This window comes from Sphingopyxis terrae subsp. terrae NBRC 15098 (assembly GCF_001598815.1).
In the GTDB taxonomy this organism is placed as follows: Bacteria; Pseudomonadota; Alphaproteobacteria; order Sphingomonadales; family Sphingomonadaceae; genus Sphingopyxis; species Sphingopyxis terrae.
This window is the reverse complement of record NZ_BCZQ01000032.1, coordinates 1-54,292: the sequence shown is the minus strand read 5'-3', so window position 1 is coordinate 54,292 and position 54,292 is coordinate 1. Positions and strand designations below refer to the sequence as shown.

Here is a 54,292-nt window from a genome sequence, read left to right as displayed (position 1 = left end):
TGTGCTGCTCAAGCCCACATATCACGCGCAGGGGCAGAACCGGCACGCCGGACTGCCGCTGGGTAGCCTGCAAGTCCAGTGCGGTGCGAATGTCTTCGTAGGAAATCCCTTCGGCGCGCAGCTCGTCCACCACGGAGTCAGCCGGCACCGTCGATTGTCGCAGGGTAAAGTCCATCGTTCGTCCCCTCGTGCAAGGGGCCGTCAGCGAACAAAGCAGATGCGTGGCGCGAATCGCGCATCCCTTGAGCCTGCGCTCGAAATGCTCTAGGAGAGGGGCTGTCTGATGGCCCTTGGCATCGTTTGGCGACGATGCTCCTAGTTCATCGGGTGCCCGGCCTTCGTGCCGGGCATTCGTTTATGTGCTCACGGCCCACATACCCCTTGGATTGGCGGGGGCCGCCCTTCGGCCCCGCAATTTCATGACAATGAATGACAGCCCGCGCGGGAGCGCGGAAGCATCGGAAACTCGTGCTTTCGAGAACCGAAGGCACAAAAACTCGTGCTTTCGGAAACCGAAAGGCGCCCCCTTCGTGCTTTCGAGAACCGTTTGTTCGTGCTTTCGAGAACCATTCTGTGCGCGGCTATCGGGTTTGACCGAATCACTAGCCAGGCGCACCGCGATCAGCATGGGGGTGCGGTGGTCCTCGGGATGATCGTCACCTTGGCGGAGCCGGCGCGAGGGCCGCGCTTTCTCTTAACGTCCTCGTTGGTATTATCACCTAATACGATGCGATAATCGGGTATAGAGTCCTCTTCCGCTATGCCCTTCAAAGCATGGCGAAAATTCTTTACGGGATTTTGATACCCAATTTGCAGACGTAGGTCTTCGATATCGACGTCAATAGCGCCATTTGCGCACGAAGCGCGCGCGACTTCATAAAGACGGCGTTCAACAGGCCCGATCTGAAAGTAATTCGGCGAGTAATCGAGAACTTCCCGGTCACGCAAGATCGCGCGATAGAGCCAGTCGCAGAGCCGGACGCGGACCGCCTTGAGACGCCGATCGCCGGTGCGCGTCTTGGTATAGGTCAACCGCGCTTCGGAGAGCCAGGAGAAGAAACCCGCCTCGCCCTCGCCACCAGCCTCGATGTTGGTCTTGATCTGCGTGCCTTGCAGACGCTCAAGCGCGTCCGATAGGCGGGCGTAGGATCGGGCTGAGCTGTTGACCCCGGTTACGCGAAACAGGTCGTGCGCGGTAAAGTAGAAGTCCTGCGAGACTTTCTCGCCCGAGTCGAGCTTTGCTACAAGCAGACTCGCAATATAAAGCAGGACTTCCTTGTCGTAGATAGTCGCGACACCGCGCGGACCCGGCCCAATCTCGATGGAAACGGCGTCCGTCCTATAGGCCAGCGGCTTCATCCACGCCGTTTTAGTCAGCGCAAAGAATGGATAGGCCATCAATGATCGCTCGCCGCGGACCTCGGTGAGCAACGGGCTATCAAGGCTGAAAAGCTCGCCCTGAGTCGTAGGGAGCGTCGTCATGCCGGCGCCGCCTTTCTAATGGTCCCCGAAAGCACGAACGGGGAGGCGATCTTCGTGCTTTCGAGAACCATTCCGGCCGACTCTAACTGCACGCGCTCGGCCGCGATCGAGGCCGAGCGGCTCACCATCACTGCTCACCGCCTTGGATGAGTTCAAGCTGGACAGCAGGGTTGGAAAGGTCGCTGCCAATCTCGGCGAAAATCATTTCGAAGACAGGGCCATAAGGCATATTCCGAAAGCGGCGTTGAACCTGCTGCACATAGTCAGCCAGTTCGTTCGCGACGATCGGCGAAATGCGGCGCAGCGTCGCATCGCCATCGGCCGCACGCTGCACGAAGTCGTCGGGACTGACGGTCGCCATGCACTTGCGGATGATCCGGGCGACGACGGCATCGCGAGAGCGCAGCCGATACCGCTTCTTCAAGGTGTCGATCTCGTCGATCAGCCCCGAAGGCAGCGCCATGTTGAGATTCTGGTGCCCTGTCGCATAAAGCTCGCCCCGCTGTTGCCGGACAAGCTCCTTTACGGTCATTCTCCGAGTCTTGGTGCGCGGGCGTGCCATGAGTCCAATTAATGAGCGAATGACGATTCTGTCAAACGCTCCCGCACGCGATGCTGTAAATTAATTTTTCTCGCGCGACGAACCGTTCCCGATATAAGCTGTAGCATTGAGAACACGGCCAATCGGCCGTGATGTCGCACCGATAGAGACCTTTTGGATGCCGAAGTATCTCCAACTGGAGGAGGTTGGAACACCTGCTGCGCAGCTTTTCGGGAAGCGGCTGAAGGAACGCCGACTCTCGCTCGGCTATACGCAAGCGCAACTGTTCGAGCAGACCGGCATCACGGCTGCATATATTTCCTTCATCGAGCGCGGAAGAGCCAATCCTACCCTCGACATGATGGTCAAGCTGGCGGAAGCCGTAGGCGCTGAGGCATGGGATATGATCCGCCCATGTGACGAGGAAAGCGCCAAAAACCCTCCAAAATGAACATACTTATTGCGACGGAATATCATTGCACTGCGGTCGCGACATGAATTAGACACACATAGATCAATCGGCGCCACCTCACGAGACGCCACGGAAGAAGAGGTCGCGACCGAACCACAGGGGCCTATCGGGGGGGAACCGAGGGAGTTTGTGTGGCTAAAGGCGTCGTTTTGCGGTCCCGATTCGGGGATCGTGTGAAAGTGTTGCTTAATGAGACCGGGATTTCGACTGAAGAACTGGCCGAGCGTAGCGCAATCCCGGCCAAGCGTATCCAGAATATGCTAAACGGGTCTTTTATCCGCATCACGCTTCGGGACATGAGCATCATCGCCGCGGCCCTCAACACCCCCCTTTACAACCTTCTTGCCCCGACTGATGCGCCGCTCCCTGTCGTATCGTTCGAGGTAGTTGAAAAGCGTGGATCTCGCGACTCCTAGCTCCTGCGCCACGTCGGTCGCGGTCGCTCCCGGCTTGTCGAGCTTTGCCCTTATCTCGGGAAGTTTGTCGGGATCGAGAAGGCGTTTGCGACCCTGGGGCGCGGTGTCTGCCGGGTGGGTCTTGATACCATGGATATGCCTGTAATGGCCGTCCAGGGTATCAAGCAAAACGTGCATCTCGCTTGTCGCACCGGGTTCGATGACAAGCTTTTGTGACACGATCTCAACGCTGATGCCGGCACGCAACGTCTTAGCCAGCACGCGAATGAGCATGTTCGTTGAAAGCGCCAGGCATGATAGGTCGAAGACCTTGATCCGATCTCCAGAGGCGAGCTTGATGCCGTTGCGTGCGAGCAGTTCGCCGAGCTGGTTGAAACTCTTTTTCCCCGCCTCCACAACGATGTCATCAGGGCTTAGGACCGCCTTTTGATCTTCCAGGGTCGCCGAACCGGGTGTTTCCGCAAGGAAAGCGACGGTTGTTCTCAATCTTCTGCCCTTTGCGCGATACGCCTCACCGAAAGGGGCCGTCAGCCCAAAGGCTCCGGCTCCCCTAAAAGCCATGTTTTCTATGCTAGGCTTGCTGTCTCGGCAACATGGTGAACGAGGGGAGGGGAGATGAACACACCTTCGTAACGGCTCAAAATCCAATTCCCCGGATGCGATTGAGTGTTGCCATGATCGTCAGTATCGTCCACTATTTTTTATGGACTGTATCTGACGGAGCAGGCGTTCATGCTTCCAGCGGTGCTTACGGCAAAGGCGATTCAGCTCTGCGCAGCAGGGTTGGGCGCTGCCGTGACCACCCCGGCACCGCCCTACGCGATCATCGTTCACACGGGCGCCTCGCTGACCCGTCAGCCCGACAATGAGGCCGACGCAGAAGCGACAGTGCGTGATCTGCTTGCGCTCGGCGCGGACTTCGATGCCGGACCGCTTGCGATCAAGGGCCGGGACTTCGCGACATACGGCATCACTCCGGCATCCGTGTTCGACCCGTGCGCGCTGGCGCAGGTCGATGATGGTTCGCAACGGGCCTCCATCCCCACCACGGCTACGGTATCGGGGGTAACAGCGCTGCTACGGCGGGCGTTTGCCGCCCGCATCACCGACACAATCAGGCCCATGAACGCGACATACGGGGCGCGTTATAGCTGGCACAAATTCGGGCAAGCCGTGGATTTCGTCCCTGCTGCCGGCGTCAACTCGATCACGCGCGACCAAATCCGCGCCCTTATGGGGCAAAGCGGCATCCGGCTCATAGAGCTGCTTGGGCCGGGGGATCGGGGTCACTCCAATCATTGGCATATCGCGTTCGCGCGCCCTGGACAGGTCATCGACCGCATCCGGCCCGTCGAAGAGGACGAGGACTGGATCGTCAATGTCGCCAGTGCCGACGTTCGCCGTCCATCTGCAATCTCTGGAACCGATGCGCCCTCCGCGCCCGTGTCGGCCCTGCAACCCACCGAGAAAGCGCCGCCCCGATGGGACGTATTCGCGGCGGAAGAGTGGCGCGTATCTCATGGAGGTGGTTCATGATCGGGCGATTGTTGAACAAGCTGGGGGGCGCCTCGGGGGCGCTTTCCTTGTGCGGCGCTGGGATTGTGGCGGTCGCCGCGCCGCAACCGGCCTATGCGTCGGATTGGGGTTGCCAGGTGGTTCTCTGCCTCGCCACCCCCGGCTCCCCCACGAAATATGCGCAGTGCGTCCCGCCTATCACGAAGCTCTGGAATGTCCTCGCCATGGGCGGCTCGTTCCCGACATGCACGGGCGTCGGCATTCGCACCAAGAAGGTGAAGCACGGCTATAATCTGACGGTCACGCAGTCAGACGGTGCCGTGTCGAGCTACGCGCTCGACACGCGATACCAGACGGTGACACAGCAATGATCTACGCGGTCGCCGCCATTGCCACGCTGGCGCAGCAATGCGCGCCGGAAATCGCGACCGAAGCGGTTGTGCCGCTCGTCATGACGGAGAGTAGCGGCGACTCCCTCAAGATCAACGTCAACAAGGGGCCGCGCGTTCGTGCCGGCTCCGTCGCTGAAGGCGCAGCGATCGTCCGTCGCTATGTCGCTGCTGGCTACACCGTCGATGTCGGCTTGGCCCAGGTCAATTCGGCCAATTTCGCGCGCCTCGGGGTCTCGGTCGAAGAGGTGTTCGATCCTTGCACCAATCTGCGGCTCGCTTCCGCTGTGCTGCAAGAAGGCTATGGTCTGGCAACCCGGCATTACACGGGCCTCGATGCGATCTCCGCGACCTATTCGCTCTACAATACCGGAACGCTGACGCGGGGATTTCGCAACGGCTATGTCGGCCGCGTGTGGTCGGCCGCGGCCGCGCTGGGTTCCGTCCAGGCGCCGCCAGCTCTCCCCGTTCCTTCCACGCCCGCGAGCGACACGCCGGCCTCGAATAACGGGCCAGCGAACGATCGCGATAGCTGGGTGGTCGGCCAAATTGCTTCCAACGATATCGAGGTCTTCAAATGAGCGAGACCAATTCCATCGCGCCCAGCACGCGCGCCGATACGCGGCTCGTGGTCAGCAGCTTTTCTCCCAGCGCCGACTATCGCGACCAAGAGCAAGTCGCGATCTATGCTGGGAAGGATGCGACTTTGATTGCCACCACGGGCAACAGCCGCGATCCGCTCGCCGAAGATCGCGCCCGGAAGCTGGTGGCGGACCCGGATTTCAAGCGTCTGGTGGAATCGAGGGCGCCGGAAGCCAAAGAGGCTCTGGGCGTCGGCACGCATATAGACGGACAGGGCGGCGTTCGCCTGCCCGAGCAAATGTCAGCGCTGAGCCGGCCCGGTTCGGAAGGCGCTCCCGATGTGGTGATTGCCGAACATGGGGCCGATCACGGCAAAGACCTTGCCGAAAGCCTCGCCCAAAGCGCGTCCATCCAATCGGCGCTTGCGCAGGCCGCTCCCGAACGGTCCACGTTCGAGATCCCGCCCGATATGGCGAAGCGGTACTCCATGCGGGTTGTCGAATCCCCCGATGGTGGCAATCGACGCCTCGGCGTGTTCTTTGCCGGGGATCGGTTGAACCCGTCGCTCGAAATCATCGATGACCGGATCATCGCCCGCGACGAAGATCCCGAAACGATAGCTGCGCTGGTCAGACTCGCGCAGCATAATGGCTGGGAAACGATTGACGTTCATGGGACGCCCGAGTTTACCAAGGCGGTATGGGAGGCCGGCTCCCGCGCCGGTTTGACGGTCAAAGGTTACGAGCCGTCGTTCGCCGAAGCCGAGCGGATGGCGGGCCTGCGGAGCCGGGAAGAGGAGCGCAGGCAGGAAGCGGCGACGCGTGGAGCGCCGGCCAACGCCGCCCAAACCGCCGAGCGGGCCGTGCAGGCCATGGAAACGGTCGCGAGCGCCGCATCGGAAAGCGATGGCGCCGTCGGCTCCCCGGAAGTCGATGCGAGCGCCCAGCGCAGACCTTCTCCGGCCGCAGCTCGCGAAGCCGGCGAGAGGGCCGCGCTCGACGAGCGGGCGATCGTCGAGCGCGTGTTCGAGCGGGGAATCCGGGAGCTGGAGACGAGCGGCGATCCGCGTGCGCGCGCGGTCCGCGAGACGGCATCGGCGCTGGTCGATCAGATCTATGGGGCTCAGGAGGAGCGGGCGGTCGCGCGTTCGACACGCGATCAGGATCGCCAGCCCCAGCCCGAGCGGGACGCCCAGGTCGTTCGCGAGGAGCGCCAGCGATCAGAAGAGGCCAAGCGGCATCGCGATAGCGAGGAACTGGCTGACTTATTTCTCCACGGTGCTGCCGACACGATCGCGGCCGAACCGCGCCTTGCCAACGCGCTCCAGGCGCAGGCGGCCATGGAACAGCATATCGCCGAGGTCTTCAAAGGGGATGCGATGCAGGTTGCGTCGGAGACCCGTGACAGTCGGCAGATGATCTCGGACGTGCTTCGGCGCGGCCTTGATGTGTCGGTCCGCGAACCGGCTCCCGTTCGGCGAATAGAGCCGGTCCAGTCCTCCCCAACATTGGAGAGGTAATTCCAGCCATGGAGTACCGTATGAAATTCACATCGAAGTTGGGCCGGATGATGTCCGATCGCCGCGCCCGCCAACTCGTCGGCTTCGCCGGCGCCCTGGCCCTCATCTCGATCGCGCAGCCGGCCCTTGCGGACGGCACCGCCATCGAGAGCGGCCTTACGACCATCAAGACATGGATGACCACGATCGCGTCCGTGGTCGGCATCATCGCCGTGATGGCCGTCGGCTATGCAAAGCTGACCGGCCGCATGGATTGGGGGCGGGCCGTCACCGTGCTGATCGGGATCGGCATCATCTTCTCGGCCGCGACCATCGTGGGCTGGATGGGCGGATCGGGCAGCTAACATGGACAAGCTGGCCGAGGATAAGGTCTTTCTCGCCCTGACCAGGCCATCGGTGTTCATGGGATTGCCGCTGGAGGCGATCCTGCCGATCATCATGGTCTGCATGGTTTTTTGGGGGATCATGCACAATCCCTTCTTCCCCCTGGCCATGTTCGGAGCGCTCTACTTCCCGGCCCGCATGATAGTCCACTACGACTACAATGCGTTTCGGCTGTGGGGCCTTTGGTTTCAGACCGTATTTCTCTCCAAAAACCGCAAATTCTGGGGGGGCGGGAGCTACTCTCCCGTCCGCCTGTCCCAAGGCGTGAAGCGGAAGCAATTCGGCAATGGCTAAATTCACCCTGAAGCACAAACAGGTCGCCCTTCGCGAAGCGGATGACATCAAATTCATCCCCTACACGCGGCATGTCGATGACACGATCGTCGCGCTGGAAGACGGCTCACTCATGCGGATGTATCGCGTCGACGGGCGGCCGTTCGAGACGAGCGACATCGCCGATCTCAACACATGGCATAACAAGCTCAACATCGCGTGGCGCTCGATCGGTGACGATCGGGTTGCCCTCTGGACGCACCTCGTCCGCACGGCGACGGACCCTATCCTTGAAGGCGAGTTCCATTCCGATTTCGCCCGCACGCTACAGGAGCGTTACGCGGAGCGGCTGAAGGAAAAGGTTCTCTACCACAACGAGTTTTACGTCACGATCATCGTGCGGCCCTCGAACATGGCCGGCGACCAGGTGACACGCCTTTTCGCCAAGCGCCAACCCGGTGCGGAGATTGACGATCGCGCTCTCGCGATCATGGCAGACAAATGCCGCGATTTTGAATCGCTGCTGGCGGACACAAGCCCGACGCCGCTCTCGCTCTACGAGCATAACGGCAACCTTTTCTCGCAACCCATGGAGGTGCTGCACTTCATCCTGACCGGCGACCGCATCCGCGTGCCGCTGTTGAACGGGCGGCTCGGGCAGGCCCTCTATACGTCGCGGGTGATCTTCGGGCGCGAGGCCGCTGAAATTCGGCTCCCCGACAAGTCGCACTGGCTCGGTATGTTCGGCGTCCGCGAATATGTCGCCACGACGCGGACGGGGCAGTTCAATAGCCTGCTGACGCTCGATTTCCCGTTCGTGCTGACGCAGAGCTTCGCGCCGCTGGTAAAGTCCGTGGCGAGCGAGCGCTTCACGAAAAAATACAAGCAAATGGTGTCGTCCGACGATGCCGGCGTCAGTCAGGCCATGGAGCTGCTGGATGGCGTCGATGATCTGATGGCGAACCGCTTCGTCCTGGGCGAGCATCATTTGTCGATCGCGGTGATGGACGATGACAAGCGGCGCCTGCTCGATCGACTCTCCATTGCGCGTTCCGCCGCGGCCGATACCGGCATGGTGATGGCCCGCGAGGACGTGGCGCTGGAAGCGGCGTTTTGGGCGCAGCTTCCCGGCAATTTCAAAATGCGGGCGCGGCCTGCGGTCATCAACAGCCGCAATTTCGCAGCCCTCAGCCCGTTCTACACCTTCCCTGCGGGTCGCAAGTCGGGGAACCATTGGGGCGAGGCGGTGACGCTTCTCAAGACGCGCGCCGGCTCGTCCTTCTGGTTTAATTTCCACCGGCAGGACATCGGCCACACGCTTATCATCGGCCCCACCGGCGCAGGCAAGACGGTGCTGCAAAACTTCCTGCAAGCACAGCTTGAAAAGACAGGGGCCAAGCAGGTCTTTTTCGACAAGGACCGGGGCGCGGAGATCTTCGTGCGTGCCTGTGGCGGCACCTATCTGGCCTTGAGGAACGGCGAACCGACGGGTTTTGCCCCGTTGAAGGGTCTCTCGCCGACACACGAAAACATGGCGTTTCTCCGCCAGTTCATCCGCGTGCTGGTGCGGCGCGAAGGGCGGCCGCTCACGGTCGGCGAAGAGAAGCTGATCGACGATGGCCTTGATGCGGTGATGAAGCTCCCTGCCGAGAAGCGATCATTCCACGATCTGCGTGAGTTGCTAAGCTACTCGGACGCGGAGGGCATCGGTGCGCGGCTCGAACGCTGGTGTTCGGGCGGCCCATTGGGCTGGGCGTTCGATGGCCCGGTCGATGAAGTGTCGCTGGCGGCCCGCTTCGTCGGTTTTGACATGACGGACTTCCTCGAAAACCCGGAAATCCGCACGCCGATGATGCTCTACCTTTTCCATCGGGTCGACGAGCTGCTGGACGGCCAGCGTGTCGTGGTGGACATCGACGAGTTCTGGAAGGCATTACAGGACGACGCTTTCCGGGCCTTCGCACAGGACGGTCTCAAGACCTTCCGCAAGCGCAATGCGTTCATGGTCTTCGGCACCCAATCCCCGGCTGACGCCCTGCGCTCGCCGATTGCGCATTCGATCATCGAACAGACCGCGACGAAGATCCTCCTGCCCAATTCCGATGCCAAGAAATCCGACTATTGCGACGGTTTGGGCCTAACGGAAGCGGAATACCGCCTGATCCGCGAGGATCTGACACCGGAGAGCCGCTGCTTCCTCGTCAAGCAGGGCCACACGTCCATCGTTGCGAAGCTCGATCTCGGCGGAATGGGCGATGAATTATCCGTGCTTTCTGGCCGCGCCGAAACTCTGGCGGTCATGGAAGATGCCATTGCCCGAGCGGGCAACGATCCTGCGGCGTGGCTGCCGCTCTTCTACGCACATGAAAGGAGAAGCTGATATGTCGCTCAAGCACATCATCATGTTCGCAGCGGCGCCCTTGGCGCTCGCTGCGACCGCCGCCCCGGCCTCGGCGCAGGGTATCCCGGTTTTCGATTCCACGGGCTACATACAAGCCCTCGCGACCGTTCAGAACACGATCAAGATGATCGAACAGGGCGAGCAGCAAATCTCGACCGCCACCAACACGCTCAACTCGCTGCAAAAGCTGACGAACGTGAACAGCATCGCATCGAGTCTCTTCAATTCTCAGACGCGCAACCTCCTGCCAAACACGACCATCGACGCACAAACGCTGTTAGGCGGCGATCTGACCAAGATCGGCTCGCTGGGCTCGCTCGCCAGCAGCATCCAGTCCCGCTACACGATTTCGTCCTCCGGGTCGGACGCGGACACCGCCTACAACCAGGCGCTCAAGGATGCGACCGGCTCTGCCGCTGCTACGGCCGCCTTCGGCGAGAACACGTTGAACGTGACGCAGCAGCGGATGCAGCTCCTCGATCAGCTCCGCGAGCAACTGTCGAGCGCCAAAGACCCCAAGGACGTGATGGACCTGAACGCCCGTATCTCGGTCGAGCAGGCGCAGCTCCAGAACGACATGCTGAAGTTGCAGGCGATCCAGACGGCTCAGTTTGGACACGCGAACCTTGCGATCGCGACGGCGCAAACCTCGGCTGCCCGCAATGCGGCCTCATTCTACGACGCCAACACTCTCAGGAAGTAACCCATGCGAAAGCTGCTCGTCTTGTGCTTCGCCCTGGCCGCTGCCGGCTGTCAACAACAACCCCCTGCGGTCCCGACAACGGACGAGCTGATAAAGAATCCGCAGCTTCTCGCGGAATGGAAAACGAAATGTGACAGCGGGGAATACAGCAATCTCCCTGCCGATCAGAAGGATAATCTTTGTTTCACGACGCGAGAAGCGCGGCGCTCGATCGCCATGCAAAAGATCAACTCGAAATGATCCAGCCACTTTGAACAAGGTATAAACCGATGGCAGGAAGTTCGCCCAATCTCATGGTCCTTTTCACGACCATGTATGGCTATGTAGAAAGCGCAATTACATCGGCCGTGGCGAGCTTCGGGTCCGGTCTTGTCAGCTTCGTGGCTGCGCCACTCGGCGTCGCCGCGACAATCTACTTCCTGCTTCTGGGTTTCGCGGTTCTTCGCGGCGCAATCCAGGCCCCCTTGCGCGAGCTGGTATTCCAAGCCGGCAAGGTCGGCTTCGCGATAGCAGCAGCCAGCGCCGTCGGCTACTCGGCGCTCGTCGTGAACGTCGCCACGCAGCTCCCGTCCGACATCATTTCGGCGGGATCGGGAACGCCTGTCACTAACCCCGGCACCACTTTCGATACCTACGTCTCCGATACCGGCAAATTGGCGTCGCGGATGGAACAGGCGAACGCGACCATCCAGCAGATGCCTTCACAGGGAATCACCGATTTCCGCACGCCGCTGATCCAGTTGCAGTCCGCGCTTGTGACCTATGGTTGCATCGGCGTCCTCTATGTGTTCGCCTTCCTGTCGGCCGCCGTCGGGTTCTGCATCGTCATCTTCGCGAAGCTGGCTGTGTCGATCTGCGTTGCGCTCGCGCCGCTCGCGCTCGCCTGCCTCTTATTCAACTCCTCGCGCTGGCTCTTTGATGGCTGGCTCAAACAGACCGCGAATTACATCCTCCTGATGGTCGTCATGGCGATCATGACGAAGTTCATCACCGGCCTTCAGGAAGCCTCCATGGACGGCATCATGGGGTCGATCGGCGATGCGTCCAACTTTGTCCAGATGGAGGATACCTACGCGGTCCTCAACACCGACCTGATGATTGTGGCGACCGTCGCGTGCTGCGCGATTTACATCGTCGGCACGATCTTCTTCTTCCAAGCGCCTTCGATCGCTTCGGGCATCGCGGGCGGAGCGTCCTCGGGTGGCCATGGCTTCCTGCAAACCGGCATGAACATGGCGGCCAATCGCCTGATGTTCCGACGCTTGGCCGCGAACACGCCCCGCGCTGGTGGAGCCCCCGCGACTGGCGGCTCCGTCGCTCGATCTGCTTCCGGGGGCGGCTGACCGCTCTCCACTCATGAACCTTGGGAACATCGCGGAAAAGACGGACGGAGATTCTATGAAAAGGCTGACTATCGTGGCGTTAGGTGCCCTCGCACTTAGCGGATGCACCGGGACTCACATCAAGCCCGCTCCGGTATGCGACGGCAAGCATCGCCGCCCCGCCAATCTCTACGGCACGATTCTGCCGACACTCCCTGTCCCGCTGCCCGCATCGCAAGGTGGAGGCGGACAGTCCATGGTGGCTCCACCGGCAGCCTCGCCCGCACCTGATGTCCCCGGCCCGGCGCCGCTGCCGGCGCCGCCAGCATCAGCCCCCGACGCCGGCCAGGAACCCGCCACGCCTCCGAAGCGAGGCGCCATGAACACTCTACCGTCAGCGCCGGGGACGTCCCAGCGGGCCGTTGCGCTGTCCTACCTCCCCTGCTGACGAAGGGATCGACGCCATGGCTACGGTGAAGGCAGAAGATAAGGAAAAATACCTCGAAAGCGCGAGGACGTGGGAATACGACCGAATGCGCGCGGCGATCCAGTCCCGGCGCGTGGCGTGGACCGTCGCGGGAGGGGCATGTGCGCTCGCGGTCGCGTCTGTGGCGGCTGTCGTCATGCTCACACCTCTCAAGACCGTACAGCCCTATGTGATCCGGGTTGATAAGACCTCGGGCGAGGCAGAGATCGTGACGGCCCTCAAGGGGCCTCAGCCCCGCACCTACGACGATGCGGTCAATCGCTATTTCATTTCGCAATATGTGCGGCTGCGCGAGGGCTGGTTGAACGATGCAGCTCGTGAGAACGCCTATACGGTGATGCTAATGAGCGACCAGGCTGAAGGCGGCCGTTATCTCAACGGCGTTCAATCTGGCAACAGCAATGCCCCGTCGAACATCTACGGCGACAAAGGCTTCGTCTCGATCGCAATCCGCACGATCAGCTTCCTGAGCCCGACCGTGGCGCAAGTCCGCTACACGAAGATCATCACGATGGGGCAGAACACGCCGGTCGCGCAGAACTGGAACGCGATCATGACCTTCAAGTTCACCACGGCCCCCGAGCATGAGAAGGATCGCAACCTGAATCCTCTCGGCTTCCAGGTCGTGAATTATCGCTCTGACCCGGAGGCGTGACATGACCGAACAGCCGAAGACCATGGACGGCGCCGATCGCGTCGTGATCCCCTTCCTCCCCGCGCTCCGCAAGAAGCTGGGCGAGCGCCTCTCGCCTCCGGCAAGCAAGCTGGTGGTGACGGATAGCGGCGCCAAAAGCCGTTTCTGGCGTGGTGTCGGGGCGGTGTGGCACCGGCTCGTCGTCTTCTCGGTCGTTGGGGCCGTGGCCGTCACGCTCGCTCCGCATCCGGCTATCGCATCCGAGACGCCCGTTCCTGGCCCAAAGGATGCGCGGGTCCGCAACGTCAACTACGATCCCGATCAGGTCGTGACGATCGTGGGCAGTTTTCGCCATGCGATCGAAATCCAGTTCGGCCCCAATGAAACCGTGACGCAGGCGGCGTTGGGCGACACGATCTCATGGCAAATCGCGCCCGTCGGCAACATCGTGTTCCTCAAGCCGCGCGAGAAGGCTGGCGGAACCAACCTGATCGTCGTCACCAACGTCAACGGCGCGCCGCGCACCTATCATTTCAATCTCACTCTCGGCGCCGGCGAGGCAATGTATGGCATCCGGTTCCATTACCCGCGCGAGGAGCGAGCTATGGCGACGCTTCAGACCCAGCTCGCCGAGGTACAGGCCGCGCGCGCGGTCGAAAACAACATCACCACAGCCGCGCTCGATCATGCCGTGATCGAAGGAACGCGAAACATGAATTACACGGTGCAGGGCGACTCCTCGCTCCAGCCCACCGAGATCTCCGACAATGGCGAGTTCACGGTGCTGCGCTACCCAGGCCACGCCGACATACCTTCAATTTTTGCCGTTGACGTGGACGGGACCGAGACGATCGTTCCCTACGACGTGCGCGAGGATTTTGTCGTGATCCATGCGGTCTATCGGCAGCTTCGGCTCCGTCGCGGCAACGTGGTGCTGTGCATCTACAATGAAGCGCCCCCTCGCAACGATCGCGGCGATCGGACGGGGACCGTCTCCAACATCGTCGAACGTAAAGTGAAGGGGCAGTAAGATGGCCGATAACCTCATTGACCGCGGCGGCGAAGTCGGCGCCGATACCGTCCCCCCCAGCGAGCAGAGCAGCCCCATTGCGCGCAGCGGCGGTTGGGGAAATATCGCTTTCCTCGGCGCCGGCCTCGCACTGATCGGCACCATGGGCGGCATTGCGATCGGCTATGGTGCATTCCACCATTCCGGCTCCGCAAAGCCCGCCGAGCAGCCGGCAAAAGCCAGCGATCGGGCCGTGGCCGATGTGATGGGATCACCGAACGCGCAGCGCGCGCAGCTCGCCGGCCAGCTCGGCCAACCCAATGCCCCGCAAACCGATATGTTCGGCCGCCCGATCGCGGCGACGCCTAACCAGGCTACCGATGCGAACGGGAATCCGGCGCCGGTGTCGGCGAATGGTCAGGAGACGCCAGAGCAGAAGCGAGCCGAACAGGCACGCTCGATGGCGGATGCTGCGCGCCGATCGCCGATCATGGCGTTCGGCAGCACGGGTATCGCATCCGCCGGATCACCGGGGACAAGCCTCGTCTCGGCCGAGCAACCGCAAGGGAATGGCCAGCCTCAAGGCGATGGGCAGGGCCAAGGGCAAGGCCAGCCAGGCGGCCCGCGCAACTTCGGGGCCAGCGGCTTCGGGCAGAATGATGATGCCGGCCCGTCGGGTAAGGGATCGACCGATTTCAGCGATCAGCTCAACCATGCGGCGATCCAGACAGTACGGGCGAGCGTGATCCCCGATCGGAGCCTTCTGTTGAGCGCTGGCACGGTCATACCCTGCACTCTGCAGACGGCCATCAACTCGACGCAGGCGGGCTTCGTGAACTGCGTCATCAATCATGACGTCTATTCGGAAAATGGTCGCATCGTCCTGCTCGACAAAGGGACGAAGGTGCTGGGGCAATATTCGGGCGGCATCACACAGGGGCAGGCTCGCTTGTTCGTCCTATGGACGCGCGCACTCACGCCGCGCGGTGTGGCGATCGACTTGGGATCGCCTGCGGCTGATAGCCTTGGCCGCGCCGGCCTGCCGGGAGGCGTCGATACGCAGTTTTGGGCGCGCTTCGGCATGGGGCTTGTGATCTCGGTGCTGGAAGATGCGTCGAACATCGCCAGTCGCGCCGTCGCCGGCGAAGGCACCTACTCGACACAGGTTCCGGGCAATACTGCACAGACGGTCCTCAACCAAACCATGCAGATCAAGCCGATCCTGAAGAAGAATCAGGGCGATACGGCTGCAATCTTCGTCGCCAAGGATTTCGATTTCCGGTCCGTCTATGACGTGCGACTGAGGCGCTGATTTGTGGCGTCGTCGATATACCAGCACAATGCGGCGCCGATAGAGCGTCACCTAGCCCGCGAGGACGTGACGGAGCTGGTCATCAATGAGCCGGGCCTGATCGGCTTGGAGACGCGCAACGGTTGGGAATGGCATAAGGAGCCGGCATTGGACAATGCGGCCCTCATGACGCTCGCGAAGCTCATCGCAGGTCTGACCAAACAGGATGTCACCGCCGAATATCCGATCGTCTCCTCGGTTCTTCCGGGAGGCGAGCGCGCGCAGGTCGTCGTCCCCCCTGCCGTGGAGCGGGGCTTCGTCTCGATCACGATCCGGAAAGCGTCGGGCGTCTCTATGGACATCGACGATTTCGACCGCGCCGGGCTTTTCAGTGAGGTCCGCGCTCATGGCCTGCATGAAGAGGTCGACTCCGCGCTGATGCGATTTCGCGAGGCCGGCGACTGGAAGGGCTTCTTCCGGCTCGCGGTCGAATCCCGCAAAAATATCCTGATCTCCGGCGCCACGGGTTCCGGCAAGACGAGCTTCTCCAAGGGCCTGATTAGGCTCATTCCCGATTACGAGCGCATCCTGACGATCGAAGACACCCGCGAGCTGGTGGTGCCACAGCGCAACCACGTCCACATGATGTATTCTAAGGACGGAAAGGGCCTTCAAAAAGCTGGCGCAAAGGAATTGCTGGAATCGGCGTTGCGTATGCGACCCGATCGCATCCTGCTCCAAGAGCTACGCGACGGCACCGCCTTCTTCTATCTGCGCAACGTCAATAGCGGCCATCCAGGCTCGATAACCACGGTCCATGCCAATACGGCCGAAGGTGCGCTGGAACAGCTTACGCTGCTGGTCAAGGAATCGGAAGGCGGCAACGATCTCGATCGGCACGACATCCGCGCCCTGTTGCGCTCGCTGGTTGATATCGTCGTGCAGATGCACCGCCTTCCCCCAGGTGACGGGAAGCCGGCGCGCTATCGTATGACGGAAGTGTGGTTCGATCCTGCGGGCAAGCCTCGCGATTAGATTCGAGCGGAGGATCGCATTATGAGCGGCAAAATGGTTCGCAACCAAGGGGCGTCCGAGCCGGCCGCCATCGCGTTCCTCGTCATCATAGGCTTGATGATAAGCGCCGCGATCGGCGCCGTGGTGGTCCTTTGGAAGGCGCATCTCCTCTCGGCGCACACGCCCTGGGCGCGCGTTCCGGGTGCATTATGGTCGATGCGCCACTTGCCGATCGTGTGGAAGCCGTTTCTCGCCGGTTTCTTCATCGCCTTCGCGGTCTGCCTGATCGGTATCGTGTCGTCGCTTTTCACGGGCCAGAAGCTCCACGGCGAAGCCCGCTGGGCGCGGATCGGCGAGGTCCGCAAGGCCAAGCTCTTGGAGGATGCCGGCATTCTCCTCGGCCGCATCAATGGCAAGTTCATGCGCTTTGGGGGAACCGAGCATGTCTTGCTCGAAGCACCCACCCGCGCCGGCAAGGGCGTCGGCGTCGTGATCCCGAACCTTCTCCAATGGCCGGATTCGGTTGTCGTCCTCGATGTGAAGCAAGAGAATTGGGCGGCGACAGCAGGCTTTCGGATGACGAACCTTCGCCAGCAAACACTCTTGTTCAACCCGCTCGATGCCCACGGTCGCACATGCCGCTACAACCCGCTCGCGTACATCAACCGACGCGATCAGGTCGAAGTCGTCAACGAGCTGCAAAAAATCAGCGTCATGCTTTTTCCCCTGCCCCTGCAGGGCGAGACGTTTTGGGCGGAAAGCGCAAGGACGGCGTTTCTCGGTGTCGCGGCCTATGTCGCCGCCACGGTGGATGATGGCGACGATGCGCTCCCCTTCACCATCGGCGAAATCTACCGCCAATTCGCCGCCGGCGATGCACAAAAGCGATTTCCCAAAATCATCTCGCAGCGCGAGCGGGAGGGCAAACCGCTATCAGGGGCGTGCGTGTCGGCGCTGCGGGATTGGATCATGGCCTCGGCCAATACCTTCACGTCAACCCGCCAGTCCGTCACCGCCAAGATCAATCTGTGGCTGAACCCCTATGTCGATGCGGCAACGGCTGTCAGCGATTTCGATCTGCGCGAGTTCCGCGACAAGCGGATCTCGCTCTATCTCGGCGTCTCGCCGGATGATCTGGATCGCGTGGCACCGATCTATGGCCTGCTTTTCCAGCAGCTCATTGACCTCAATGTCCGCGAGCTGCCCTCGGGCAACAAGCACCAGGTTCGCTTGCTGCTCTTGCTCGACGAGTTCTCGCGCCTCGGCCGCGCGTCGGTGATCGCCAATGGCTTCAGCTATGTCGCCGGCTATGGCATTCGCCTCCTCCCCGTCATCCAGAGCGGAGCGCAGCTCGAGAACGTCTATGGGCCGAAAGTCGCCACGGAGATTGAATCCAACTGCGGCGTCCAAATGGTCATGCGCCCCGCGACCAACGATGATGCGAAGGATATTTCCGAACGGCTTGGCACTTATACGTTTCGCGCCAAGTCGCGCTCCTTCGGCATGTGGGGCCGTGGGGGCGGCTCGGTATCGGAATCCGATCAGCGCCGGCCCCTGATGCTTCCTCAAGAGCTGATGCAGCTCCCCGAAAAGGACATGATCGTCCTGCGCCTCGGCATCCCGCCCGTCTATGGCAAGAAAATCCGCTATTATACGGAGAAGGCCATGGTCGCGCTGACCAAGATCCCCGCACCGCAAATGCCGAACATTCGACCCGATCCCACCGCACCGATAAACAGCCTGCGGGTGATCGCCGCGGCCGAGGCGGATGATAATGGCGCCCTTGGCTCGGCCCCGCCTGCTCATGGTCCTGGGCCGCAATCCGGAGGCGGAGGCACGGCCCCGACCCACCATCGCTTGAACCAAGCCGCGATCGCCGCCGCCATGGCCGCGCCTGCCGGGGAACGCACCAGCAAGCTTTTCCAACATATTGTCATGGTAGGCGAGCCAAAGGTCGCTTAGCGTTATGTGATCTTACCCTCGTCGGTGCGGTGACGCGAAGGCGGATCGGCTGCACAAGAGAGGCAGGCGCCTTGAAACCGATGGCAGTTTTTGCCATAATGGTAGTGAGGTGATTTATGGCTTCGATGAACGTCTCCCTTCCGGACCCTATGCGGGATTACGTCCAGCGCCGCATCGACAGCGGGCATTATGCCAGCGTGAGTGATTATGTTCGCGATCTCATTCGGCGCGATCAGGGCGAGACGCAGGATGTCGAACGGTGGCTGCATGATCTTGACGCCTCGATCGAACGCGGCCTTGCCGATGCCGAGGCGGGGCGCACCCACGACCTCGACGACGCCTGCGATGCTATCATCGACAGGATTCGGACACGGGCAAGCGCTCAGCCGCAATGAAAGTCATCCTGACGCCGGATGCGCTGGCCGACCTCGATCACATCGCCGAGCATATCGAAAAGGACAATCCCGCGAGAGCCATCAGCTTTGTTGAGGAATTGCGTGAGGCGGCCCGTCGCCTTGCCGATCTGCCCCAAGGCTATCCTCTGGTGCCTCGCTATGAGCGCTACGGTATCCGTCGCCGTTCCTATCGCCGCTATGGCATCCTCTACCGGCCAGAAGCCCACCGTATCCTGATCCTGCGCTTTCTTGGCCCCGGTCAAGATCATGATCGCGCGCTCCAATTGGTGTGAGCGATCGCTTGCTAGGGATTGATCGGAGCGAAGGCGGGCCAGTCACGACTTTTGAGGCCGGGCTGTGACAGGAAGCTCGGGCCGTCCAGCAACAGCGTCATGCGCGTGTAGCCGATCCTGAGGGATTCGAGCGGCACCGCTCGCAATGTCTCTTCAAGACCGGCATATCGCTCGTCCGAGATCACCACATAGTTTATCCTGCCGGTCGAACATTCGATAAGGGCCTCGACAACCCGGCCCAGATTCATCCCGCTCTTGTCATCAACCGCCATGCCGATCAGGCCGGTCGCGGTGAACAGGTTCGGCGTATCGGATCTTTGGCTGGCTGTTTCGGCCGATCGGCCGCCATCCTCATATTTGGTCTGCTGCCCCAACCATCGCCAGATACCAACTAGGTTCGTCAGCATCAGGAATCCATTGGTGGCAACCAAGGCTGTCTGTCCTGTGGCGTAGCCCAATGTGGTCCAGCAAACCGAGCTGATGCTGAACACCACGAAGCCCCAGCCCGTCACGCGCGCGCCCAGGTTGGAAGCCGTCATCATCGCCGCGATCATCGTCGCGATCGTGGCGATCCAACCGACGAGACTTATCATTGTCCCACCCCTCGCTGCGGCCCGCGTGCGGGCGGCGCAACCGGCAACGCCTTCACGCCGGCTGCGCCGACGCTTCCGTTGTCGGGAGCGAAACAGCCGCCTCGCTCGTCAACAGCCGGAAGGTGAAGCTCTCTTGCAGGTACAGCTCGACCGCCTCGGCGGTGTGGCTGAGATAGCCGATCGACAAATCCTGTCCGAGATCGAGTTCGAAATCGCCGCCCCGCGTTGTCAGGACGACGCCGCCCATGATGCCCGGCGCCCAGATGATATCGCCGTCCACCAGACGATTGATGTGCTGGAGCACCGGATAGCCCTCCTCGCTGCCGCCGCTGATCGCGGTGAACGGATCATCGCCCAGCACCAGTCGATAAGGCCCCTCGACCCCGGCAAGGCGCAACCGATCGACGGCTTGGGCGACGATGGCGGGATATCCGGCGACGGCCGTGGGCAGCGGCACCGGCTCGTTGCTCGCGCCGGGACGGATGCCGCCGATATCGGCAGCGGCATAGCCATCAAAGATCGCGCGATTTTCGGCAAAGGCGATCGTGCGGGCGGCTTCCTTGAGCGGTTGCCAGTCCGAATCCTCGGAGCCGCGCTCCACATCGTCGATCGCCGCGCGGGTCAGCGTGAAGGGCACGCGCAGTTCGACCACGGCGTTGACCGCACGCCGCACGGCTTGGACGCCATCGCTGGGCGCATCGATCGGCTTGGTGTGGCCCGTTCCCACGGCCGCGAGCGTGGCCCCCTTCGGTTCCGGCACGTCCACGACGCGGCGCGCGGCCAGATAGCGCTTGAGAGTTCGGGTCGCTTCTTGGTCGATTTGCGCCCAAGCGGCGTCGGAGATGGGGGCGAGTTCGCGATGGAGGTTATTCATGTCCTGCCTCATCTTTGAGTGATCCAATGCGCAGCGATCCATCCGATGCTGACGAGGGCTCCGGTGCCGGCGCCGTGGATGCGGGCGCCTCGGCTACCGCCTCATCGCCATCGGCCGTGGCTGGCTCCGGCGTTACCTCGTCCAGAAAATCAGCCGACGGCACGAAATAAAGCGAGCCGGTCACGGCCCGGCTAACATCGAGCAAGCGATCGTAATTGCCGGGTGGCAAACCGATGAACATATTGTCGAGCATCCGCTCGATGCGGGTCGGCGAGCGGGCGTAACCGATGAAATAGGTGCCGAACTCGCCCTTACCAACATCGCCGAACGGCATGTTATCGCGCAGGATCTGGAGTTGCTCGCCGTCCTCCTCGATGTTGGTGAGCACGTTATGCGCGAAGCTCGGCTTGGCCGCCTCGTCCAGCTCGATGTCCGACAGCTTCTCGCGCCCTACGATCTTCTCCTGCTGCTCCACGGGAATCGCGTTCCACTTGTCGAGGTCGTGGAGGTATTTCTGGACGATCACATAGCTGCCGCCAGCGAAGACCGGATCGTCCGCCGCCCCGATCACCGTGGCATCTCTGGCTCCCTGCTCGACGGGGTTTTCCGTCCCGTCGACAAATCCCAGCAGGTCGCGATCGTCGAAGTAGCGGAAGCCATGCACCTCGTCCGTCACCGAGGCGAAGCCGGCGAGACGCTTCACGATCTGCGCCGCCATCTCGAAACACAAATCCTGACGCGCGGCGCGAATGTGAAACAGCAGGTCGCCGGGCGTCGAAGGCGCATGATGGACGCCGCGGATTTCCCGGAACGGATGCAGTTCCTTCGGCCGCGGCGCTCCGAATAGCCGGTCCCAAGCATCGGAGCCGATCCCCATGATGCAGGAAAGTCCGCCGTCTGCCGCCCGGAAGCCCACGCCACGAACCAGCGACGACAGGATGGCGCAAAGACCCCGCACCCCCGCTTCCGGCTTCTCCCCGGCGCCCATCGAGACGACCAGAAAGATCGCAGCGCGGGTAAGCCGGGCATCGACGGCCTGGGAACGAGCGGTAACATCTTGAGAGACGGTAGAAGGCACGTTCAACTCCCTGAATGGTCGGGCAGGACCATCGCTATCACATCCCAGCAAGACATGGCCGGTGCTCGATCATCGGGATCGCCACACCCCAATCGACAAGACTCACCATAGTCCCACTCCCCCCTGTCGCCGGCGTCCAAGCGGCTAAAGCGCCGCCTTTAGATAAGGCGCGGTCAGGCTGCCTTGCGCTTCGGCAACATCGTGAGGGACGCCGCTCGCGATGATCCGGCCACCATCTTCGCCAGCGCCAGGCCCCAGATCGATCACCCAATCCACCTGTGAAATAGCTCGCATGTCATGCTCGACGACGACGACCGTATTGCCGACATCGACAAGGCCCTGCAGGTGCCGCATCAGCCGATCAGCGTCGGAAGGGTGAAGCCCCGAAGTCGGCTCGTCGAGGATGTAGATGGTGTTGCCACGCTGGGCGCGTTGCAGCTCGGTCGCGAGCTTGATGCGCTGGGCCTCGCCGCCCGACAGTTCCGTCGCCGGCTGTCCAAGCCTCAGATAGCCGAGGCCAATCTCCCGCAGCACATCGAGCGAGCGCATGACGGACGGTTCGCTCGCGAAGAAGTCGCACGCCTCGTCCACCGTCAGCTCAAGCACCTGGGCGATGTTGCGGCCGTTCCATTCGACTTCGAGCGTCTGCGGATTGTAGCGGCTGCCATGGCAGGTCGAGCAGGGCGCATAGACGCTGGGCAGGAACAACAGCTCCACCATGACGAAGCCCTCACCCTCGCACACCGGGCAGCGGCCCTGTGCGACGTTGAAGGAGAACCTGCCCGGGCTGTAGTGGCGCCGGCGCGCCAGTGGGGTGTTCGCGAAGATCTTGCGCACATGATCGAACAGGCCGCTGTAGGTGGAGAGGTTCGAGCGTGGAGTGCGGCCGATCGGCTTCTGATCGACCCGCACCAGCCTGCGCACATGCTCCATGCCCGCAACGATGCGGCCTTCGGTCTCTTCCCGCGCAACATCGAGCAGCGGATCGGTATCCTCCTCCTCGGCAGCCGGCGTGCCGCCGAGTTGTTCCGTCACAAGCTCCGGAAGTGCCTGGCTGACAAGACTGGACTTGCCCGATCCTGAAACCCCGGTGACGGCGGTGAAGCAGCCAATCGGTAGCGCGACGTCGAGCCCGTGAAGATTGTTGCGGGTCACACCTTCAAGACGGAGCCATGCTTTTGCTTCGCGCGGGGTCCGGTCATGGGCGTCAGGTTCTGCGAACAGATAGCGACGGGTGATCGACGCCTCGACGCCGGCAAGCCCTGCGATCGGGCCGCTGTAGAGCACTTCGCCGCCCTTTTCGCCGGCACCTGGCCCCACATCGACCAGCCATTCGGCATGGCGGATCACGTCAAGATCATGCTCGACAACGAACAGCGAGTTGCCCGCCGCCTTCAGCCGCTCAAGGATGGTCAGCAACGCTTCGCCGTCTGCCGGGTGCAGCCCCGCCGATGGCTCGTCCAGCACATAGACCACGCCGAAAAGCTGTGACGACAATTGAGTGGCAAGGCGCAGGCGTTGCAGCTCGCCGGAGGAAAGCGTCGGCGTGCTGCGGTCGAGCGAGATGTAGCCAAGGCCAAGGTCGATCAGCGGGCCTAGCCGTTCGAGCAGCTCGGATGCGAGACGCTGCGCGGCGACCCGCTTCTCATCGGAAAGATTGGGCGTGCGGCGCACGTCAGGCGCTGCCTTGTGTGCCGAGCCTCCCGCCGCGACCCTACGTTCAACCGCCGCATCGCGGGCCGCCTTGCCGAGAACATGGCCCTTCAGGGTCGTCGAGGCGCTACCATACTCGCCATGGGCGACGGGCGTGAGCAAGTCCCGGAGCTTCAGCACCGTCAGGTCGCCAAACTCGGCGATGTCCAGGCCGGCAAACTTCACCGACAGGGCCTCGCGCTTCAGGCGCTTGCCGTCGCAGGTCGGGCAATCGCGGCCGATGATATATTGCGAGACACGCTTCTTCATCAGCGCGCTTTTGGTGTTGGCGAAGGTCTCCAGCACGTAGCGACGGGCGCCGGTGAAGGTGCCCTGATAGCTCGGCTCCATACGACGCTTGAGGGCAACGCGCGTCTGTTCGGGCGTCAGACCCGCATAGACCGGCACCGTCGGCGTCTCGTCGGTGAAGAGTATCCAGTCACGATCCTTCTTCGGAAGATCGCGCCATGGCGTGTCGACATCATAGCCGAGCGACACAAGGATATCGCGCAGGTTCTGGCCGTGCCACGCCGGCGGCCATGCCGCGATCGCCCGATCGCGAATGGTGAGACTGTCGTCGGGCACCATCGTCTCTTCGGTCGCGTCATAGACGCGCCCGATGCCGTGGCAGGTCGGGCAGGCCCCGGCCACGGTGTTGGGGGAGAAGTCCTCCGCATAGAGCATCGGCTGATTGCGCGGATATTCTCCGACGCGCGAATAGAGCATCCGCACCAGGCTGGAGAGCGTCGTCACGCTGCCAACCGAAGACCGCGCATTGGCCGAGCCGCGCTGCTGCTGCAACGCGACCGCGGGCGGCAACCCGTCGATGGCGTCAACCTCCGGCACGCCGGCCTGATCGATCAGGCGGCGGGCGTAGGGCGCGACCGATTCCAGATAGCGGCGCTGTGCCTCGGCATAGAGGGTGCCGAAGGCGAGGCTCGACTTGCCCGATCCCGATATGCCGGTGAACACCACGAAGGCATCGCGCGGAACGTCCACATCAACATTCTTGAGGTTGTTCTGCCGCGCGCCGCGCACTTGTACGAAGCCGGATCGCGGCGCGCGTTCCTTGCCGGGGGTGGTTTGAGGCTCCTGATCCTTGCTCATTCGGTCACTTTCACCCGGCGCGTCACAGATAAATGAACTGACGGTAGAGGCCGTCCAGCTCGCCCCGGATCGTCTCGGCCCGATCCTCTTGGCCGTGATCCACCGCCGCGAGCAGCGCCTGTTCCTTCTCCGTGATCCGGTCGCAAAGCTCGTACAGGTTCTCGCAGAAGGCTTCCGAATGGACCGACGGCTCTTGCCCGTAGGGCTGCGCCGACGCCAGGCCGCGAACCGACGAGAGCGGTGTGACGTCGTTCTCCTCGTTGAAGGCGATCTGGCGCTGTCGCCGGCTCTCGGTCTCATCGATCGCGGCCCGCATCGCCGGCGTCACCATATCGGCGTAGAGGACAGCGGTGCCGTTCACATTGCGCGCGACGCGGCCGATCATCTGGATCAGCGCCTGGGCCGAGCGCAGGAAGCCCGCGCGGTCTGCATCGAAGATCGCAATCAGCGACGCTTCTGGGATGTCGAGCCCTTCGCGCAGCAAACTGATCCCGATCAGCACGTCGAACTCGCCCACGCGCAGGCCCTCGATGATCGCGACCCTATCCTCGACCTTGATGTCAGAGTGCATGTAACGCGCGCGAATGCCTTCGCTTTCGAGGAAAGCGTGCAGCTCCTCGGTCGCAACCTTGGTCAGCGTCGTAACCAGCACGCGCTCATCGCGCTGCGTGCGCTGCGCGATCTCGCGTAGCAAATCGTCACGCGCGCCTTGGGACGGGCGGACTTCCACCTTCGGATCGAGCAGGCCGGTCGGCCGCACGATCTGTTCAACCACCCTGCCTTGCGAGGCCTTTACCTCATAAGCGCCGGGGGTGGCGGACACGAAGATCGTCTGCGGCTTGACCTGTTCGAACTCGTGGAAGCTCAGGGGGTGGCTGTCCTTCGAAGACGGCAGGCGGAAGCCATAATCGATCAGCGTATCCTTGCGGGCCTGGTCGCCCCGGAACATCGCCGAGATCTGTGGGATCATCACATGCGATTCGTCGACGAACAGCAGCCCGTCCTTGGGCAGATAGTCGAGCAGGGTTATGGGCGGGAGCGCAGGGTCACGACCGCTCAGATAGCAGGCGTAATTTTCCATGCCCGAGCAATATCCGACCTCGCGCAACATCTCGGCATCGTTGGTGATGCGATCATAGAGGCGCGCCGCTTCCGTCAGGCGGTTTTCGCTGGTCAGCCGTTCGACCTGCGTTTCCAACTCTTCGAGGATCGCCGTGGCGGCCTTGCGGGCCTGATCTGCGGTCGCCGCCAGAACAGTCTTGGGCGAGACAAGATAGTGATCGGCGCTTTCCATCGGCTTGCCGGTCGCCGCATCGAACCATTGGAGCGACGCGATCACGCCGTTTGCCAAACCGACGCGCAGCGCCTTATATTCCGAATCCGCCGGGTAAATCTCAACAGCGTCGCCATCAGCGCGATAAGTGCCGCGCTTCAGCTTATGCTCGGCCCGATCATATTGCAGGCGCGCCAGGCTGCGGAAAAGCTCTTCCTGTCCCAACCGCGCGCCCTCGGTCAGCGGAACCTGGAGCGCGCGATAATTGTCGGGATCGCCCATGCCGTAGATCGACGATACCGAGGCGACGACGATCGTATCGCGGCGCTCGATCAGCGATTTTGTCGTCGACAGGCGCAACCGTTCCAGATGCTCGTTGATCGAGGAATCCTTCGGAATGAACTCATCGCGGCCCGGCAGATACACTTCCGGTTGGAAATAGTCGTAATAGGAGACGAAATACTCCACGGCGTTTTCAGGGAAAAATCGCCGCATCTCGTCATAGAGCTGCGATGTCAGCGTCTTGTTGGGGGCAAGGATCAAGGTGGGGCGCTTCAGACGATGGATGATGTTCGCCATCGTGAAGGTCTTGCCCGAGCCCGTGATGCCCTTGAGGGTCTGGTGATGTGCCCCCTCTTCGACGCCGGCGATCAGGCGCGCGATCGCTTCGGGCTGATCGCCTGCCGGCGTGTATTGCGAGTGCAGTATGAAAACATCGGTCGACACTGGAAATCCTCCTGCCGGTTTCGCCCCCGGCGCGCGCTAGACGCACGGAGGCGATAAAGGGATCATATCTGCTTTTTTGCGGGCGGCGGTCCATGGTCGCTGTGCGCGTTCCTGATCTGTCGAACGGTCCACCAGACACCAAGGACGGCAAGGGGAACCAGAGCGGCGATCACCAGCTCGGGCGCCACCATGTCGTGAATCCCCGGTATGCCCTTGATGAGATAGGAGAGCAGGCCGATCACATAATAGGAGATCGCCGCGACAGACAGGCCTTCCACGGTCTGTTGAAGCTGCAATTGCAGCTTCGCCCGATTGTCCATCGAGGCCAGCAGATCGCTGTTCTGGCGTTCGAGTTGCACATCGATCCACGACCGCAGCAGCGTGGTCGCGCGCGCCAGCTTGTCGGAGAGATTGGCTTGCCGTTCCTCGATCACGCGACAGGTCCGCATGGCGGGCGCGATCCTGCGATGGAGGAAGTTGCGCCAGCGATAGCAGCCCGGGACGAAGGTTTCGCCGAGCGCTGCAAGCCGCTCCTCGACGATTTCATAATAGGCACGGCTCGCACCGAAGCGGTAGAGGCTGGACGCCGTGTCCGCCTCCAGCTCGGCCGAAAGGTCGGTCAGCCGGGAAAGTAGCCCCTCGCTGTCGCGGCGTGCAGATTTGCGCATCTCGTTGGTGATGGCGGCAAGGCGCTTCTCTATGCTGCGCAGATGCGGCCCCAGCGATTGGGTCAGTGGGATGCCGAGCAGGGCCAGCGTCCGATAGGTCTCGATTTCGAGGAGCCGCTGTGCCAGCGCGCCAAGCCGGATCGGCGTCAAACCGCGATCGAGGATGAGGATGCGGGTTAGCCCATCGGCGTCCTGACGGAAATCGGTGACGATATCGGCCATGCCATCCTCGACGAGCGAATGACACCGGCTGATCGGGTCGAAGCGATCGATATAGGTCGCGGTCTCTTCGGTCCACGTAACAACGTCCAGGCGGACGCCGCAAATGACCGGCCCGGGCGGCGTAAAGCCGTGCTTGAACGGATCTTCACCCGCCAGCTCCCCGGTGCCCGGATCGAGGGGCGCACTCCACAAGTAGGTCGAGAACTCGGTGTGCTTCTCACAGTGCAATTTACCCTGATCCCAGGTCAGGCCATGAAGAGGTGTGTCCTGATCCGGCAGCGGGGCGCCCATCCGGCTCGATATTTCCGCGAGGGTCGCCTTGTCCTTCGTCAGATTGCCCTCGTTCATGAAGGCGAGCTGCACCAGGGCACGCGGCGCATCTATCAGCAAATAAGGGCGCGCATGAACCTCGTCGATGGCAACCCGCCTATTCTCATAGGTGGGCATTCCATAGACAGTTGAACCGCTGTTCTCGGCGCTGCCCTCTTCACTCAATCGCCTTCCCTCCCCTTGTCATGGTCCTGCCCGGCATCGTGCTGAGCGAGATCGCTGTAAGTAATCAGACGCGAGCCACGATATCCTATGCCGTGGGTCCACATCCAGCTTAGTGCAACACTCATCCGATTTTGCGTCCCGATCAGGAAGTAGATGTGGATCAGTTTCCACATCCACCACGCCAGAACACCGCGCAATTTGAACCCGCCCATATCGACGACCGCAAGGCTGCGGCCGATCGTCGCCAGATTGCCTTGATGCCGGTAACGGAACGGTTCCGAAGCATTCTGCCCCTTAAAGCGCTGGCGGATCAGCCGGGCCACATATTGTCCGGCCTGCTTTGCAGCCGGCGCGAGACCGGGCACCGGCTTGCCGTCATACCCGTTCGAGGCTGCGGTATCGCCGATCACGAAAATGTCGGGGTGTCCTGGCACTGTCAGGTCCGGCCCGACGACCACGCGGCCCGCGCGATCGGCTTCAGCGTTCAGCCAGCGCGCGGCGGGCGAGGCCTGAACGCCTGCTGCCCACAAAATCGTTTCAGCGGGAATAGGCACACCGTCGACCACGACCCCATGCTCGGAACATTCCGTGACCGGCTTGCCGAGCTTGATTTCGACACCGAGCTTTTCAAGCGCCTGAGCGGTATAGGCCGACAGATCTTCCGGGAAGACCTGCAGGAGCCGCTGCCCGGCTTCGACCAGCACCACCCGCGTCGCGCGCGGATCGATCGACCGGAAATCGCGCACCAGTGTCAGACGGGCAAGCTCCGCGATCGTGCCGGCCAGTTCGACGCCGGTAGGCCCGCCGCCGATGATAACGAAGGTCTGCAAGGCCGCACGGCGCGCGGGATCGCTCTCGCGCTCGGCTTCTTCGAACGCGACGAGAAGGCGCCGGCGAATGGTGGTCGCATCTTCGAGCGATTTGAGGCCCGGAGCATAAGGCTCCCATTGGTCATGCCCGAAATAGGAATGCCGCGCGCCCGTCGCGATGACGAGTGTGTCATAGCCAAGCGTCGAGCCGTCTTCGAGAACGACGCGCCGGTTGCCCGTGTCCACGCCTTCGACCTCACCGAGCAGAGTCCGAACGTCCTTGCGCTTGGCGAAGAGCGAGCGGATCGGCCAGGCGATCTCCGATGGCGACAGCGACGCGCCCGCGACCTGATAGAGCAGCGGCTGAAAAAGATGGTGGTTGCGGCGATCGACAAGGGTGATGTCAACGCCGCTCCCCGCGAGCCGCTGGACGGTTTCGAGGCCGCCGAAGCCCGCGCCCACGACCACCACGCGATGGCGACCGGAGGCGGGGTCATTGCTGGACGCGATTTCGCGCATGGCCGAGGATGCCGCCGCGCTCATTGGAACAGCGCCTTGGCATGATGGCCGATATGCTCGCCGATGAAGCTAGCGATGAAATAATAGCTGTGATCGTAGCCGGGTCGCAGGTTGAGGATCAGCGGGTGCCCCGCAGCCTCGCAGGCCGCCTTCAGCAGATCCGGGCGCAGCTCGCGATCCAGAAACTCATCATCCATGCCCTGATCGACGAGCAACGGCAGGCGCTCGCTGGCGGACTTGATGAGTTCGATGGTGTCGTAATGCTTCCACCCGGCGCGATCGTCTCCGAGATAGGCCGTCAGAGCGCGCTCGCCCCAAGGCACCTGGCTCGGCGCGACGATCGGCGAAAAGGCCGATACGCTGCGATAGCGCCCCGGATTGCGCAGAGCGGCAACGAGTGCGCCGTGCCCGCCCATCGAATGACCGGCAATCGCCCGGCGATCATCGGCCGGAAATGTGGCTTCGATCAGCGCCGGCAATTCCTCGACGACATAATCGTACATGCGGTAGTGGGCAGCCCAAGGTTCCTCAGTCGCGTTGACGTAGAAGCCGGCGCCCTGTCCCAGATCATAGCTGGGATCGTCGGCCACGCCTTCGCCTCGCGGGCTCGTGTCCGGCGCGACGAGGATGATCCCGTGCTCGGCAGCGAAACGCTGCGCGACAGCCTTCGTAATGAAATTCTGTTCGGTGCAAGTCAGGCCGGACAGCCAATACAGCACCGGCACGCGACCGTCCTTCACCTGGGGAGGCAGATAGACGCCGACCTTCATCGGGCAACCCAGGCTGATCGAGTCATGCTGATAGACGTCCTGCCAACCGCCGAAGCTGGCGTGATGTTCGACACGTTCCATTTTTGTTTCCTTGCTTCGACGGTTGGTGGACGGTGTGGTGATAGGCGCCCTTTTCCTGGCTGTGGTGCGGGGGGAAGCGCCGGCGCCTGTTCCAGCGCCGGCGACAGCCAGTCATAGGGTTGCCGGTATCGCCCTCACCTTCCGGCTTTAGATGAAGGTGTACGAGCAGACCTTGTTGCCCGCCGGATCGCGCAGATAGGCCGCATAGGCACCCGGCAGGTGGCCCCGCGGGCCGGGCTGGCCCTCGTCGGTGCCACCAGCGGCGAGGCCGGCCGCGTGGAAAGCGTCCACTTCGGCGGGCGTCGCGGCGGCGAAGCCGACCGTCACGCCGTTGCTGGAGGGCGCTTCGCCATTGCCGGGACGGGCAATGATGAAAGCAGGCTTTTCGCGGCCGTAGAGCACCCAACCATTGCCGAAGGGGCCGAGGTTCTTGACGCCCAGGGCGCCCAGAGCGGCGTCGTAGAACGCTGCCGACTGCTCGACATCGGCCGCGCCGATGAAGACGTGCGAGAACACGCCGTTGCCGGAGATAACGGGATCAGCCATGATATTCTTCCTTGAGGTTAACTATTGAAATTGAAGGTTAGAGTTGAGGGATCAGTAGTGGATCACGGTGCGGATCGACTTGCCTTCGTGCATCAGATCGAAGGCTTCGTTGATCTCATCGAGACCCATGGTGTGGGTGACGAAGGGCGCCAGATCGATTTCACCCTTCATGGCGTCCTCGACCATGCCGGGAAGCTGGGTCCGTCCCTTGACACCGCCAAAGGCCGACCCCTTCCAGACCCGGCCCGTGACGAGCTGGAACGGACGGGTGGAGATTTCCTGGCCCGCGCCAGCGACGCCGATGACGATCGACTGGCCCCAGCCACGATGCGCGGATTCCAGCGCGGCCCGCATGACATGGACGTTACCGATGCACTCGAACGTGTGGTCGATGCCCCACCCGGTCATCTCGATCAGCACTTGCTGGATCGGCTTGTCATAGTCCTTGGGGTTGATGCAGTCGGTCGCGCCGAACTGACGCGCCAGCTCGAACTTCGTCGGGTTGGTGTCGATCGCGATGATGCGTCCTGCCTTGGCCTGACGCGCGCCCTGGATCGCGGCGAGACCGATGCCGCCCAGACCGAACACGGCAACCGAGTCACCCGGCTGCACCTTGGCGGTGTTGTGGACCGCGCCGATGCCGGTGGTGACGCCGCAGCCCAGAAGGCAGACATGCTCGGGGTTCGCTTCGGGGTTGATCTTGGCGAGCGAGACTTCGGCGACGACGGTGTATTCGCTGAACGTCGAGCAGCCCATATAGTGATAGAGGGGCTGGCCGTTGTAGGAGAAGCGCGTGGTGCCGTCGGGCATCAGGCCCTTGCCCTGCGTTTCGCGAACCGCGACGCACAGGTTGGTCTTGCCGGACAGGCAGAACTCGCACTTGCCGCACTCGGCGGTGTAGAGCGGAATGACGTGATCGCCCGGCTTGACGCTGGTGACGCCCTCGCCGACCTCGACGACGATGCCCGCGCCCTCATGGCCGAGAACGACCGGGAAAATGCCCTCCGGATCGTTGCCGGACAGCGTGAAAGCGTCGGTGTGGCATACCCCGGTATGCGTGACTTTGATGAGCACTTCACCTTTCTGGGGCGGTGCGACATCGATCTCGACGATTTCGAGCGGCTTGCCTGCCTCGAAGGCTACGGCGGCGCGAGATTTCATGTTTGGATCTCCCTCTTTTCTAGAACCGGACCGCCGGTTGCGAGTCCCCGTTTCGATATCTCGATTCGGAGCCAAGCATACTGGCTGGGAGTATGTATAAGATACTCCTAGCCAGTATGCAAGAGGGATAATGTCTGAGGGTGGTGAAAGCGCCCGACAGGGCGTTACGGCTTCGGAAAAGCGCAGCGCCATGGCTGATGCTGCGTTCCAGAAGGGGGCGGCTTGCCGATCCGGGGGGGTGTTAGATCGACAAGCCGGAAGGGGGTGTGCGTGCGGCAAGCAGTCCGCCCCCAACGGCTCAGAATGCCCCCCGACATGACCGGGGGGCATTCCGGGTTAGATGGTCAGGCCGCCACAGAGCCGTGCGGATCGATGACGTACTTGAACGCCGATCCGTCATCGAACTCCTTGTAGGCCGCCGGCGCGTCCTCCAGCTTGATGATCTTCGTGTTCATCATCGGAGTCAGATAGGGCATCCGATCGTTCAGGATGGCCCGCATGAGGGCGTGGTTGTAATTGGCCGTCGGCGACTGGCCTGCCGACATCCGCGGCGACTTGATCCAGCCACTGGCCCAATCGACTTCCATGCTGCCCTTCTTGTTGTCCCGATTCTTGGAGATCGGATTGGGGCAATATACGCCGACCGTGCTGGTCATCCCGCCGAAGCGGACATATTTCAGCAGGGCGTTGGTGACGGCGTTCTCGACGATCTGGTCGGACTCCGCCCCGAACCCGCGACAGTCGAGGCCCACATAGTCGATGACGCGATCGGCCTCGCGCTTGCCGGTGATCCGCTCCAGATGATCTTCGATCGGAATGCCGTCCGACAGGTTGATGGTCTCGACGCCGTGCGGCTTGAGCAGATCGAGCCGCTCCTGAATGAAGTCGGCGACGATGATGGCGCCGGCACCGAGGAGCTTCGCACAGGCGGCGCCCGCGCGGCCGACAGGCCCCGCGCCGAAGATCAGCACATTCTCGCCGACGATATAGGCCGGTTGCGCCGGCCAGTCGGGAGCGGCGAACCCGTGGAACGCGGTCGGCAACACGTCCGAAAGGAGCGTCAGATCACGGATCTTCGCCATGGCCGCGTCCTTGTCGGGGAAAGCCAGCAGATTGAAGTCTGCATAGGGCACGAACAGGTAATCCCCCTGCCCCCCGGTCCATCCACCCAGGTTAAAGCCATAGGCGCCGCAGTCGACTTCGGGGTTGGTGTGCTCGCACACGTCCGAGCGCATGTGCTTGCAGTTGTAGCAGCGTCCGCAGCCGACGTTAAAGGGAACGGACACGATATCGCCGACCTTGATATATTCGACGTCGGAGCCGACCTCGATCACCTCGCCGGTCATTTCGTGGCCCATCGTCATCCCCTTGGGGACTTCAAACGAACCTCGGTAGATGTGAAGGTCGCTGCCGCAGATGTTCGTGGTGACGATCTTGAGAATGGCGCCGTGGGGAGCTTTTTTGCCCTGTGGAGTAATCAGCTCCGGGAATTTGAAGGTGTTGACCTTCATTTCCATCGGTTTCTCGAAGGTTACGATCCGGTTGCCTGTAGCCATCAGATATCTCCTGCGTTTTTTCACGCCCCCCCAAGTATTGACGAGAGTAGGACTTGACACGGATCAACATGCCGCACCGAATTAATTCAGCGCAGCATAGTAGTGTCGTTGCCAGTCTCATCATTACCGTCTTGGCAGAATGGCGGCGCTTCTCCTTCGGAGCAAACTCGAAGATTCTATCCCAAGATCGGAAATTCCTATGACCAAGCTACAGGAGAATGACTGCCGCAATGCAACAAGATGATATATCATATTCCATTGCAGCAAGCATAATGTTTCTGGAAGACAAGGCGCAGTTGAAGTCTATCAGGGTGACGCCCTATGCGCCCGTTCTCTGGACTTGAGTTGTGTTGGCGCAATGGTGCCGGTCTCTCTATCATCCTCTGACAGAAAGGAGTTCTTATGAAACGCGCTATTGTAACAGGAGGATCGGGGCTAATCGGTCAGGCTATATGTTCCGCCTTATTGGATGAAGGTTGGGAGGTGGCATCCTTCGATTTGAAGGAAGGAGCGATCGGTCAACAGATCCATTGCGATCTTGCCAGCGAAGAGTCCGTAGCCGAGGCTTTTCGTGCCCTTGGCTGGGATCGACTGGACTTGCTCGTCAACAATGGTGGGCTTGTTTACGACACATTCATGCAGCTCGGTGACACCTCGCTCGACCAGTGGAACAGCACCATTGGCAGCCATCTGACCGGGGCCTTTCTGATGTCGCGAGCGGCATTGCCCCTGCTCACCGATGGCAGTTCGATTGTCATGATGGCTTCCACCCGCGCGTTGATGTCCCAAGGCATCGACTTTGCCTATGCCGCTGCGAAAGGTGGCATGGTGGCACTCGCGCAGGCGCTGGCGGTGCAACTTGGCGCCAAAATCCGGGTCAATACAATCGCACCTGGTTGGATCACCAATGACACGAATCTGCGCGCCGAGGACGAGGCGCAGCATCCGGTTGGCCGGGTCGGTCGCCCCCAGGACATTGCCGAGGCCGTGCTATATCTGGCGTCCGCCGGCTTTGTTACCGGGCAAACGCTTGTGGTCGACGGCGGGATGACCAAGAAAATGATCTACGTCGAATAGTGGGTCGCGCGACCGTTCATGCTGCGATAGCACGGCATGAACGGTCAGCCCCCTTCGGGTTGGAACTGGCGGTACAGGTCCAGAGCGGCCTCTATCGAGGCCATTGTCTCGGGTGCGCGGACTATTTCGAACAGCGCGGCTGTGGGTGTCGATTTCACCCCATTTCTGGGCATGGCCAATCCAACAGCGGCATCTGCGCCCTCACCTGCGACTTCAACCGCCCGAATGTCGGAAATCCGAGCAAAATAGGTTGCGAGAGATTGCGGAAGGACGGTGGCATATCGCCCACTTGCGATATGGGCAGCGAGAACATCGACATTGTTGGTCCTGATCGACTTTGCGGCACGGTGCCCGAGTCTAGAACGCGCGGCTTTGGGTAGCGCGCAGTCCAAGATGCACAAAGGCAGCTCGGCGACATGATCCCATGAAACCTGTCGCGGGAGCGGGTCGCCGGATGCCTGGAAAACGACGATCCGCTCCCGGTAGAGAAGGTGCGTGTCAAAGTCCTCCTCAGATATGTCTTCGAGATAGACCAGCGCCATGTCCATTTCATGCGTCAGCAAGGCTTTGGTCAGCGACGAGGTTTGCGCTGTGCAAATGCACTGTTCGAGGAGCGGCATCCTTTCAGCGAGGGCAAGGCTGAGGATCGATGCCATGATCGACGTGGCCGACAGCACGCCCAGGCGAATTTGACCTTCCAGCCCACGTTTCTGGGCCGAAAGGTCGCGCTCCAGCCCCTCGCAGTTGCTCTCGATCTTCTTCGCCCAGGCCAGCACAGTCTCACCTTCCGATGTGAGTCCGTCATAACGCCGGCCATGCCGCACGATCTCCACACCCAAGTCCTGTTCGAGCTGCTTGATGCCGGCGGAAAGCGTGGGCTGCGACACGTTGCAGCTCTTGGCTGCCCTACCGAAATGGCCTTCCTGATCGAGCGCAATCAGATATCCGAAATTCTTGACGATCATAACGTGTTCTCATCCAGTTGCGATTTTCCAGTGGAACCACAAATTGCAGTCCCGCAATCAAGTTATGATGCCGGTGGCACGCGAAGCTGAATGAAAATACCAAAGCATGGAACTGGAAAAATGTAGATACGCCGCTTAGGGCGATCTATGAAAATACCAACCCATAAGTCGTACCACGCGAAAATTGGGCGCACCGTCATTATATTGCCGATCGGTAAAAAATTGTTCTTATAAATCTATATACAGGTACTGCGGTTTCTAAGACCTACTTAAGATAGGTTCGCAATATCCGCATTATACCCTCCATGTCGTCGTCGAATGGGCTGGCTCCATTTTCCCCATGCGCGCCGTTGGCGGGGCCGAAGGTCTCACGGAGATGGCCTTCCATCACTTCTGCCATCAACCCGTTGGTGGCGCCCCGCATCGCCACAATCTGTTGGAGCAAAGGGGCGCAATCCGTTCCGGCCTCGATCGCGCGTTCAAGCGCTTCCGCCTGCCCCTTGATGCGACGCAGGCGTGTTATGGCCCGCTTCTTCTCTTCTGGTGAATGTGGCATCGCGCTTTCCTGACTGTTGATATGCACATACTATACAGGGGGGGAGTTTCAACCCTATCCTGTGCCTTGCGCCGCGCTGACACCTCAAATTTCGGCCGAAGCGAGCCTGAACCTTCCCCTACGCCTCCAGAAACATCGAACGCCAGACCTGGGTTCCTACCCCCTTGATACTGGTGGGGAGTATGATATATTGCCGGCCCGATCGGATCGCTGCACCAAAGGAAATGGCGCGCGTCCGGCCCCCAAGCCCTGTGTTCGAATCGCAAAGCCTCTGCAGAGGACAATCGGACGAACATCGGCGGGACAAAACAGGGAGGAATGTTGGTGATTGAGAATCTCGATCCGGTAATCCTGGCCCGGGCGCAATTCGCGTTCACGGTCTCATTCCACTTCATCTTCCCGGCCTTCTCCATCGGCACGGCAAGCTATCTCATGGTGCTTGAAGGGTTGTGGTTGAAGACCGGCAGCGGTGTGTATGCGAACCTCTATCGCTACTGGCTCAAGATCTTCGCCGTCGCGTTCGGCATGGGTGTGGTCTCGGGCGTGGTGATGTCCTACCAGTTCGGGACGAACTGGTCGGTATTTTCGGCCAAGGCCGGTCCGGTCATCGGCCCGCTCATGGCCTATGAGGTTCTGACCGCGTTCTTCCTTGAAGCCGGTTTCCTTGGCGTGATGCTGTTCGGCATCAACAAGGTAGGCAGGGGCCCGCATTTTTTCGCGACCTGCATGGTCGCCGTCGGGACGCTCATCTCGGCGACCTGGATCATTTCCGTGAATAGCTGGATGCAGACGCCGGCAGGCTATGCGATCAATGCCAAGGGCCAGTTCGTGCCCGCAGGTTCGTGGCTTCCGATCATCTTCAACGCGAGCTTTCCCTATCGCCTCGTCCATACCGTCATCGGCGCCTACCTGACCACGGCAATGGTCGTCGGGGCCGTAGGAGCATGGCACCTTCTGCGCGACCGCGCGAATCCCGGCGCGCGCAAGATGTTCTCCATGGCGATGTGGATGGCGGCGCTTGTGGCGCCGATCCAGATTCTCGCGGGCGATCAGCACGGCCTCAACACGCTTGAGCATCAGCCGACAAAAGTTCTCGCGATGGAAGGTCATTATGAGGCCAGCCCCGAGGGCGCTTCGCTCATCCTTTTCGGCCTCCCGAGCAACAAGGATGCGGTGGTCCACGGCAAGATCGAAATCCCCTATCTGGGATCGCTGATCCTCAAGCACGATCCCAAAGCGCCCCTCCCCGGCCTCAACGACTTCCCGCGCGATCGCTGGCCGCCCACGCCGATCGTCTTCTGGTCGTTTCGGATCATGGTGGCGATGGGCCTCGCCATGCTTGGGTTGGGCCTCTGGAGCCTGCTCGCCCGCTGGCGCGGCAAGCTCTATGACTGGCGCTGGCTGCACCGCGCCGCTCTCGCGCTTGGTCCGTCAGGCTTTGTCGCGGTCATAGCAGGATGGGTGACGACGGAAGTAGGCCGACAGCCCTTCACCGTATACGGCCTGCTGCGAACCGCGGAGTCCCACTCCCCCCTGGCCGCTCCGGCTGTCGCGGCGTCCCTCGTCGCTTTCATCCTCGTCTATTTCGGCGCGTTCGGGGCCGGCACCTATTATTTGCTCCGGATGATGGCAAAGCCGCCCGCAGCCGGTGAACCGGAACCGTCCAAGGTGCCGCAACGCGCGGCGGGCATCACGCCGGCAAGCGGCGTCGTGGCATCAACCGGACGGGAGGCATGAACGTGGAGCACCTCGATCTCACCATAATCTGGGCCGGTATCATCGGCTTTGCTGTCTTCGCCTATGTCGTGATGGACGGGTTCGATCTGGGGATCGGCATCCTCTTTCCGAACCTTTCGGTCGGAGGAGAGCGCGATCAGGCAATGAACTCGATCGCGCCGGTCTGGGATGGCAATGAAACATGGCTCGTGCTGGGCGGAGGCGGTCTCTTCGCGGCCTTTCCTCTTGCCTACGCCATCATCCTTCCCGCGACCTACCCGCTCATCATCGCGATGTTGCTCGGTCTCGTGTTTCGCGGGGTCGCATTCGAGTTTCGCTGGCGAGATCCGCGCCATCGTCCCTTCTGGGATGTCGCCTTCAGCTTTGGGTCCGTTCTCGCGGCGTTCTCGCAGGGGATCACGCTGGGCGCGATCCTGCAAGGCGTGCGGGTCGAGGCCGATGCCTATGCAGGGGGATGGCTGGATTGGTTGAGCGCGTTCAGCCTCTTGACCGGCGCGGCAGTCGTGATCGGATATGCGCTTCTAGGCGCGGCCTGGCTGGTCTGGAAAACCGAAGGGCCGGGCCAGGAACGCGCCCGTCGACTGGCATTTTGGCTCGGCGGGGCGACGCTACTCGCGCTTTTCGCCGTCAGTGCGGCGACGCCGTTCCTGACCTATGACTATTGGCGACGCTGGTTTGCGATGCCCGGCGTGCTTCTCACCGCGCAGGTTCCTCTGCTGGTGGCGATCTGCGCTGCAACCTTCTTCTGGAGCCTGAAGCGCGGCGCGGAGCGCCTGCCCTTCATTATGGCGCTTGGCCTGTTCTTTCTCGGTTTCGTTGGGCTGGGGATCAGTATCTACCCCTATGTTGTTCCCCGCGCCGTCACGATCTGGGATGCAGCCGCTCCCCCGCAAAGCCAGCTCTTCATGCTGGCGGGTGCGGCCGTCATCATTCCGATCATTCTCGGCTATACCGCGTGGGCCTATTGGGTGTTCCGCGGTAAGGTCGGCACGCATGGGTATCATTGATGGACGAGCCTAAACCTCTCGGTCGACGGCTCGCCTGGATGGTCTTAATCTGGGCGGCCAGCGTTTTGGCGCTGGGGGCTGTCGCGCAGGTCATTCGCTTCATCCTCAAACCCTGACGGCAGCTCGTTTCGACGAGCTGCCGATGGAAATGCTGGCAAACAGGCGAAGGACATTCCACGGAATATGATCGTTCGATCGCAACCGAGCTTCCAAGATATCATTTTCACCGTGCATGGCTCGATCCTGCCGCGCATCGCACGGAGGCTGGCGGCGATCGCGGTCGTCAGTGTGATCGCCATCCTGGCCGCCCAAGCCCATCCCGGCATTTTCGCGCGGATTTCGACGATCCCTTTCACCCTGATCGGTATCGCGCTCTCGATCTTCATGAGCTTCCGCAACAATGCCTGCTATGCGCGATGGTGGGAGGGGCGGCAGCTTTGGGGCGAGCTAATTATCTCGGCCCGTTCGTTCGCGCGCGAGACATCGCTTCTCCCTGACGAGGATCGGCGCGCGTTGCTCCATAGCATATGTGGCTTTGCCTGCGGCCTCACCGCACGCCTTCGCGGCGAGGATGAAATCGCCGCCATTGCGCCGTGGGTCGATATCGGCCCGGCGACAAAGAGCCCGAACGTCACGAACCTCGTGCTCGATCGTATGGGGCGCAGGCTGCTCGAGCTAAAGCAGACTGGCGTCATTACGCCGATTCACTATGCCGTCGTGGCAGAAGACATGCGATCCTTCGGCAAGGTTCAGGGCGCTTGTGAGCGGATATCCACGACGCCCGTGCCGTTCGCCTATTCTCTGCTGCTCCATCGCACCGCACTTATCTTTTGCGTGATGCTTCCCTTCGCGCTCGCAGGATCACTCGACTGGTGGACGCTCCTGCCGGTGCTCCTCACCGCCTATACCTTTTTCGGCCTCGATGCGCTGGGTCACGAGCTGGAAGACCCGTTCGGCGTCGAGCCAAACTGTCTGCCGCTGTATGCGATGAAGCGGACAATCGAGCGGGATATGTTGTCGCTGCTTGGCGAAGAGGATCTACCCCCGCCACTGGAACCCCATAAATCTGTCCTGAGCTAAATTTGCACACTCCTTGATACTGGTAGGGAGTACCCTATATTCGGGTGCTGTGCTGGATAGTCGCGTGCTTGGCCCATGCGCCCCCGACTATCTGACCCCCAAGGTCAAAATCGAGGAGCTTGTGGCGATGGCAAATGGATGGGCACCCGATAGTGCGGTGCAGGACCAGATTGATGCAACGATCATGGACGCGGTTTTCGCCGCCCGATCGCGTCTGCCTTCCGGCGAGGGTAGCACCGACTGCGAGGTGTGCGGCGACGAAATCCCGGCGAAACGCCGCACGGCCATACCCGGCGTAAGAACCTGTGTCGCCTGTCAAAGCGAACGCGATAAGCGCCCGACCTTCACCGGCATCAATCGCCGGGGCAGCAAGGACAGCCAGTTGCGCTAATTGCGCTAGGGGGCGGCCAACCACGTTATTCGAGCGCCGCTTTAGCGGCGCTTGGGATGAAGGGGGCGCCGCCCCCCTCTGGACAAGGGCTGGACCGTCTCCGCGCGGGCGCGCTCCGCTTGGCGATCGGGGCGGTCTCCCCACCCTTCCGCGCCTGCGGCTTGTGCAGGGCGGGCGATCCCCCTCCCCCCCGATCGGCCCCATTTGCCCATTCACCCCCCGCTCTCGGCGAGGGCCAGAAGTCGATGTGAGCCATCGCCTTCGGCTCTATTCCAGAAAGGGACAATAATGGGTGTTACGAGTTTTCCTGCCGGCCTGCCCAATGTCGGCTATTCCATGCAGGCAGCCGCGATAGCGAGCGCGCTTGTCGAACGTGAGAACGCTGCCGACAACCGAGCAAAGCTGCGAGAGTGGCTAGATAGGATTGAAGGCCCCTTCCAACCCCTGTGGATCGACTTGGACGAAGGCCGGCATTTTGCCGAATTTCTGACCAACATGGTACGTGTAGGATCAGGTCTTGAGCCAGGCTCGTGCGAAGATCGTGTGCCGTAGCCGAAGCTCGACCACTCAAGCTGACAACCGCGAGGAGGCCCCTAGCGCCGCCTGCTGTTATCGGCCTCGATCGCGCTCGACCGCTCGCCGGCGTTCGTCTCCCGCCCTCTTGGAAGCGACGGGCGCTCGCCCGCCTCGATCCGATCGCCCAACTCGCCATGCAGCGCCGCCAGCTCGGCCGAAAGCTGCGCCTCGCCGATCGTCCCTTCGCGCTCGCGCTCTGCCTTGGCGAAAAGGTCCAGCGTCGGGGCAAGCTCGGCCTCCGCGAACAGTGCGACGCTTGGGCCAGCGCGCCACACCCGCGCTAGATCCTCCGAACGCGCCTTGCGCGCTTGCGAGGACCGATCTTGCGCTACCGTGCCGTGCGGCAACGCCGGCAACGCATCGCCGCGGCCATCGATCTCCGCGCGGGTGAGTGCCGCGAGCTGATAGCGCAGCACCCGCGCCTCGGGCGTGTCGGTGGGCGATGGTTCATATTGGCGGCTCAAGACATCGACCAGCTCGGCCGTGCCGGCGCTCTTGATCGTGCGCCGCCATTCCACCAGGGCGCGGCCCTCTGCGACATGATCGGGGGGTTGAAGGAGCATGAAGCGTTCGAGCAACGGATCATCCGCCACCTCGACGGGCAGAGGCATCCGGTTGCCCATAGCTGCGGCATAGGCGAACGCGGCAACCTCGGCCGTCTTCGCAAAGCCCGCGCGGTTCACGTCGCGGTCCTCGATCAACCGCCCAAGGATCGTCTCCAACACCGGCACCAAGTCCGTAACGCCCGCCTGACCGGCGTCGATCGTGTCGAGCCGATGGAGAATGTCCTTGTGCGTCGCCTCAATCCGCGCGTTGCTCTTCGCGATCGTGTCGAGCTGGCCCTGCACCATCGTAAGGGCGTCCAGCACAGCCGCCATGATGACGTCGTTGCCTTCCGTGGTCATCGCCGTGGTCCATCCTTATCGCGTGCCCGATCGCGCTCGCGTTGCTCTCGATCCCGCTCCTGGGTCTGTCGCATGATGTCATCCGCCTTGCCAGGCTCCGGCGCCGGAGCCGACCGACTGGCCTCGTCCATCAGCGAGCGCAGACGATCCGATACACCAGAAGGACGCTCGGCATTTGCGCCGCTCTGCGGCTGCTCGCGCGCCGACAAGTCGCTCTTGCCCGCCTCGATCTGCTCGCGCATCGCCTTCGCCCGCGCGAGCGCAGCGGCAACCGGATCTAGCGCCGGGGTCACACCTCCGTCGCGACCAGGCTGAGATGGAGCATCGCGCTCGCCCCTCGCCAATCGATCCGCCCGCACCGAATTGGGTTCCGGCGCCGGCATGGAAGCGACGAATTTCTCAAGGCTCTTGGCGATCGCCTGATCGGCGAGCGAGGGGGACGATGACAGCTCCGCAATCGACCGCTCATAGGCCGTCAACACCGTCGCCCGCTGATTGGCAAGGACAGCGTTCACCGGATCGGGAATGCCTCGGTCGCGGAAGCTCCGCGCGCGTTCGGCACGGCTTTTGTCCACGCGCGGAACCTGCCCCTTCTCCCGCACTTTCTTCGCCGCGATCGGCTCATGCTTCGGGTCGATGCCCCGCGCTCTCGCAGGAGTGGCGTTCGCCTCAATACCTCGATCTCGCAGCTTCGCCGCAAACCGCTGCCGATAGCGAAAGAGGTCATCGCGGCTCGGATGGAAACGGCGGCCATCATGATCGCGGCGCGCGAAAGTGAGGTGAACGTGGGGATGGTCGCGATCGACATGGAGCGACGCCACCCATGATCGGTTCGCAAACTCTTCGCGTGCGAAGTCCAGCGCCGCCTCTCTCAACCGCTCGGGATCGGTGCCCGCAGGCATGGAAAGGATCATGGAAATGGACGTAGCGCCCTTGCGACGCGCATCATCTCCCATCTCCCATTCCTGCCAATCCTGGGCAAGAATTTGCATGTCCTTCCCGTCGTGGAGAATGTCGCCATCACTCGTATAGAGCGGCACTTGCTTCTCCGCTCCATGCCCAAGGCGGCTGATATAAGAAAAGTTTGCGAGGACGTGCCCACCGCCATGTTGACGTCCCGTGATACGGACCATCACCTCTGGCGATCGTCGCGCGGTGCGATCCATCGCCGCGATTGCACGCCCGCTGACGCCCGCATGTGAGCCTGTTCCAAAGGCGTGTTTCGTCTGCGAGCTGGGACGGAACGCCGTCCCCGAATGCGACGATTTCGGAACCATAGCGGCGAGCGCAAAGACAAGTATCGCGTCACCCGACTTCGCACTCTTGCCCTTTCCGCCACCTGATCCCATCCGATACTTCTTGGGAGGCGCATAGACGCCCGCCATGGAATCGAGCGTGCCGGGGGAGAGCCGGAAACTCACTTCCCGGCATCCTTAAATGCCCCGGTCCAATAGCCCACTTCGCCCCCAACATATGAGGACAGCTCTCGCCGCGTTGCGAACAGAAGGGCCTTCAGGTCCGCGCAGGTTTCCAGGAACGGTTCGGCGATCCGGGCCAGGTTAAGCGTGCTCTCCGGCTGATTGGCCGCGTTCATCGCATGGACGGCTTGGTTGATGTTTCGGCCTATCGCCAGCACCTGCTTACGTACCTTACCGATCTCTGTCTGTGTAACCGGCGCGAGACGAAGCATCCCAGCTTTGTCCCAAAGCTGCCATCGTAGCGCTCGCTTGATCCATTCATTGCGGGTGAGACGTAGCGGCGTACCAATCCTGTCAATTGCCTCGATCTCGCTGCGATGGAGGCGCACCGTCACGCGAACCTGATCGTCAGGATGTCCCCGTCCCTCCTCTACGCCGATTGGAAGATCATCGTTCTCGGGAGAAAGCGCTGCCCGCGAAAGGACGTTCGCGATCCACGCACTGCGGGTTTGCCCATTTGCGGAAGCGATGCGGTCGATCTCGGCGATCAGCTCTTCCTTCAAACGCAGACTTACCATCATCCCTACAGCCCCGTGCAGCGGCACCACATCAGCCAATGTATTACATTGGTGCCATGTGGCATATCCTGCCATACCTAAACCTTGCTTCTACCTACCCCTCGAACCTCCATTTCTCAAGCCCAAACCGATAAAGACGTGGAGGAGGAGGTGCCTGTTTTCGGCGCCCTTCCCTCCCCTCGCCACCTCGGCCCACGGCGAGGCTTCATCAATCAAGCTGTGCGCCTTTGGCGCGCGTCATTCGTTTAGTTTTTTGCGACCGAGAGCATAACACACATCTGGCTTTCTCAACCCTCATTCGGCATGATCCGGCCGTCAAATCCTGCCATCGCAATCGGAGTAACCTCATGGCTCGCACATCTTCCAAGCCCGATCTTGCCAGCATCAAGGAGCGTCGTGAAAAGCTCCAAGCCGAGTTGGCCGAACTAGATGCGCAGGAGAAGGCCGCTGAGGCTGCGGCTCGGGATGCTGGCAGGCCCACTCTCATTTCTGCCCTCGACAAGATCAAGATCGCAGCCATGGAAAAGGCGGAGGCAAAAGCCATTGCAACGGCAATCTCGCAGCATGGCGCTAAGGCCGTAGCCGCTCATCTGGCATCATTGACTGCGGCCTAAGATCCATCGGAAGGAACATTCGCGGATGAAGAATCGACGCAAGCCGAAACCCCTCTCCTTCGCCGATCATCTTGGCGATCTGCCCGCAATGCTCACTGACCCGGTGCCTTTTGGCGTCGCACGTCCGCTCCGATCGGACGTGAAGCTATCCGACCTCCTGACTGCGGGCGACATCACCGAAGTCACACCGATGGAATCCGACAGGACGACATGACCCGAGGTTTCGCGGGCATCATATCCGGTTGCGATGGTCTCTTTGTCCGACGATCGCAGCCGTCACCGTTCGCCCCGCCTATTCCCCTCCACGATGGCCCGGAAGTCCTCGATCGACTTCCAATAGGCTTGGTGGCCTTTCTCCTCGGTGTAGGCGATAAACCACTCGATCAGCTCCTCCGGTCCCTTCACATAGACCGTCGCCGTAGGCTGGGCGACGCGCTTCCGGCGAAGCACACCCCTGCCCTGACCGCGATCCGTAAATCCCACCCGCTCGGCTCGGTCCATCGCCTCGCGTTCCCTCATAGGGTCGTTGACGATCGGCCCCTTGGGCATCCCGCCAAGGTCCAGTTTGGCGGGTGCGGCACCCTCCTCCTTTGGTTTCTCGCCGCTCTTGCTGAAACCGAAGTCGGTCATGCGGGATACTCCTCTCGCAGCGCAGCCACGACGGATTGCGCCAACTCGCCAGCGTTCTTGATCGCGTTCTCGACCTGTTGCCCGGAGCCCTTATCCAGCTCGGATAGCAGCAACCCGAACTCGAAAATGTCGCGATAGGCTGCGCGCTCAACGAGCGACGTATCGAGTAATGGCAGCTCGGCCGCGTTGATAGCATCGACGATCCGCTTGGCCGTTTTGGTCGCGATGGCTGCGTTCGTTCGGCTCCTGACAAGGCGGAACGGGATGCTCCTTCGCAGCGCTTCCTCCTCCTCTTTGATCGCCCTGACGGCTTGCGCCGCCAGCTCCGCATCGATCGGAGAAAGATTGAACGGCACGAGGACCATGTGCGACCGCGCCAGCGCCCGCGAGGTCATCTGCGAAGCTGATCCCTCAAGGTCCACGATGACGAACTCGTCTTCGTTCGAAACGCGGTCGATGGTGCTAATCATTTCCGCCTGGGTCGGCCTTGGGATCACGCGATAGGGCAAATCCCTCCCCGCCCTCTCCCGCTTCTGTGCCCACTTTTCGATGATGGCGTTGGGATCAGCGTCAATAACGGTGACGCGCGCCCCGTTTGTCGCGAGCGTGTCAGCAAGGACAAGCGCGAGCGTCGTCTTGCCGGCACCGCCCTTCGGATTGCCTATCGAGATAACCGCCATCTTCGACCCTTCACTAATCGATCAATCCTAAAGCGATCCAATCGAAAGCCATTGGATTTCGACAGTGATTGCGAACGGCAATCTAAAGCCTGTCACAAGGCATGTCCATTGCCTTTCGCCAGCCTTGCGATTTACATTGGATAGCGCAAGCCACTCGCACGCCTTGCGATTGCCTTTAGATTGCTAAATGGAAATCCTTTTAGCAATCGAGCGGGGCGGGCTCTGCCGCCCCGCATCGACCTTAATCCTCGCCGTCATCCTCGGCAGGCTTGCCGTTATAGGCGAGGGTGGCGAAGGCGTCGGCGATCAGGTCCACGCCATAGACCGTCTCGCCCTGACGATCATACTGCGTCTGACGGACCCGGCCCGTGATGTGTACCAAGTCGCCGGAGCCCATCTTCTGAACGCGCTCGATGCCCTTGCCGAAGACGGTGACGCGGTTCCAGTGGGTATCGTCCTGCCACTCACCATTGACCTTGCGGCCATAGTTAGCGGCGACGTTGATATAAGCCACCTTGTCCAGAACCTCGATGCGACCGACGCGACCGATGATGCGAAATTCAGCGATGTTCCTCATAATGCCATTCCTTCATACGTCGTTGCTGACGCACTTTTCCGGGGCGGCACCCCTGACGCGGGCAAGCTGAAAAACGGAGGGTCCGCTTGCGGAAACCGTAGGCGCGCAGCGCCGGTTTTCTGCTTGGGGCGCAGACCGAACCCGCATTAGGCAGGGATAGACGCCCAGGTGCGTCAGACAGCAACGCCGTGAAGGAAGCTCGGCGCTGGAACTCGATCGCCACGCAGACAGGCAGACCCGTCGATTGGGTGGATTAGATGACGACCATCACGCCGCTTTCTTGGCCCTCTCGGTCTGACGGGGAGGGGAGGGGAGGGCTGCCAGCTCGCCTCCCTGTGCGGCCTTGTCCTTGTCGAGCCGTTTATAGATGGCCTGACGGCTTACGCCCAACAGCTTCGCGACAGCCGCTGCGCCCATGTTCGTCGGCTCGGCCATCAAGGTCTTGGCCTGCGTCCATTGCTCGTCGCCGATCAATGCGGGACGGCCGAGTTTCTTGCCTGCGCGGCGCGCCGACTGGAGGCCGGCATTCGTGCGCTCCCGGATCACGTCCCGCTCGAACTGAGCGAAGGCACCAACCATATGGAAGAAGAGACGCCCTGCCGGCGTCACCGTCTCGATCTGCTCTGTGAGCGATCGAAACCCTACGTCCAGCCCCGCAAGCAATTCCAGCTCACCAATCAGAGCGGGGAGGGACCGACCAAGGCGGTCCAGTCGCCACACCATGATCTCGTCACCGGCACGCACCTGGCGCAACATATCTCCGTATGCGGGTTTAAGGACCATCGACCCGCTGATGCCCTTGTCCTCAAAGATGGCCTCCGCACCCGCCGCGCGGAGCGCGTCGATCTGTAGGGCTAGGTTCTGTTCGCCAGTGCTGACACGGGCATATCCGAGTTTCATAATCGGCCCTTTGTGATATACTCGCTTTGTTCTGATCGGCGTCGGAATCGCTGTCAACCAAATGTGCAATTTTTTGTATTTAGTTGACAGCCGCAAATTCGCCAGTTTTTGTGCGCTGCACAATCCCTGAAAATGCTGGAGATTCTTTTTAGCGCAGGGTTCGTGGTTGTCAGTCAACTAAACCACCGTTTTGTTGACATCATGTCGCCCTTGCAAGCAGCCGTCTTTGCCACCTTGAGGGAGGGCCATCCGGGAGACGCTCGGCTCTTCGGATTGAAAGAAGCCACAATGAGCATAGACTATCTAGGGTATGGTGCGGACGGCATGGTTTGGAGCAATATCCTATGGTGAGGGCGGACAAGACCAAAGCAGTCAGAATCATCGACCACTTCGTACTCGGCGGGTTCCTTGTCTGCGAGAATCCGTTCAGCGCCGCGCACCAGCTCCAGCTCCGCGTCCGTTTCAACGCCTTGGACAGCCGCGTATCTCAGGCGTGGTCGCGTACTGTTATGGCAATGCCTGGCGCCATTATAGCGGCATTGGCAGCGGGACCAATCTATCGGGGGGTGGGCCTTCCGCATGATGCGATTTTGCCGATGGTGCGGCTCGCGGCCTCTTTCCCATTTCTCGTCCTTGCCTTCGGCATCGCGATCGGCGTGCCGGCCTATTGGAAGCGCCGTGGTTTGCAGCAGGAAGCCGCCCGCCTAGAGATGCGGAAACGCTCTCGGAATTGAGAGGAAAGCACATGCCAAGCCTGCATCGTCCGATCGACGATCGCGATCTTTCCAATTACCCCCTCAAGCGGATCGTGATCGAGCTGCAGGCGCCCAAGACTGCAACGGTGAACGACATGCTGCAAGATCTGGATGAGATCGCGGACCGGCTCCGAAATGGGGAGACCGATTTCGCCGCGGAGGCGCTGTTCGGCTACCGGGTCGCTGTGGGGGAGGGCGTGGCGGCTCTCTTCCATGAAAGCGCGGGTAGCAGCGAAGCCGCATCGTCCTCTTGAGTATGCACAGCGCTCAATCCCGCTCCGACATCATTCTTCGCTACGCGCAGTCCATGACTGCTTGCTTCGGAGCCCGCGCCGGTGAGGTGGCGGCCTTACAGCGCGACCAAGCCCAGGCCATTGATCCTCAAGCTCAGCGAACATGGGCGGCGATCTGCGTTGCATTGGGGCAGGGTCCAATGCTCAGGGTTGCAGACTAGCTTACAATCAATCCGACGCCTGCTAGAAGGCGGCCATGCCCAAAGACCGGACCAAATGGCGCGCCGATCGCGGATCGCGCGCACTCAAGCGCATCGCTGAAATCGAGACCTCGATCACGGTGCTCACCGATGACGATCTGCTGGACCTCGCCGACATATTTTCGGGCGGCGATAGCGCGATCGGTGAGATCGCCGCCTTGGAAATGGCGAAGCGCAATATCAGCCTTGGATAAATGGTCGCCAACTTCAACAGGCTGGACGATCTCCGCCTAGCATCCATGAACGTGAAAGCGGAGTGTGGGAATTGCGGCCATGTCGGCATTGTCGATGGGCCGAAACTTTGGCGATGGTTCGCCATTCATCGTTGGGATGCGACGATGACCAAAGTCGCCGATCACATGCGTTGCAGCGTCTGCCGGCGTCACCCGACCATGCTGACGCCTACCGAAACGTCCCCGTCGATGGACTTCGGCCCGTGCAGCGAGGCCGAATGGAAAGCGGTCGTGGCGCGCCTGCGGAGGTAAAGGAAAGCGACGCGATTGTGGAAAAGCGACGAACCGCCAACAAGGCGTGTTCCCAATATGTTCCTATGCGCGTTATGAGGGAGCAAGAGACAGGGATTCTGAACATGATGCTGCCGACCGCGCAGCCGGTCCCGCTCGCCGATATGGCGCCGGGGCTCCGGCTTAGGCCGATCGGCGTTGCGGGAGCTGGCTTTCCAAGTCCCGCCCAGGATTGGGAAGAGGACGCCATCAACCTGGCCGAACTGCTGAGGCTCAACCGGGCCGGCAGTTTTGTCTTCCGTATCGACGGGTCCAGCATGGTCGATGCCGGCATCGCGGATCGCGACGTGGTTGTGGTCGATCGCGATGTGACCCCGCGAAGCGGGGACATCGTGATTGCGATCGTCGCGGGCGGATTCGTCTGCCGCCAGCTCGTCTATCGAGGCCGCGTGCCGTATCTGGAGGCACGCAACAGCCGCCAGAGCTACCCGGAACAGATGGCGGACGATCAGACGGAGATATGGGGCGTGGTGCGCGCCGGTGTCCGCGACTACCAGCGGTAGGCGCGGCCGATGACCTACGCGATCGTCGATATCGCAAACTTCTACGTCAGCTCTGAAAGGGTATTCGATCCCAGGCTGCGCCGTGTGCCGGTCGTCGTCCTGTCCAACAACGACGGCTGCGCGATAGCGCGGAGCGAGGAGGCCAAGGCCCTCCATATCAAGATGGGCGAGCCGTTTTTCAAAATCCGCGACATCATCAAGCGACACGGAATCGAGGTCCGATCATCCAACTACGAACTCTATGCCGACATGAACCGTCGCTTCAACGCGGTGATCGCGGAGCATAGCGACATCGTGGAGATCTACTCGATCGACGAAAGCTTCTACCGTCTCCCCGTCCTGCCGAATGGGTTGGGTGACGTGGCTGCGGCGCACAGGTTGCGCGAGGCCATCGCCCGCACCACAGGGCTTCCCACCCGCATCGGGCTCGGCCCGACGCGGGCCTTGTCCAAGGTCGCGAACGCGCTCGCCAAGGCCACGGAAAAGGTGTGGGGCGGTGTCGTGGATCTCCATGACAAGGAGCTACGCGCGCGCCTCTTCGCCGAGTGGCCGGTCCATGAGGTCTGGGGCGTCGCAAAAGCGCTTTCCGTTCGCCTTCATCCCCTTGGGGTCCGCACAGCGGCCGATCTGGCGGCTCTTCCTCCGGCCGTCGCGCGCGATGTCGGCACGGTCGTTCTGGAACGCCTCGTGCGCGAACTGAACGGTATCGAGTGCGACGATTTCAAGCCCGAGCCGGAGGCGAGCAAGGCGACGGCCGTCACGCGCCAGTTTGGCGCGCCTGTCACCGATCTCGCCGAGCTGCGCGAGGCAATGGTGCGGCGCGCGGTGCGCGCGGCCGAGAAGATACGGCACCAGGCCCTCATGGCGACGCGCCTGATCGTATTCGCCCACGGCTCGCGCTACCGACCCAACCCGCCATCTGCGAGCCGTCAGACGCGCTTGTCGCCGCCCAGCAACGATCCGCGCATCATCGCCGGACTCGCCGGCAAGATGATGGAGGCAATGTATCAGCCGGGGGGTGTCTATACGAAGTGCGGCGTGCTGCTGGAGGAGCTGGTGCCGGAAGGCGCGGGGCAAGGCGATCTTTTCGCCGTCGCCGATCCTCGCGCGCCCGCCCTGCTTGCGGCGATGGATGGCCTCAATGATCGCTATGGGCGCGGCACGGTCCAGCTCGCTGCGCAAGGCTTTGGCGCGCGAGGATTCGATACCAAGCGCAGCCATAAGAGCCCGTCGTGGACGACGGACATCAATCAGATACCGATAGCGAGGTAACGTCGCGATGGGGATAAGCAAAATGGAGGATTAGGCTCCACTCGATTCCTGCTCTGGCTGATATTCCCCCAAAATGACTTCCTGTTCATCGGGCCTCTGCGGCTGCCGAACCATGATGATTTTCCCGTCCCGACAGGAAGGGATCGGCTGTTCCCGCTGCCGGACCCAGTTGGCCTGCTTTTCCTCTGCCAAGGCACATGCTTCGTCATAGGAGTCGGCGACGCCAAGGGCGGAGCTTCTGTCATGCGCTCCGCCATTGAGGCAACGCACGTCGATGCGACCGTCAGGGCGGGTCCGGCCAAAGGGATGGTCCCACCACGCATCCAGTTCTGCCTTGCTGCGCTGGTCGTTGGATGTCTCGTCAAAGCCCGCCCGCAAAGCCGGATCGAGCGGGATTCTGTTTGGCATCTTAGTCGCCTTTACGATGGTTCGACGTCGTTTTGTCTCGGTCCTGGTGGCCTGTCCTCTTCTACCCACGCGAAGCGAGTGAGGGGAGAGGGCAAAAGACTACCTGCGGAACAACGTGGAGGGAAGGCCGGGGATACCGCCCGATCGCCAAGGGAGGCAGCGGAACGCGGCCGAGACGGTCCAGCCCCTGCACAGAGGGAGCGACGACCCCTTGTTGCCGGCGACGCCAAAGCGGCGCTCGATCATCGCGGCTGAAGGCCGGACAGCTCGACCAGCGCGGGCCTGGTCGTAGCGTAGCGCAGCGAAGACCAAGCCCGCGCTCGCGGCACCGGCCACGGGGCCGATCTCGATCAGCGCCGCGATCCGCGCAGCGGATCTCGCGTCATTATGGACGCCCATAGCGGGCCTATGTAGAAATGCGGGAATGGCGATCGAACCGCTCTTCCCGCGCTGGGCGCGATCCATCGGCGCCCTCATCGGCTCCAACGCGCTCGCGCGCTCGCAATGCTGTGCCTGCGGGATTCAACAGCGTGTTGATCTGGAAGCCATGGCCGCGAAATTCGGCGGCACCGCAAGCCTAATCGGCCGTGTGGATCGGTGCAGCATCGTCGCTTGCTCCGGGAGCGTGTTCTATATGGCGGCCCGGACCTATGGCCGCGCATGGATCATGCTTGGACAGGCGAGCGAGTGCGAGGAACGGGCGCCAGCTCGCGACGCGCGCGCTCTCGTGCCGCTTGCACAAGCCGGTGCTGATCGGTCCCGGTAGCCGCCTTCAGAGGCTATCTCTCGATATCGTCTCGGCCGTTAGGCCGCATAGGGATGATCGACGGGGAAGGGGCGGAGCGTTGTTGGGCCAGCTCGCGGCCGATGCCGTCGGCGAGCGCAGCAAGGCGATCGAGAGCCGGGGCGCCGGGATCGTGCCGTATCGTGATGTAGCCGCTCTCGATCTGCCCTAGCCGCTCGGAGAGGGCCGCCATATTACCTTCCCGCGCGATCCACTCGCGCCGCTCTATGGCCTGCTGCTCGGTCGCCGCCGGGGCCTTCTGACGCAACACGGCAAGCCTCGCCTCCTCCGCGTTGCGCGCGGCCTGGTTCGCGGCGATCGGCGCGACCGCGCCGATCTCGCGCGCCGCGTCCAGCACCGTCATGCGCCGGTCGTAAGGCTCCTGATCGCGGCCCCGCTCCAAGGACTTGCGAATGATCTCCTGCAAGGGATCATGATGCCGGTAGGTGTGAAGCTGCTGAAGCATCAACACGCCCGCCCGATATTCCTCGGGCGTCTCCAAGCTCAACACCTTCTCTTCGGTGAGGTCGGGATAGCGGAGATTCATAACCGCCACGTCGCGCGCGACATAAAGGTCATCGCGCGACTTGGCGCTGACGTTGGTGGTGCCCCAATCCAGTTCGTGCCCGTTCTCGCGAGCGAGCTGTTCGGTGAAGCTGCGAAGGGTGCGGCTATTCCCTTCGCGGAAGGGGTGGAGATAATCGAGCCGCGCATAGGTCTGCGCCATGGCCTCGGACATCTCCAGCGTGTCGAGGCCGGATAGCGCCTTGCCGCCCTGCAGGGCGGCAAGCGTCGGGCCTAGATGCTGATCCGTCTCGGATCGCAGCGCATACGGCACAACGATGCGGGCGCTGCTCGCTTCTAGCGCGCGCTGCTTGAAGTGGCCCGGTGCATCGGGCCGAAACTCGCCGGGGCCGTGGTGCGGCAAATCCTGAAAGATGCGGCGATGAACCTCGCGCAGATGGTCAACGTCAAACTCGCCCCGAACCGGGTCCAGGGCGAGTTCAACAATGCGCGCATAAGTGCGCGCGGCTTCGTTTTGTTCAACCAAGGCGAGCGGTGTCGGATGCTCCAACCGCGCTGACAAACTCCTCCGTGGTCAGCTCGCCGGCGATGAAACGGGCGTTGATCCGCTCGATCTCATCGGTGAGGATTCCGCCCTCGTAGCGGACGCTGCCACGGGCGAAGCTGACCGCCTTTTCGCGGCGCGCCCGCTCGGCCGCGCTGATGGCGGGACGCGGTGCGGGGAAGGGCGTGTTCGCGTTCATGGCTCGATCCTTTCAACAATCGGGCTGGCACAACGGTCTAGCGGAAATGGGTGAAAAAGGCAAGAAAATCGGCCAATTTGGTCCCGATTTTCGCGGCTTAAGAGGCGACCAAATCGGGGGCGCCGAGCGGATTCGGCCTGCCTATTCGATAGGCTCCAAGTCGCGAATTTCGATAAACACCACCTTTTCGCTGCGTTCGCCTCTTACGGGATCGAGGAAGACATAGGTGTGATCGTCAAAGATCACGCTGCACAGGCGCCAAATGACGCCCTCGCGGCCGAGAACGCGCCGCTCGATGCTGCCATCGACCGACCGCATGGAGTCCTTGACCCGCACGCGCTGCCCGACGCGAAGCCAGTTCGCGGCCGAACGCAAAAGCTTCTCCTTCTCCATGGGCGATAGTGGCTGGCGATCGCCCGGAGGACCAAAGGTTGCAAGCGGATTGCCCTTGATCCGCTCCAGCTTCGCGGCGAGCGTTTCGCGGGGCGGCATCGTAAAGGCGGGACGGCGAGGAAGACGGTGATAGTGGGTGATCGACGGTCCATCGAATAGGTCGGGCTGTACCCCCATCGTCCGCTTGCGAGCCATGTCCTCCCGATATTGGCGACGCCAGATATCATCCTTCGTGGCCGGTGCCGGAGCGACCGCCTCGCGCTCGATCTCAACGATCTCGGCCGCTTCATCGGTGGAGAGTTCCGCCATTGCCGCGTCATCCTCGGCGCTGCCGCGCTCGGGGAGCCGGGTGAGACCCTGCGCGAGCATCACGGCATGAGCCGCGCGCGCGATCTCTTCGATCTCCGCTTCCCGGTGTTTCGATGGAAAACCCACGTCCATCGCAATCGACCAGGCAGAGGTCATGGTGCGATGGTGGGAGGTCAGCTCCTCCCCGGCGCGATTATGGCGGGTCGATGTGTATTCGCAGCGCCACTTGTCGGCTCCCGGCTCTCGGACATAGCGCCCGACGCGCGCGCCGATGGGCAAGGACCGGAGTGCTGGAAAGACGGCCTGCGCCCGCTCGACGGGCAAAAGGGCATCAAGCGCCGCGCGGAATTGCTGGAAGTCGAAGGCGCTCATCTGCCTGTCCTATGGTGACGGGGAGGAGGTGGGCGGCGCTGGGCCGCCCCCCTCGATCACGCTGCGGCGCGCTGGGCCTCGTCCGCGTCCATGGCGGCGAGGATGAAATTGCTGGCGGCCTGTGCTGCGGTCGCGGCCTGAAAGATCGCCCGTTTGTCGTGCCGAAGGGCGCTCAACCAATGGTCGATATAGGCGGCGTGGTCCTCCCGTTCGGTCGGCTCCATGCCAAGGGCGGCGCAAAGGAAGGCGGCCCCGATCTCGGCAAC

Annotated in this window: 63 protein-coding genes and 1 pseudogene (1 of these 64 cut by a window edge); 35 read left to right on the top strand and 29 right to left on the bottom strand. The window is 61.9% G+C overall.

Annotated features, from left to right (window positions below):
• From STE01S_RS16785 to STE01S_RS16775, 3 genes are all read right to left on the bottom strand, one after another.
• Positions 1–175 carry the start of a hypothetical protein gene (locus STE01S_RS16785; protein ID WP_017980870.1) on the bottom strand. The gene continues 869 nt to the left of window position 1, outside the view, so only the first 175 of its 1,044 coding nucleotides appear in the window; the start codon lies at positions 173–175; its stop codon lies beyond the left edge, outside the window.
• A gap of 446 nt (positions 176–621) precedes the next feature.
• Complete coding sequence (locus tag STE01S_RS16780) at positions 622–1,482, bottom strand: replication initiator protein A (RefSeq protein WP_017980869.1); 861 nt, start codon at positions 1,480–1,482, stop codon at positions 622–624.
• Between the two features lie 127 nt (positions 1,483–1,609).
• Positions 1,610–2,044, bottom strand: a complete 435-nt coding sequence (locus STE01S_RS16775; protein ID WP_120694215.1) for a hypothetical protein — start codon at positions 2,042–2,044, stop codon at positions 1,610–1,612.
• Between the two features lie 157 nt (positions 2,045–2,201).
• Between STE01S_RS16775 and STE01S_RS16770 the strand changes: the two genes are divergently transcribed.
• The gene (locus STE01S_RS16770; protein WP_017980866.1) at positions 2,202–2,474 is read left to right on the top strand and encodes a helix-turn-helix domain-containing protein; all 273 of its coding nucleotides are present in this window, start codon (positions 2,202–2,204) and stop codon (positions 2,472–2,474) included.
• Positions 2,475–2,626: 152 nt separating this feature from the next.
• Positions 2,627–2,767, top strand: a pseudogene (locus STE01S_RS21040) (hypothetical protein); the annotation flags it as partial.
• Here the strand turns inward: STE01S_RS21040 and STE01S_RS20885 are convergent.
• The gene (locus STE01S_RS20885; RefSeq protein ID WP_026151881.1) at positions 2,756–3,397 is read right to left on the bottom strand and encodes a helix-turn-helix domain-containing protein; all 642 of its coding nucleotides are present in this window, start codon (positions 3,395–3,397) and stop codon (positions 2,756–2,758) included. The pseudogene STE01S_RS21040 and the gene STE01S_RS20885 sit on opposite strands and share 12 nt — an antisense overlap.
• 246 nt (positions 3,398–3,643) lie before the next feature.
• Between STE01S_RS20885 and STE01S_RS16760 the strand changes: the two genes are divergently transcribed.
• The 17 genes from STE01S_RS16760 to STE01S_RS19805 all read left to right on the top strand — a co-directional run bounded on the left by STE01S_RS16760 (position 3,644) and on the right by STE01S_RS19805 (position 19,084).
• Entirely contained in the window at positions 3,644–4,447 is an 804-nt protein-coding gene (locus STE01S_RS16760) for a lysozyme family protein (RefSeq protein ID WP_024310572.1), read from the top strand.
• Positions 4,444–4,797 carry a hypothetical protein gene (locus tag STE01S_RS16755; RefSeq protein WP_017980864.1) on the top strand — a complete coding sequence of 118 codons (354 nt, stop codon included), beginning with the start codon at positions 4,444–4,446 and terminating at the stop codon, positions 4,795–4,797. Before STE01S_RS16760 ends, STE01S_RS16755 begins: the two co-directional genes overlap by 4 nt.
• Positions 4,794–5,396 (top strand): lytic transglycosylase domain-containing protein, encoded by a 603-nt coding sequence (locus STE01S_RS16750; RefSeq protein WP_017980863.1) that lies wholly within the window; start codon positions 4,794–4,796, stop codon positions 5,394–5,396. Before STE01S_RS16755 ends, STE01S_RS16750 begins: the two co-directional genes overlap by 4 nt.
• Entirely contained in the window at positions 5,393–6,916 is a 1,524-nt protein-coding gene (locus STE01S_RS16745) for an LPD7 domain-containing protein (protein WP_017980862.1), read from the top strand. The genes STE01S_RS16750 and STE01S_RS16745 overlap by 4 nt, the downstream gene beginning before the upstream one ends.
• 20 nt (positions 6,917–6,936) lie before the next feature.
• Positions 6,937–7,260: a TrbC/VirB2 family protein gene (locus STE01S_RS16740; protein WP_017980861.1), complete on the top strand. Its 324-nt coding sequence runs from the start codon at positions 6,937–6,939 to the stop codon at positions 7,258–7,260.
• A 1-nt stretch (position 7,261) separates the two neighbouring features.
• The gene (locus tag STE01S_RS16735) at positions 7,262–7,594 is read left to right on the top strand and encodes a VirB3 family type IV secretion system protein (protein ID WP_017980860.1); all 333 of its coding nucleotides are present in this window, start codon (positions 7,262–7,264) and stop codon (positions 7,592–7,594) included.
• Positions 7,587–9,953, top strand: coding sequence for a VirB4 family type IV secretion/conjugal transfer ATPase (locus STE01S_RS16730; protein WP_017980859.1), 2,367 nt, complete (start codon positions 7,587–7,589; stop codon positions 9,951–9,953). The genes STE01S_RS16735 and STE01S_RS16730 overlap by 8 nt, the downstream gene beginning before the upstream one ends.
• Position 9,954: 1 nt before the next feature.
• Positions 9,955–10,677, top strand: coding sequence for a TrbJ/VirB5 family protein (locus STE01S_RS16725; RefSeq protein ID WP_017980858.1), 723 nt, complete (start codon positions 9,955–9,957; stop codon positions 10,675–10,677).
• A gap of 3 nt (positions 10,678–10,680) precedes the next feature.
• Positions 10,681–10,917, top strand: coding sequence for an EexN family lipoprotein (locus tag STE01S_RS16720; RefSeq protein WP_020486680.1), 237 nt, complete (start codon positions 10,681–10,683; stop codon positions 10,915–10,917).
• Positions 10,918–10,970: 53 nt separating this feature from the next.
• On the top strand, positions 10,971–12,020 hold the full coding sequence (locus tag STE01S_RS16715; RefSeq protein WP_017980857.1) for a TrbL/VirB6 family protein: 1,050 nt from the start codon (positions 10,971–10,973) through the stop codon (positions 12,018–12,020).
• 443 nt (positions 12,021–12,463) lie between these two features.
• Positions 12,464–13,141 (top strand): VirB8 family type IV secretion system protein, encoded by a 678-nt coding sequence (locus STE01S_RS16710; protein WP_017980856.1) that lies wholly within the window; start codon positions 12,464–12,466, stop codon positions 13,139–13,141.
• A gap of 1 nt (position 13,142) precedes the next feature.
• Positions 13,143–14,150: a TrbG/VirB9 family P-type conjugative transfer protein gene (locus tag STE01S_RS16705; protein WP_017980855.1), complete on the top strand. Its 1,008-nt coding sequence runs from the start codon at positions 13,143–13,145 to the stop codon at positions 14,148–14,150.
• Position 14,151: 1 nt separating this feature from the next.
• Positions 14,152–15,441 (top strand): type IV secretion system protein VirB10, encoded by a 1,290-nt coding sequence (gene virB10 / locus STE01S_RS16700; RefSeq protein WP_017980854.1) that lies wholly within the window; start codon positions 14,152–14,154, stop codon positions 15,439–15,441.
• 3 nt (positions 15,442–15,444) lie between these two features.
• On the top strand, positions 15,445–16,455 hold the full coding sequence (gene virB11, locus STE01S_RS16695; RefSeq protein ID WP_024310571.1) for a P-type DNA transfer ATPase VirB11: 1,011 nt from the start codon (positions 15,445–15,447) through the stop codon (positions 16,453–16,455).
• A 21-nt stretch (positions 16,456–16,476) separates the two neighbouring features.
• Positions 16,477–18,396 (top strand): type IV secretory system conjugative DNA transfer family protein, encoded by a 1,920-nt coding sequence (locus STE01S_RS16690; RefSeq protein WP_017980852.1) that lies wholly within the window; start codon positions 16,477–16,479, stop codon positions 18,394–18,396.
• 125 nt (positions 18,397–18,521) lie between these two features.
• Complete coding sequence (locus STE01S_RS16685; protein ID WP_026151880.1) at positions 18,522–18,791, top strand: type II toxin-antitoxin system ParD family antitoxin; 270 nt, start codon at positions 18,522–18,524, stop codon at positions 18,789–18,791.
• Positions 18,788–19,084, top strand: a complete 297-nt coding sequence (locus STE01S_RS19805; RefSeq protein WP_021233331.1) for a type II toxin-antitoxin system RelE/ParE family toxin — start codon at positions 18,788–18,790, stop codon at positions 19,082–19,084. The genes STE01S_RS16685 and STE01S_RS19805 overlap by 4 nt, the downstream gene beginning before the upstream one ends.
• 11 nt (positions 19,085–19,095) lie before the next feature.
• Here STE01S_RS19805 and STE01S_RS16675 read toward each other — a convergent pair whose 3' ends face one another.
• The 11 genes from STE01S_RS16675 to STE01S_RS16625 form a co-directional block, all read right to left on the bottom strand.
• Positions 19,096–19,638: a PRC-barrel domain-containing protein gene (locus STE01S_RS16675; RefSeq protein WP_021233330.1), complete on the bottom strand. Its 543-nt coding sequence runs from the start codon at positions 19,636–19,638 to the stop codon at positions 19,096–19,098.
• Between the two features lie 91 nt (positions 19,639–19,729).
• Positions 19,730–20,551, bottom strand: a complete 822-nt coding sequence (locus tag STE01S_RS16670) for a family 1 encapsulin nanocompartment shell protein (protein ID WP_017980848.1) — start codon at positions 20,549–20,551, stop codon at positions 19,730–19,732.
• Positions 20,544–21,629 carry a Dyp-type peroxidase gene (locus STE01S_RS16665; protein WP_026151879.1) on the bottom strand — a complete coding sequence of 362 codons (1,086 nt, stop codon included), beginning with the start codon at positions 21,627–21,629 and terminating at the stop codon, positions 20,544–20,546. Before STE01S_RS16665 ends, STE01S_RS16670 begins: the two co-directional genes overlap by 8 nt.
• A 144-nt stretch (positions 21,630–21,773) precedes the next feature.
• Complete coding sequence (locus tag STE01S_RS20950) at positions 21,774–24,428, bottom strand: excinuclease ABC subunit UvrA (protein ID WP_017980846.1); 2,655 nt, start codon at positions 24,426–24,428, stop codon at positions 21,774–21,776.
• Positions 24,429–24,450: 22 nt separating this feature from the next.
• Positions 24,451–26,427: an excinuclease ABC subunit UvrB gene (uvrB, locus tag STE01S_RS16655; protein ID WP_017980845.1), complete on the bottom strand. Its 1,977-nt coding sequence runs from the start codon at positions 26,425–26,427 to the stop codon at positions 24,451–24,453.
• Positions 26,428–26,489: 62 nt separating this feature from the next.
• A complete protein-coding gene (locus STE01S_RS16650; protein WP_021233328.1) occupies positions 26,490–27,812 on the bottom strand; it encodes a DUF3422 family protein in 1,323 nt (440 codons plus the stop codon).
• On the bottom strand, positions 27,809–29,164 hold the full coding sequence (locus tag STE01S_RS16645) for an NAD(P)/FAD-dependent oxidoreductase (protein WP_017980843.1): 1,356 nt from the start codon (positions 29,162–29,164) through the stop codon (positions 27,809–27,811). The genes STE01S_RS16650 and STE01S_RS16645 overlap by 4 nt, the downstream gene beginning before the upstream one ends.
• Positions 29,161–29,991: an S-formylglutathione hydrolase gene (gene fghA / locus STE01S_RS16640; RefSeq protein WP_017980842.1), complete on the bottom strand. Its 831-nt coding sequence runs from the start codon at positions 29,989–29,991 to the stop codon at positions 29,161–29,163. The genes STE01S_RS16645 and fghA overlap by 4 nt, the downstream gene beginning before the upstream one ends.
• Before the next feature lie 147 nt (positions 29,992–30,138).
• On the bottom strand, positions 30,139–30,537 hold the full coding sequence (locus STE01S_RS16635; RefSeq protein WP_017980841.1) for a VOC family protein: 399 nt from the start codon (positions 30,535–30,537) through the stop codon (positions 30,139–30,141).
• A gap of 51 nt (positions 30,538–30,588) precedes the next feature.
• Entirely contained in the window at positions 30,589–31,698 is a 1,110-nt protein-coding gene (locus STE01S_RS16630; protein ID WP_017980840.1) for an S-(hydroxymethyl)glutathione dehydrogenase/class III alcohol dehydrogenase, read from the bottom strand.
• Between the two features lie 344 nt (positions 31,699–32,042).
• Positions 32,043–33,254: a glutathione-independent formaldehyde dehydrogenase gene (locus STE01S_RS16625; protein WP_020486678.1), complete on the bottom strand. Its 1,212-nt coding sequence runs from the start codon at positions 33,252–33,254 to the stop codon at positions 32,043–32,045.
• A 402-nt stretch (positions 33,255–33,656) separates the two neighbouring features.
• Between STE01S_RS16625 and STE01S_RS16620 the strand changes: the two genes are divergently transcribed.
• Positions 33,657–34,331, top strand: a complete 675-nt coding sequence (locus tag STE01S_RS16620) for an SDR family NAD(P)-dependent oxidoreductase (RefSeq protein WP_024310570.1) — start codon at positions 33,657–33,659, stop codon at positions 34,329–34,331.
• A gap of 44 nt (positions 34,332–34,375) precedes the next feature.
• On the opposite strand, the gene STE01S_RS16615 is transcribed toward STE01S_RS16620, so the two are convergent.
• Both STE01S_RS16615 and STE01S_RS16610 read right to left on the bottom strand, forming a co-directional pair.
• On the bottom strand, positions 34,376–35,296 hold the full coding sequence (locus tag STE01S_RS16615) for a LysR family transcriptional regulator (protein ID WP_017980837.1): 921 nt from the start codon (positions 35,294–35,296) through the stop codon (positions 34,376–34,378).
• Positions 35,297–35,561: 265 nt separating this feature from the next.
• Positions 35,562–35,852 (bottom strand): metal/formaldehyde-sensitive transcriptional repressor, encoded by a 291-nt coding sequence (locus STE01S_RS16610; protein WP_017980836.1) that lies wholly within the window; start codon positions 35,850–35,852, stop codon positions 35,562–35,564.
• 324 nt (positions 35,853–36,176) lie between these two features.
• Between STE01S_RS16610 and STE01S_RS16605 the strand changes: the two genes are divergently transcribed.
• From STE01S_RS16605 to STE01S_RS20475, 6 genes are all read left to right on the top strand, one after another.
• Positions 36,177–37,589, top strand: coding sequence for a cytochrome ubiquinol oxidase subunit I (locus STE01S_RS16605; RefSeq protein WP_169863546.1), 1,413 nt, complete (start codon positions 36,177–36,179; stop codon positions 37,587–37,589).
• On the top strand, positions 37,586–38,596 hold the full coding sequence (gene cydB, locus STE01S_RS16600) for a cytochrome d ubiquinol oxidase subunit II (RefSeq protein WP_017980834.1): 1,011 nt from the start codon (positions 37,586–37,588) through the stop codon (positions 38,594–38,596). The genes STE01S_RS16605 and cydB overlap by 4 nt, the downstream gene beginning before the upstream one ends.
• Positions 38,596–38,712, top strand: a complete 117-nt coding sequence (locus tag STE01S_RS19800; protein WP_017980833.1) for a DUF2474 domain-containing protein — start codon at positions 38,596–38,598, stop codon at positions 38,710–38,712. The genes cydB and STE01S_RS19800 overlap by 1 nt, the downstream gene beginning before the upstream one ends.
• A 67-nt stretch (positions 38,713–38,779) precedes the next feature.
• The gene (locus STE01S_RS16595) at positions 38,780–39,676 is read left to right on the top strand and encodes a bestrophin family protein (RefSeq protein WP_017980832.1); all 897 of its coding nucleotides are present in this window, start codon (positions 38,780–38,782) and stop codon (positions 39,674–39,676) included.
• Positions 39,677–39,803: 127 nt separating this feature from the next.
• Positions 39,804–40,067 (top strand): DksA/TraR family C4-type zinc finger protein, encoded by a 264-nt coding sequence (locus STE01S_RS16590; protein ID WP_024310576.1) that lies wholly within the window; start codon positions 39,804–39,806, stop codon positions 40,065–40,067.
• A gap of 288 nt (positions 40,068–40,355) precedes the next feature.
• The gene (locus tag STE01S_RS20475; protein WP_062069418.1) at positions 40,356–40,619 is read left to right on the top strand and encodes a hypothetical protein; all 264 of its coding nucleotides are present in this window, start codon (positions 40,356–40,358) and stop codon (positions 40,617–40,619) included.
• A 41-nt stretch (positions 40,620–40,660) separates the two neighbouring features.
• On the opposite strand, the gene STE01S_RS16585 is transcribed toward STE01S_RS20475, so the two are convergent.
• Genes STE01S_RS16585 through STE01S_RS16575 form a run of 3 tightly spaced genes read right to left on the bottom strand, consistent with a single transcriptional unit; the run spans position 40,661 to position 43,574 of the window.
• The gene (locus tag STE01S_RS16585) at positions 40,661–41,548 is read right to left on the bottom strand and encodes a hypothetical protein (protein ID WP_017980906.1); all 888 of its coding nucleotides are present in this window, start codon (positions 41,546–41,548) and stop codon (positions 40,661–40,663) included.
• Complete coding sequence (locus tag STE01S_RS16580; protein WP_029721116.1) at positions 41,545–42,969, bottom strand: relaxase/mobilization nuclease domain-containing protein; 1,425 nt, start codon at positions 42,967–42,969, stop codon at positions 41,545–41,547. The genes STE01S_RS16585 and STE01S_RS16580 overlap by 4 nt, the downstream gene beginning before the upstream one ends.
• Positions 42,966–43,574 carry a hypothetical protein gene (locus STE01S_RS16575; RefSeq protein ID WP_234781588.1) on the bottom strand — a complete coding sequence of 203 codons (609 nt, stop codon included), beginning with the start codon at positions 43,572–43,574 and terminating at the stop codon, positions 42,966–42,968. The genes STE01S_RS16580 and STE01S_RS16575 overlap by 4 nt, the downstream gene beginning before the upstream one ends.
• A 317-nt stretch (positions 43,575–43,891) precedes the next feature.
• Between STE01S_RS16575 and STE01S_RS16570 the strand changes: the two genes are divergently transcribed.
• Together STE01S_RS16570 and STE01S_RS16565 are read left to right on the top strand one after the other, a co-directional pair.
• On the top strand, positions 43,892–44,158 hold the full coding sequence (locus STE01S_RS16570; protein WP_017980903.1) for a hypothetical protein: 267 nt from the start codon (positions 43,892–43,894) through the stop codon (positions 44,156–44,158).
• A 25-nt stretch (positions 44,159–44,183) separates the two neighbouring features.
• Entirely contained in the window at positions 44,184–44,372 is a 189-nt protein-coding gene (locus STE01S_RS16565; protein ID WP_017980902.1) for a hypothetical protein, read from the top strand.
• A 62-nt stretch (positions 44,373–44,434) separates the two neighbouring features.
• Here STE01S_RS16565 and STE01S_RS16560 read toward each other — a convergent pair whose 3' ends face one another.
• The 4 genes from STE01S_RS16560 to STE01S_RS16545 form a co-directional block, all read right to left on the bottom strand.
• The gene (locus STE01S_RS16560) at positions 44,435–44,788 is read right to left on the bottom strand and encodes a hypothetical protein (protein ID WP_017980901.1); all 354 of its coding nucleotides are present in this window, start codon (positions 44,786–44,788) and stop codon (positions 44,435–44,437) included.
• Complete coding sequence (locus STE01S_RS16555) at positions 44,785–45,468, bottom strand: ParA family protein (protein WP_017980900.1); 684 nt, start codon at positions 45,466–45,468, stop codon at positions 44,785–44,787. Before STE01S_RS16555 ends, STE01S_RS16560 begins: the two co-directional genes overlap by 4 nt.
• A gap of 241 nt (positions 45,469–45,709) precedes the next feature.
• Positions 45,710–46,045, bottom strand: a complete 336-nt coding sequence (locus STE01S_RS16550; RefSeq protein WP_017980899.1) for a single-stranded DNA-binding protein — start codon at positions 46,043–46,045, stop codon at positions 45,710–45,712.
• Between the two features lie 267 nt (positions 46,046–46,312).
• Positions 46,313–47,122 (bottom strand): recombinase family protein, encoded by an 810-nt coding sequence (locus STE01S_RS16545; protein WP_231292105.1) that lies wholly within the window; start codon positions 47,120–47,122, stop codon positions 46,313–46,315.
• Between the two features lie 167 nt (positions 47,123–47,289).
• Between STE01S_RS16545 and STE01S_RS16535 the strand changes: the two genes are divergently transcribed.
• From STE01S_RS16535 to STE01S_RS16505, 6 genes are all read left to right on the top strand, one after another.
• Positions 47,290–47,679, top strand: a complete 390-nt coding sequence (locus STE01S_RS16535; protein ID WP_017980896.1) for a hypothetical protein — start codon at positions 47,290–47,292, stop codon at positions 47,677–47,679.
• An 11-nt stretch (positions 47,680–47,690) separates the two neighbouring features.
• The gene (locus tag STE01S_RS16530; RefSeq protein ID WP_017980895.1) at positions 47,691–47,954 is read left to right on the top strand and encodes a hypothetical protein; all 264 of its coding nucleotides are present in this window, start codon (positions 47,691–47,693) and stop codon (positions 47,952–47,954) included.
• A 235-nt stretch (positions 47,955–48,189) separates the two neighbouring features.
• Positions 48,190–48,387: a hypothetical protein gene (locus tag STE01S_RS16520; protein ID WP_017980894.1), complete on the top strand. Its 198-nt coding sequence runs from the start codon at positions 48,190–48,192 to the stop codon at positions 48,385–48,387.
• Positions 48,388–48,678: a hypothetical protein gene (locus STE01S_RS16515; protein WP_017980893.1), complete on the top strand. Its 291-nt coding sequence runs from the start codon at positions 48,388–48,390 to the stop codon at positions 48,676–48,678.
• Between the two features lie 104 nt (positions 48,679–48,782).
• Positions 48,783–49,220, top strand: coding sequence for a LexA family protein (locus STE01S_RS16510; protein ID WP_017980892.1), 438 nt, complete (start codon positions 48,783–48,785; stop codon positions 49,218–49,220).
• 9 nt (positions 49,221–49,229) lie between these two features.
• Positions 49,230–50,492: a Y-family DNA polymerase gene (locus STE01S_RS16505; RefSeq protein ID WP_017980891.1), complete on the top strand. Its 1,263-nt coding sequence runs from the start codon at positions 49,230–49,232 to the stop codon at positions 50,490–50,492.
• A 30-nt stretch (positions 50,493–50,522) separates the two neighbouring features.
• On the opposite strand, the gene STE01S_RS16500 is transcribed toward STE01S_RS16505, so the two are convergent.
• Positions 50,523–50,900 carry a hypothetical protein gene (locus tag STE01S_RS16500; protein ID WP_017980890.1) on the bottom strand — a complete coding sequence of 126 codons (378 nt, stop codon included), beginning with the start codon at positions 50,898–50,900 and terminating at the stop codon, positions 50,523–50,525.
• Between the two features lie 424 nt (positions 50,901–51,324).
• Here STE01S_RS16500 and STE01S_RS16490 point away from each other — a divergent pair, with 424 nt between their 5' ends.
• Positions 51,325–51,666, top strand: a complete 342-nt coding sequence (locus STE01S_RS16490; RefSeq protein ID WP_017980888.1) for a hypothetical protein — start codon at positions 51,325–51,327, stop codon at positions 51,664–51,666.
• Positions 51,667–51,679: 13 nt separating this feature from the next.
• Here STE01S_RS16490 and STE01S_RS16485 read toward each other — a convergent pair whose 3' ends face one another.
• The 4 genes from STE01S_RS16485 to STE01S_RS16470 form a co-directional block, all read right to left on the bottom strand.
• On the bottom strand, positions 51,680–52,735 hold the full coding sequence (locus STE01S_RS16485) for a Fic family protein (RefSeq protein WP_017980887.1): 1,056 nt from the start codon (positions 52,733–52,735) through the stop codon (positions 51,680–51,682).
• Complete coding sequence (locus STE01S_RS16480; RefSeq protein ID WP_017980886.1) at positions 52,728–52,952, bottom strand: antitoxin VbhA family protein; 225 nt, start codon at positions 52,950–52,952, stop codon at positions 52,728–52,730. Before STE01S_RS16480 ends, STE01S_RS16485 begins: the two co-directional genes overlap by 8 nt.
• A 141-nt stretch (positions 52,953–53,093) precedes the next feature.
• Positions 53,094–54,026: a hypothetical protein gene (locus STE01S_RS20870; RefSeq protein ID WP_017980885.1), complete on the bottom strand. Its 933-nt coding sequence runs from the start codon at positions 54,024–54,026 to the stop codon at positions 53,094–53,096.
• A gap of 56 nt (positions 54,027–54,082) precedes the next feature.
• On the bottom strand, positions 54,083–54,292 hold a 210-nt coding region (locus STE01S_RS16470; RefSeq protein ID WP_255266000.1), incomplete at its 5' end, for a zincin-like metallopeptidase domain-containing protein.

What these genes read in the sequence shown, in the direction of transcription:
- STE01S_RS16515 (WP_017980893.1), top strand. Translation starts at nt 48,388, where the DNA reads ATGGTCGCCAACTTCAACAGGCTGGACGATCTCCGCCTAGCATCCATG.
- STE01S_RS16630 (WP_017980840.1), bottom strand. Translation starts at nt 31,698, where the DNA reads ATGAAATCTCGCGCCGCCGTAGCCTTCGAGGCAGGCAAGCCGCTCGAA.
- STE01S_RS16500 (WP_017980890.1), bottom strand. Translation starts at nt 50,900, where the DNA reads ATGCCAAACAGAATCCCGCTCGATCCGGCTTTGCGGGCGGGCTTTGAC.
- STE01S_RS16570 (WP_017980903.1), top strand. Translation starts at nt 43,892, where the DNA reads ATGGCTCGCACATCTTCCAAGCCCGATCTTGCCAGCATCAAGGAGCGT.
- STE01S_RS16595 (WP_017980832.1), top strand. Translation starts at nt 38,780, where the DNA reads ATGATCGTTCGATCGCAACCGAGCTTCCAAGATATCATTTTCACCGTG.
- STE01S_RS16550 (WP_017980899.1), bottom strand. Translation starts at nt 46,045, where the DNA reads ATGAGGAACATCGCTGAATTTCGCATCATCGGTCGCGTCGGTCGCATC.
- STE01S_RS16770 (WP_017980866.1), top strand. Translation starts at nt 2,202, where the DNA reads ATGCCGAAGTATCTCCAACTGGAGGAGGTTGGAACACCTGCTGCGCAG.
- STE01S_RS16590 (WP_024310576.1), top strand. Translation starts at nt 39,804, where the DNA reads ATGGCAAATGGATGGGCACCCGATAGTGCGGTGCAGGACCAGATTGAT.
- STE01S_RS16705 (WP_017980855.1), top strand. Translation starts at nt 13,143, where the DNA reads ATGACCGAACAGCCGAAGACCATGGACGGCGCCGATCGCGTCGTGATC.
- STE01S_RS16755 (WP_017980864.1), top strand. Translation starts at nt 4,444, where the DNA reads ATGATCGGGCGATTGTTGAACAAGCTGGGGGGCGCCTCGGGGGCGCTT.
- STE01S_RS16670 (WP_017980848.1), bottom strand. Translation starts at nt 20,551, where the DNA reads ATGAATAACCTCCATCGCGAACTCGCCCCCATCTCCGACGCCGCTTGG.
- STE01S_RS16610 (WP_017980836.1), bottom strand. Translation starts at nt 35,852, where the DNA reads ATGCCACATTCACCAGAAGAGAAGAAGCGGGCCATAACACGCCTGCGT.
- STE01S_RS16675 (WP_021233330.1), bottom strand. Translation starts at nt 19,638, where the DNA reads ATGATCGCGGCGATGATGACGGCTTCCAACCTGGGCGCGCGCGTGACG.
- STE01S_RS16535 (WP_017980896.1), top strand. Translation starts at nt 47,290, where the DNA reads ATGGTGAGGGCGGACAAGACCAAAGCAGTCAGAATCATCGACCACTTC.
- STE01S_RS16715 (WP_017980857.1), top strand. Translation starts at nt 10,971, where the DNA reads ATGGTCCTTTTCACGACCATGTATGGCTATGTAGAAAGCGCAATTACA.
- STE01S_RS16645 (WP_017980843.1), bottom strand. Translation starts at nt 29,164, where the DNA reads ATGAGCGCGGCGGCATCCTCGGCCATGCGCGAAATCGCGTCCAGCAAT.
- STE01S_RS16740 (WP_017980861.1), top strand. Translation starts at nt 6,937, where the DNA reads ATGAAATTCACATCGAAGTTGGGCCGGATGATGTCCGATCGCCGCGCC.
- STE01S_RS16750 (WP_017980863.1), top strand. Translation starts at nt 4,794, where the DNA reads ATGATCTACGCGGTCGCCGCCATTGCCACGCTGGCGCAGCAATGCGCG.
- STE01S_RS16585 (WP_017980906.1), bottom strand. Translation starts at nt 41,548, where the DNA reads ATGACCACGGAAGGCAACGACGTCATCATGGCGGCTGTGCTGGACGCC.
- STE01S_RS16725 (WP_017980858.1), top strand. Translation starts at nt 9,955, where the DNA reads ATGTCGCTCAAGCACATCATCATGTTCGCAGCGGCGCCCTTGGCGCTC.
- STE01S_RS19800 (WP_017980833.1), top strand. Translation starts at nt 38,596, where the DNA reads ATGGACGAGCCTAAACCTCTCGGTCGACGGCTCGCCTGGATGGTCTTA.
- cydB (WP_017980834.1), top strand. Translation starts at nt 37,586, where the DNA reads ATGAACGTGGAGCACCTCGATCTCACCATAATCTGGGCCGGTATCATC.
- STE01S_RS16685 (WP_026151880.1), top strand. Translation starts at nt 18,522, where the DNA reads ATGAACGTCTCCCTTCCGGACCCTATGCGGGATTACGTCCAGCGCCGC.
- STE01S_RS20475 (WP_062069418.1), top strand. Translation starts at nt 40,356, where the DNA reads ATGGGTGTTACGAGTTTTCCTGCCGGCCTGCCCAATGTCGGCTATTCC.
- STE01S_RS16710 (WP_017980856.1), top strand. Translation starts at nt 12,464, where the DNA reads ATGGCTACGGTGAAGGCAGAAGATAAGGAAAAATACCTCGAAAGCGCG.
- STE01S_RS16730 (WP_017980859.1), top strand. Translation starts at nt 7,587, where the DNA reads ATGGCTAAATTCACCCTGAAGCACAAACAGGTCGCCCTTCGCGAAGCG.
- STE01S_RS16530 (WP_017980895.1), top strand. Translation starts at nt 47,691, where the DNA reads ATGCCAAGCCTGCATCGTCCGATCGACGATCGCGATCTTTCCAATTAC.
- fghA (WP_017980842.1), bottom strand. Translation starts at nt 29,991, where the DNA reads ATGGAACGTGTCGAACATCACGCCAGCTTCGGCGGTTGGCAGGACGTC.
- STE01S_RS16490 (WP_017980888.1), top strand. Translation starts at nt 51,325, where the DNA reads ATGGCGATCGAACCGCTCTTCCCGCGCTGGGCGCGATCCATCGGCGCC.
- STE01S_RS16690 (WP_017980852.1), top strand. Translation starts at nt 16,477, where the DNA reads ATGAGCGGCAAAATGGTTCGCAACCAAGGGGCGTCCGAGCCGGCCGCC.
- STE01S_RS19805 (WP_021233331.1), top strand. Translation starts at nt 18,788, where the DNA reads ATGAAAGTCATCCTGACGCCGGATGCGCTGGCCGACCTCGATCACATC.
- STE01S_RS16480 (WP_017980886.1), bottom strand. Translation starts at nt 52,952, where the DNA reads ATGAACGCGAACACGCCCTTCCCCGCACCGCGTCCCGCCATCAGCGCG.
- STE01S_RS16505 (WP_017980891.1), top strand. Translation starts at nt 49,230, where the DNA reads ATGACCTACGCGATCGTCGATATCGCAAACTTCTACGTCAGCTCTGAA.
- STE01S_RS16775 (WP_120694215.1), bottom strand. Translation starts at nt 2,044, where the DNA reads ATGGCACGCCCGCGCACCAAGACTCGGAGAATGACCGTAAAGGAGCTT.
- STE01S_RS16560 (WP_017980901.1), bottom strand. Translation starts at nt 44,788, where the DNA reads ATGACCGACTTCGGTTTCAGCAAGAGCGGCGAGAAACCAAAGGAGGAG.
- STE01S_RS16780 (WP_017980869.1), bottom strand. Translation starts at nt 1,482, where the DNA reads ATGACGACGCTCCCTACGACTCAGGGCGAGCTTTTCAGCCTTGATAGC.
- STE01S_RS16615 (WP_017980837.1), bottom strand. Translation starts at nt 35,296, where the DNA reads ATGATCGTCAAGAATTTCGGATATCTGATTGCGCTCGATCAGGAAGGC.
- STE01S_RS16635 (WP_017980841.1), bottom strand. Translation starts at nt 30,537, where the DNA reads ATGGCTGATCCCGTTATCTCCGGCAACGGCGTGTTCTCGCACGTCTTC.
- STE01S_RS20950 (WP_017980846.1), bottom strand. Translation starts at nt 24,428, where the DNA reads ATGAGCAAGGATCAGGAGCCTCAAACCACCCCCGGCAAGGAACGCGCG.
- STE01S_RS16745 (WP_017980862.1), top strand. Translation starts at nt 5,393, where the DNA reads ATGAGCGAGACCAATTCCATCGCGCCCAGCACGCGCGCCGATACGCGG.
- STE01S_RS16565 (WP_017980902.1), top strand. Translation starts at nt 44,184, where the DNA reads ATGAAGAATCGACGCAAGCCGAAACCCCTCTCCTTCGCCGATCATCTT.
- STE01S_RS16760 (WP_024310572.1), top strand. Translation starts at nt 3,644, where the DNA reads ATGCTTCCAGCGGTGCTTACGGCAAAGGCGATTCAGCTCTGCGCAGCA.
- STE01S_RS16735 (WP_017980860.1), top strand. Translation starts at nt 7,262, where the DNA reads ATGGACAAGCTGGCCGAGGATAAGGTCTTTCTCGCCCTGACCAGGCCA.
- virB10 (WP_017980854.1), top strand. Translation starts at nt 14,152, where the DNA reads ATGGCCGATAACCTCATTGACCGCGGCGGCGAAGTCGGCGCCGATACC.
- STE01S_RS16510 (WP_017980892.1), top strand. Translation starts at nt 48,783, where the DNA reads ATGATGCTGCCGACCGCGCAGCCGGTCCCGCTCGCCGATATGGCGCCG.
- STE01S_RS16625 (WP_020486678.1), bottom strand. Translation starts at nt 33,254, where the DNA reads ATGGCTACAGGCAACCGGATCGTAACCTTCGAGAAACCGATGGAAATG.
- STE01S_RS16620 (WP_024310570.1), top strand. Translation starts at nt 33,657, where the DNA reads ATGAAACGCGCTATTGTAACAGGAGGATCGGGGCTAATCGGTCAGGCT.
- STE01S_RS20870 (WP_017980885.1), bottom strand. Translation starts at nt 54,026, where the DNA reads ATGAGCGCCTTCGACTTCCAGCAATTCCGCGCGGCGCTTGATGCCCTT.
- STE01S_RS16520 (WP_017980894.1), top strand. Translation starts at nt 48,190, where the DNA reads ATGCCCAAAGACCGGACCAAATGGCGCGCCGATCGCGGATCGCGCGCA.
- STE01S_RS16555 (WP_017980900.1), bottom strand. Translation starts at nt 45,468, where the DNA reads ATGGCGGTTATCTCGATAGGCAATCCGAAGGGCGGTGCCGGCAAGACG.
- STE01S_RS16720 (WP_020486680.1), top strand. Translation starts at nt 10,681, where the DNA reads ATGCGAAAGCTGCTCGTCTTGTGCTTCGCCCTGGCCGCTGCCGGCTGT.